Source organism: Micropruina sonneratiae, assembly GCF_025972045.1.
Lineage (GTDB): Bacteria > Actinomycetota > Actinomycetes > Propionibacteriales > Propionibacteriaceae > Micropruina > Micropruina sonneratiae.
Map to the genome: position 1 here is coordinate 515,425 of NZ_JAPDHX010000002.1, position 54,652 is coordinate 570,076.

The window sequence follows — 54,652 nt, forward strand, 5'->3', positions numbered from 1 at the left end:
GGCCGGCGGGGCTCACCGCACCAGGGTCGCCAGGCTGATGGACTCGGCCGGGTACCGGCGCGCCATCGAGCGGGTGAATGGTTGGGGTGCCCCCGCGGTCACCGTGTCGTTCCTCACCATCGGCGTGCAGACCCTGGTCAACCTGGCCGCCGGCGCGACCCGGATGCCGCTGGTGCGCTACCTGCCGGCGACCATCATCGGCTCCGTCGCGTGGGCGCTGCTGTACGGCACGGTCGGCTTCGTCGGTCTGGAGGCGCTGGCCCTGCTGTGGCAGCGCTCCCCCGCCCTCGCCGTCACTGTGGCCGTCGTGGCCGCGGCCGGCCTGGCCTGGTTCATCGCGCGCCAGGCCCGCTCGGCCCGGGGCGGCAGCATCGAGACCGAGCCGGAGGCAGCCCCCACCGACGGCACGTAGGCCGACCAGTGGGCGACGGCGGGCCTTGGCGGCTAGTCGACGGTGATGGCCAGCTTGCCGACCGCCTCGCCCGAGCGCGCCAGGGCATGCGCCTCGGCGAGAGTGGCGGGGTTGAGACCGTTGAGCGTCCGCTGCAGCGTCGTCCGCAGCCGGCCGGCGTCGACGAGTTCGGCGGTGCGCGCCAGCAGGGCGCCCTGCTCGTCGACGTCGGGGGTGTCGTGGCCGGTCCTGGCGAACATGTACTCCCAGTGGAAGCTGATCGCCTTCGGCTTCAACGGCAGGATCGAACCCGGGTCGTCATCGATGGCGACGATCGAACCGAACGGCTTCAGCAGCTGCTGGTAGGTGGCCAGGTTGGCCGCGGTGAACGACGAGAACACCCAGTCGACGCCGCCCGGCGAGACCGCGGACACCTCGTCGAGAAGGTTGCGACCGACCACATGGTCGGCACCGAGCTCGGTGACGAAGGCGCGCGAGGCGTCCCGGCTCGCGGTGGCCACCACCGTGACGCCGGTGAGCTGCTTGGCGAGCTGGATCATGATGCTGCCCACCCCACCTGCACCGCCGACGACCAGCAGGACGCCGGCGCTGTCGGCGCCCAGCCGCAGCTTGTCGAACAGGCACTCCCAGGCGGTGATCGTCGTGAGCGGCAGTGCGGCTGCCGCCGCCCAGTCCAGGCTGCGCGGCTTGTGGGCGACGATCCGGTGGTCGACGGCGTGCAGCTCGGCGTTCGTACCCGGACGGGTGACGTCACCGGCGTAGTAGACCTCGTCCCCGACGGCGAACCCACCGGCCTCGGCACCGACGGCTTCGACGACACCGGAAGCGTCGTAGCCGAGTTGCTTGGCCTGGCCGGGTTCGAGCCGGGCGAGCTGTTTGGTGTCGACCGGGTTGATCGAGACCGCCCGCACCCGCACCAGCAGGTCACGGGGTCGCAACTCGGGCACCGGGACCTGTTCGGCGGTGAAGGTGTCCTGCAGGGGACGTCCCGCGTGAGCGAGCCACGCGGTCATGGTCTGGGTCATGGGTCCACGCTAGGCGGCATTCCGGCGCACGGTCCATAGTCTCCGGGATTCGCGTTCACCGGGATGACGGGGTCGCCATGGGCACTCGCGACTCGACCCCGGGGACGAGAAGCGGTTCGAGCGTGTCGAGACCCGATCGGGGAGTCTCGACACGCTCGAACCGAGGGTTGTCAGCTGCAGCCGCTGGTGCTGCCGCAGCCCTCGCAGATGTAGCAGCTGCCGCTGCGCCGCATCTTCGTCCCGCAGGTCATGCACAGTGGGGCGTCGATCGCGAGCCCGGAGATCTTCTCCAGCACCTCGGCCGTGGAGTGCGGCTTGGCCTCGACCAGCGCGGGCTGATTGGGCCCGTCCTCGTGCACCGCGACCTCGTCGCCGGCGTCGTTCTTCAGCGCCTCGGACTCGATCAGGTTGGCCTCGTCCTCTTCGGACAGGTACGACCCGGTCTCGACGTAGCGGGCCCGCTCGGCCGAGGTGTGGATCCCCAGTTCGGCACGCTCGTCGAAGGTCAGGTAGTCGAGCGCCAGGCGGCGGAAGATGTAGTCGATGATCGACTGGGCCATCCGCACGTCGGCGTCGTCGGTCATGCCCGCCGGCTCGAACTTCATGTTGGTGAACTTCTGCACGTAGGTCTCGAGCGGGACGCCGTACTGCAGCGCGATCGAGATGGCGATCGAGAAGGCGTCCATCACCCCGGCCAGGGTCGAGCCCTGCTTGCCGAGCTTCAGGAACACCTCACCGAGGCGTCCGTCGTCGTAGGCACCGGCGGTCAGGTAGCCCTCGGCGCCGCCGACCGAGAACGAGGTCGTCCGGCTCATCCGCGACTTGGGCAGCCGCTGCCGGCGCGGGCGGTACTCGATGCGGACCTCGGGCTCGGCCTTGGCCTCGGCGCTCGCCTCGGACTTCTTGCCGTCGGACAGCGGCTGACCGACCTTGCAGTTGTCGCGGTAGACCGCCAGCGCCTTCAGGCCGAGCTTCCAGCCCTGCAGGTAGACGTCGGCGATCTCGTCGACCGTCGCCGTCTCGGGCAGGTTGACGGTCTTGGAGATGGCGCCCGACAGGAACGGCTGCACCGCGGCCATCATTCGCACGTGGCCCATCGGCTTGATCGCCCGCTCGCCCATCGCGCAGTCGAACACCTCGTAGTGCTCGGGCTTGAGGCCGGGAGCGTTCACCACGTGGCCCTGCTGCGCGATGTACTCGACGACCGCCTCGACCGTCTCGTCGGTGTAGCCGAGCCCGTTGAGTGCCCGCGGGATGGTCTGGTTCACAATCTGCATCGACCCGCCGCCGACCAGCTTCTTGAACTTCACCAACGAGAAGTCGGGTTCGATGCCGGTGGTGTCGCAGTCCATCATGAAACCGATGGTGCCGGTCGGTGCCAGCACGGACGCCTGGGCGTTGCGGAACCCGTTGGCGGCGCCCAGTGTCACGACCTTCGCCCATTCGGCGCTGGCGGTGTCGTGGATCACCGCGTCGAAATCGGTGAAGGTGCGGACGTCGTCGTTGGCCGCCTGGTGCTTGCGCATCACCTTCTGGTGCGCGGTCGCGTTGCGGGCGTACCCCGCGTACGGGCCGACGATCGCGGCCAGTTCGGCGGAGCGGCGGTAGCTGGTGGCCGTCATCAGCGAGGTGATGGCGGCTGCCAGCGAGCGCCCGCCCTCGGAGTCGTAGCCACGCCCGACCGCCATCAGCAGCGCACCCAGATTGGCGTAGCCGATGCCGAGCTGCCGGTAGTCGCGGGTGGTCGTCCCGATCGCCTCGGTCGGGAAGTCCGCGAAGCAGATCGAGATGTCCATCGCGGTGATGACCAGCTCGACGGCCTTGACGAACGTTGCGGCGTCGAAGCTGTCGTCGTCGCGCAGGAACTTGAGCAGGTTCAGGCTGGCCAGGTTGCAGGAGCTGTTGTCCAGGCTCATGTACTCCGAGCAGGGGTTGGACGCCGTGATCCGGCCCGTCTCGGGGTTGGTGTGCCAGGCGTTGATCGTGTCGTCGTACTGGATGCCCGGGTCGGCGCACTCCCAGGCCGCCTTGGCCATCTTGCCGAACAGCTCACGGGCGTCGACTGTGTCGATCACCTCGCCCGTCATCCGCGCCCGCAGGCCGAACTGCGCGCCGTCCTCGACCGCGGTCATGAACTCGTCGGAGACCCGGACGGAGTTGTTGGCGTTCTGGTACTGGACGCTGACGATGTCCCGGCCACCCAGATCCATGTCGAAGCCGGCGTCGCGCAGGGCACGGATCTTGTCCTCCTCGCGCGCCTTGGTCTCGATGAACTCCTCGATGTCGGGATGGTCGACGTCGAGCACCACCATCTTGGCCGCGCGCCGGGTGGCGCCTCCGGACTTGATGGTGCCGGCCGAGGCATCGGCGCCCCGCATGAAGCTCACCGGCCCGGACGCCGTGCCGCCCGAGGACAGCAGTTCCTTGCTGGAGCGGATGCGGGACAGGTTCAGGCCGGCCCCCGAGCCACCCTTGAAGATGAACCCCTCCTCCTTGTACCAGTTGAGGATGGAGTCCATGGAGTCGTCGACGCTGAGGATGAAGCACGCGCTGACCTGCTGCGGCGCCTTGGTGCCCACGTTGAACCACACCGGCGAGTTGAAGCTGAAGACCTGGTGCAGAAGCATCCAGGTGAGCTCGTGCTCGAATACCTCGGCATCGGCGGGAGTGGCGAAGTAGCCGTTCGACTCACCGGCGGCGCGGTAGGTGTGCACGACGCGGTCGATCAACTGCCGAAGGCTGGTCTCGCGGGCGGGGGTGTTCACCGCACCGCGGAAGTACTTGGTGGTGACGATCGTGGACGCGTTGACGCTCCAGAAGTCGGGAAACTCGGCACCCCGCTGCTCGAACACGGTCTCACCGGTCTTCCAGTTCGTCTGGACGACGTCGCGCGACTCCCAGGTGACCTGGTCGTAGGGGTGCACGCCTTCGGTGGTGAAGACGCGCTCGATGGTGAGGCCCGACGGCTTGGCGTTCCGGCGGCTGCCGGCACGGGCGGTTTCGGTCATTACTGATGCCTTCCTTGGGGAGTTGGCGGGGGCGATGGTTCAGCGCGGGACGACGAGCTGACCGCGCAGGTTCTCGATCTCGGCCTCGAAATCCTCGACCGAGTCGTAGTGCTTGTAGACCGACGCGAAGCGCAGGTAGGCGACGGCGTCGAGGCTGCGCAGCGGACCGAGGATCGCCAGGCCGACGTCGTCGGCGGGGATCTCGGCCTGGCCACCGGCGCGAAGCGCCTCCTCGACCTGCTGGCCGAGCCGCGCCAGGTCGGCCTCGGAGACCGGGCGGCCCTTACAGGCCTTGCGGACGCCGGTCACGACCTTGTCGCGCGAGAAGGGTTCGACCACGCCGGATCGCTTCACCACCACCAGTTGCATCTGCTCCAGCGTGGTGAACCGGCGCTCACAGGAGGGGCACTGGCGCCGGCGGCGGATCGCGGCGCCGTCTTCGGCGACGCGGCTGTCCAGGACGCGGGAGTCGGTGTGCCGGCAGTACGGGCAGTGCACGGGTCGACCCCCTCGTTCGCGTAGCGTGCGCACCCTCCCCTGTGGAGGGGCGTGTGTACCGGCTGTGGAGATGTTGTGGACAAGAACCACAATCTGTGGATGAACCACAGCGGTGTAACTACTAGATCTGGACCCTACGCCGGTACCACGTACAACGCAACAGAGCTACGGCGTGTTCCGGGGGATGCGGCGAGTCGCGACCGGAACTGGCCCGAACTCGCTTGCGGAGGGCGGCGACTGCGACCGGCCGTCCCGGTCACCCGCCGACCCCAAGGGAACACAGCGTGCCTCAGGGCACCTGCACGGCCACGGCCGCGGCCGGAGCCTGAACCGGCTCGTTGGACACGGCCAGGAAACCAGCGACCAGGGTGACCACCCCGGCCGCCACCACGGACAGGAAGACCGCCATCACCACGGCCAGCCCACGCCTGGTCAACCGCCAGCCGGGAGCGACCTCGACGACCGGTTCGGCCGCCGCCGGCGTTGCGCGGCGGATCAGCGGCGCCGCCGGCCCCAGCGGGCGGGACCCGGACGTCGCCGGGTGTTGCGGGCGAGCGATCGGCCCCCGCTGCCGCGGGACGTGCCGCCACCGCGGACGGGTCGTCGCCGGGTTCACCGCAGCCGTCTGGACGGTCTCATCAACCAGCATCGCGCTCATCTCGCACTTCCTTCCTCGAACATACGTTCGATCTCATTGTTACCCGCCAAGCGGCCCCGCGCAAGCACTATTCGTACCTGTGTTCCGACCGTTCTGCGGCGTTGGAATGAGTCAACAGGCAGGGTCTGACAGTTTTCGCCGGCAACCGGCACGGGTCGTCCGGACGGGTCACGGGCACGAGGCCGGACCACCTCCGGGGCCGACCCGGGGCCGCAGCCGGCCGATCCGCGCAATTCGAACAAATCCGGCGACACGCTCGAACGTTTGTACAAATCGTCGGCGGCGACCCCTACCCTTGTCGCATGGCTGGTAGGAACCCATTCGACAAGACCCCGCGACGCGGACGTCCGCCCAAGAAACCACCGAAGATGACCGTCGGTCGCCCGAGCAACGCCCAGGTGGCCGAGCAGCTCGAGATGGCCAAGATCACCCAACTGCCCGACGGTCCGGCCGACACCGAGGGCCTCACCCCGCGGCAGCGCCGCATCCTGGAACTCATCCACCTGGCGGTCAGCACGCGCGGCTACCCGCCCACCATCCGCGAGATCGGTGAGGCGGCCGGGCTGGCATCACCCTCAAGCGTGTCCCACCAGCTCAGGCAGCTCGAGGCGAAGGGCTACCTGCGCCGCGACCCGCACCGGCCACGTGCCATGGAGGTGCGGTTGCCCGAGTCGATCTCCGGGGCGGCAGGGGTCGACACGGCACCGGTCGACCCCGAGACCGACGTCGTCGACATCACCGGCATCGGTGACGCGCTGCCCGAAGCAATCAATGTGCCGGTCGTCGGCCGGATCGCCGCCGGCGGTCCGATTCTGGCCGAGGAGCGCGTCGAGGACGTCTTCCCGCTGCCCAGGCAGCTGGTCGGCGACGGCACCCTCTTCCTGCTCGAGGTCAAGGGCGACTCGATGATCGAGGCGGCCATCTGCGACGGCGACTTCGTGGTCGTGCGGCAGCAGCCGAACGCCAACAACGGCGACATCGTGGCCGCCCTGCTCGAGGACGAGGCGACGGTCAAGACCTTCAAGCGCACCGAGGGGCAGGTGTGGCTGCTGCCGCACAACCCGGCCTACTCCCCCATCGACGGCAACCAGGCCTCGATCCTGGGCAAGGTCGTCGCGGTGCTGCGGCGGGTCTGACATCAGAATCAGCATCCGGGTCAAGCCCGGTGCCGGCCGGACCAGGGTGGGTGGACGCTACGGCGACGACACCCTGGTCGTCGCCGTTCAGGCGCCCGCCGTTGACGGCCGCGCCACCCAGGCCGCACTCAAGGCGGTGGCGACGGCGTTCGGGCTCCCCGCCCGTGACGTGCGGCTGATCGCCGGCAACACCAGCCGCACCAAGATCGTCGAGTTGGCCGGTGAACACGCCGCGCGCTGGGCGGAGCTCCTCGGGTCGTAGCCGCGTGGGCCGCGCCCCCTGCCCCTAACCGCGAGGCAGTGCGTCCCAGCGCGGCGTCGACGAGTTCGACCAACAGCTTCGGGGCGCCCACCGCAGAGCTTGGACTGGCTCGACCAGCGGCTACTGCTCGCCGAGGCGACGCAATGCGCCGATCGCCGTCTCGCGGTCGGTGGTCATCCAGAACGGCGGCATCGAGGCCCGCAGATAGCTGCCGTAGCGGGCGGTGATAAGCCGCGGGTCGAGCATTGCGACCACACCGCGATCGCTGAGCCGGCGGATGAGGCGTCCGGAACCCTGGGCGAGCAGCAGCGCCGCGTGGGTGGCCGCGACGGCCATGAAGCCGTTGCCGCCGCGCTCGGCGACGGCCCGCTGCCGGGCCTGCAGCAAGGGATCGTCCGGGCGTGGGAAGGGGATCTTGTCGATGATCACCAGCCGGCAGGTGTCACCGGGCACGTCGACGCCCTGCCACAACGACAGCGTGCCGAACAGGCTGGTCGCGGGTTCGGCGATGAAGCGTCTGGTCAACTCGCCGAGCTGGGCGTCGCCCTGGCAGAGGATCTCGGCGTCCGGCAGCTCGCGGCGGCAGTGGACGGCCGCGGCTTCGGCGGCTCGCTGCGAGGCGAACAGCCCAAGGGTTCGTCCGCCCGCGGCCCAGAGCAGCTCTGCCACCTCGGCCAGGGTGTCGGGACCAATGCCGTCGCGGCTTGGCGGCGGCAGCGCCTTGGCGACGTACAGGATGCCCTGTCTGCCGTAGTCGAACGGCGAACCGACGTCGAGCCCGCGCCACCTCGGCGGCTCCGTCTCGTCGTCGCCCTCGGACGCCTGCGCACCGGTCAGCCCCACCGTGGACGCCACCGCGTCGAACGAACCACCGATCGACAACGTCGCCGAGGTCAGCACGACCGGGCGCTTGGCGAAGATGCCCGTGCGCATCAGCCCGGCCACCGACAGCGGTGCCTGGTTGACCTGGCGCCCGGAGCGTTCCCGCTCCGACACCCACACCACGTCGTGCGGGTCGATCCGGGCCAGCTGCTCGGCGATGTCGAAGACCTCCTTGGCAGCGGCCGCCGCCTGCTTGCGGTCGTTGTCGGAGTCGTCGCCGCCACCCATCGCCGACACGACCCGGCGGGCCACGTCGCGCACCAGCCGCAGCGTGGTCGGCAACGGGCCGTCGGCGTCCTCGATCCGCTCCAGCGGCGCCTCGTCGAGGGCCGCCCGCAGCGCCTCGCCGGCGTCCAGGAACTCCAGCGCCAGCTCGTCGTCGAGCCAGCTGAGGCACCGACGTCCGACCCGCTCGATCAACTGCGGACTGAGCTCGTGCGAGGCGGCACCGGTCACCCGGGAGACCAGTTCGTGGGCCTCGTCGACGATCACCGCCTCGTGTTCGGGCAGGGCCGTGCCGCCGTGCATCGCATCGATCGCCAGCAACGCATGGTTGGTGACCACCAGCTGCGCCGAGCGGGCCGTGTCGCGGGACCGTTCGACGAAGCACTCCGACCCGAACGGGCAGCGCTGTACCCCCAGGCACTCGCGCACCGGGATCGACACCTGCGCCCACGCCTGCGCGGTGTGAGTGGGTGCGTCGTCACGGTCGGCCAGCCCCCGCGCAACCGCCTGCTCTTCGACCCAGCCGCGCAGCGCGACCACCTCGGCCCCCACCTTCGAGGCCGGATCGGCAGCCGACGAGGTGAGCGCCACAGCCAGGTCGCTGCCGCCGATCAGCGTGTCCTGCTCGGGACCCTGGCCGTCGCGGGCCCGGTACAGGCAGGCGTAGTTGGTGCGCCCCTTGAGCACGGCGTGGCTGGGACGTTTACCGGTGACCGTCGCGCAGGCGTCCAAGGCCGCGGGAATGTCGGAGTGCGCCAGCTGGGACTGCAGCGCCAGCGTCGCCGTGGCGACGATGACGCGGTCCTGGGGGGCCTGGACGAGGTGTGCCAGCGCCGGTGCCAGGTAGCCCAGCGACTTGCCGGTACCGGTGCCGGCCTGCACCAGCAGGTGGTCGCCGCCGGCCAGGGTCTCGGCCACCGCCGCCGCCATCTCGTGCTGGCCGGGACGCTGGGCACCGTGGATCCCCTCGACCGCCGCGGCGAGGATCGCCTCGGTCAGGTCGGTCTCTGGCACCGGTTCAACCTACCGTGCAGCCCGCACGGAACCGGACGCCGCTATTCGGGCCTGTGCACAGGCCCGGCAGGAGTCGGACGTGCCGGAGCGGCGGCCCGGTCTCGTCGCCGTGGCCCGGGCCGGCACCTCCGGTCAGACGCGATAGGGCTCGAGCTCACCGGCCAGGCCGGAGTTGACCCGGGCGGTCACCGCCGTGCCCTCCGCGGTGTGCTCAAGCACGACGATCTCGCCGCTGGTGTGGATCTTGTTCACCAGGTCGCCACGCTCGTACGGCAGCAGCACCGAAACCTCGACCGCGGGCCGGGGCAGCCGCTCCTCGATCCGCCGCTTCAGCTCGGCGACACCGTCCCCGGTGCGCGCCGAGACGAACACGGCGTCCGGGTAGCGGGTACGCAACGTCGCCAACGTGAGGGCGTCGGCCCGGTCGGTTTTGTTGATCACCAGCTGCTCGGCGACGTCGGCCGCACCGATCTCGCCCAGCACGGTGTGCACCGCCCTGATCTGCCCCTCGGGGTCGGGGTCGGAGCCGTCCACGACGTGCAGCAGCAGGTCGGCCAGCACCGACTCCTCCAACGTGGAGCGGAACGCCTCGACCAGATCGTGTGGCAGATGGCGGACGAAACCGACGGTGTCGGTCAACGTGAACACCCGGCCATCGACGCTCTCGGCGCGGCGCGTGGTCGGGTCGAGGGTGGCGAACAGGGCGTCCTCGACCAGCACCCCGGCGCCGGTCAACCGGTTCAGCAACGACGACTTGCCGGCGTTGGTGTAGCCGACGATAGCCACCGACGGGATCTCGTTGCGGCGTCGCTCCTGTCGCTTGGTGGAGCGCACCTCGTCCATCGCCCGCAGCCGCTTGCGCAGCACCGAGATCCGGTGGCGGATCCGGCGCCGATCGGTCTCGATCTTGGTCTCGCCGGGGCCGCGTCCGCCGATGCCGGCGCCGCCGGCCGCACGTCCACCGGCCTGCCGGGACAGGTTGCCGCCCCAGCCGCGCAGCCGCTGCCGCAGGTACTGCAGCTGGGCCAGTTCGACCTGCGCCTTGCCCTCGGCGCTCTTGGCGTGCTGGGCGAAGATGTCGAGGATCAGCGCCGTGCGGTCGATCACCTTGACCTTGACCCGGTCCTCCAGGTTGCGCAGCTGGGCCGGCTCGAGCTCGCCGTCGCAGATCACCGTGTCGGCGCCGGTCGCGATCACCACCTCACGCAGTTCGTCGACCTTGCCGCGACCGATGAAGGTGGCCGGGTCGGGGTGCTGCCGGCGCTGCACGAGTGCCTCCAGCACCTGCGACCCCGCGGTCTCGGCGAGCAGCTTGAGTTCGGCCACGGCATTGTCGGCGTCCACCTGGGACCCGGTCGTCCAGACGCTGACCAGGACCACCCGCTCGAGCTGCAGGTCGCGGTACTCGACTTCGGTGATGTCGGCCAGCTGGGTGGACATGCCCGCCACCCGGCGCAGCGACAGCCGCTCGGCCAGGTCGAGCTGGTCGCCGTCGACGTCGGTCTGCTCCGGGTCGGCGGCGTCGTCGTATCGGAGTTCGGTCACAGGTTCACTGTGCCACGAGCGACGATGACGGCGGGACCCGTCAGTGTCGCCTCGGGCCCGCTCAGGTCGACGACCAGCGAGCCGCCGGGCGGGTCGACCCGCCACCGGCGTCCGCTGTGGCCGGACGCCGTGGCCGCGGCCACGGCCGCTGCCACCGTGCCGGTCCCGCACGAGAACGTCTCGCCCACGCCGCGTTCCCAGACCCGCATCACGACCCGGTCGTCACCGGCGAACTCCACGAACTCGACGTTGGCCTGGTTCGGGTAGACCTCGGCCGGGTAGCCGGGCTCCACGCTCAGGTCGAGGCCCGCCAGCCGTCCGGGCTCGAGCACGACGGCGGCATGCGGATTGCCGACGTCGACCACTCGTGCCGGGAACGACTCACCAGCCACCGTCACGGTGATCGGATCGGGCCCGATCGTGGGGGTGCCCATCGTGACGCAGATCTGTCCGTCGGGCAGGAACTCGCCGTGCCGGACGCCGGCGCGGGTCACGATGTCGACCGGCGACTCGTCGATCAGGCCCTCCTGCTCCAGATACCGCAGGAACACCCGCAGACCGTTGCCGCACATCTCGGCGATCGAGGCGTCCGCGTTGCGGTAGTCCATGAACCAGGCGTCCCCGTGGCCCTCGTAGCCGGGCACGTGCCTGGCCCGGACGGCGCGCAGCGTGCCGTCGCCCCCGATCCCTGCCCGCCGGTCGCACAGGAAGCGCAACTGCTCGTCGGACAGCTCGAGGCGTCCCTCGGCGTCGCTGAAGCAGACGAAGTCGTTCAGCGTGCCGTGTCCCTTGGCGAAGGCGAGCATTCCGGAATTCCACCCCAGCACGGGCCGGGGGTCAAACCGGCACCGCCCGATGGCGAGCGCGGGGCGAAAATGAGGTCGGTCAGTGTGGCAGCTGGCCGACCAGGTGCTCAGCGAGTCCCTCGGACGACGCCGGCAGCCAGGTGATCCGCGGGTCGCGGCGGAACCAGCCCAGTTGCTTGCGGGCGAACCGCCGGGTGCCGGACGCCGTGCGCAGGCGGGCCTCGTCCTCGCTGAGCTCGCCGTCGAGGAAGGCCAGTACCTGGCGGTAGCCGAGGGCGCGTGAGGCGGTCCGACCGTCCCGCAGGCCACGCGCGGCCAGATTGCGCACCTCGGCCACCAGCCCGTCGGCCCACATCCGCTCCACCCGGGCGTCGATCCGGGCGTCCAGTTCGTTGCGGGGAATCTCCAGCCCGTACTGCAGCACGTCGCCCAGCGCGTACTGCCACTGCGGCAGGTTCGGCTGCCACGACCCCGTCAGCTCGATCACCTCGAGCGCCCGGACGATGCGTCGGCCGTTGCCGGGCAGGATGCCGGCCGCAGCCTGTGGCGACAGCGCCTCCAGCCGCTGGTGCAGCGCCTCGGCGCCCGCGGCGTCAAGATCGGCCTCCAAGCGGGCGCGCACCGCGGGGTCCGTGCCGGGAAACTCGAACGCATCGAGGATCGCGTGCACATACAGCGCCGACCCGCCGACCAGGATCGGCAACACGCCGCGGGCACGACAGTCGGCCACTGCGTCCCTGGCCAGCCGCTGGAAGTCGGCGACGCTGGCGGTCTCGGTGACGTCGAGGATGTCGATCAGGTGGTGGGTCACCCCGCCCCGCTCGGCGGCGGACGGTTTCGCCGTCCCGATGTCCATGCCGCGATAGACCAGCATCGAGTCGGCGTTGATGATCTCGGCCGCACGGCCCTGCTCGCGCAACCTCTGCGCCACACCGACGGCGAGCGCGCTCTTGCCACTGGCGGTGGGGCCGTTGATCACCAACAGCGGGGTCGACACGCCGTCATTGTGCCGCACAGTTCGGCGCATCCCCTTGGCCCTGGCCGGATGACGGGGTAACAATGGCCGTGAGCCGGGTTCGCCCCGGGAGTGCGAGAGAAAGGAGGCCGAATGGGATTCGTCGACAAGATCAAAGGGGCCGTGAGCGGTCATGAGGATCAGATCGATGGCGCCATCGACCAAGCTGGCGACTTCGTGGACTCCAAGACGGACAGCAAGCATGCGGCCCAGGTCGATCAGGCTCAGGACTTCCTGAAGGGTCAGGTTCGGCAGGGCTCCGGCACTCCGGAACAACCCCAGACCTGATCGGCTCGATCTTTCGTACGATCTAGATATCTACACGGCGGGGCCGGGCGATTCGCCCGGCCCCGTCCCCATGCCCGGGCTGGCTTGCAGTCATGCCAACCGAGCATGACCGCCATGCAGAGAAGGTCATTGACCTCGGGGCAGCGACCCCGCCAGCCTGTGAAGCATTACTGTGATGGTGCGAGCACACCATGAATTCGCGAGCGATTTCACGCAATGACGAGAGGAATCCGGTGTCCGAGGTCGAGGTACTGCACAACATCATTGCCGGTGAGGCGAGGCCGGCGGTCTCGGGCGAGACCCTGGAGATCACCGATCCGAGCACCGGGCGGGTGTACGCCACGTCGCCGAAGTCAGGCCCTGCCGACATCGACGCCGCCTTCACGGCCGCAGCGGACGCCTTCGAGAGCTGGCGCTGGAGCACCCCCGCGGAGCGCCAGCAGGCGCTGCTCGCCTTCGCCGACGCGATCGAGTCGGGCGCCGACGAACTCGTCGACCTCGAGTGCCGCAACACGGGCAAGCCGAAGAACCTGACCGCCTCGGAGGAGATCGGGCCGATGGTCGACCAGGTGCGGTTCTTCGCCGGCGCCGCCCGGGTGCTGGACGGCCGGGCGTCCGGTGAGTACATGCGGGGCTTCACCTCCTCGATCCGGCGCGAACCCATCGGCCCGGTCGGCCAGGTCGCCCCGTGGAACTACCCGATGATGATGGCGATCTGGAAGCTCGCCCCGGCGCTGGCCGCCGGCAACACCGTCGTGCTCAAGCCGTCGGACACCACCCCCGCCTCGTCGGTGTGGCTGGCCGAGAAGCTGGCCGACATCCTGCCCGCGGGGGTGGTGAACCTGGTCTGCGGCGATCGCGAGACCGGTGCCACGCTGACCGCCCACCCGACGCCCCGGATGCTGTCGATCACCGGCTCGACCCGGGCCGGAATGGCGGTCGCCACCGCGGCCGCCGCCGACCTGAAGGTCACCCACCTCGAGCTTGGTGGAAACGCTCCGGTGGTGGTCTTCGACGACGCCGACCTGGCCGCGGCGGTCGAGGGCATCTCGGTGGCCGGACTGTTCAACGCCGGCCAGGACTGCACCGCGGCCAGCCGGGTGCTGTGCCAGGCGGGTGTGTACGACGCGTTCGTCGCCGAACTGGCCAAGGCCGCCGCCGCGACCCGCACCGGCTTCGACCCGGCCGACGAGGACATCCTGTACGGCGCGATCAACAACCCGCGCCAACTCGCGCACGTCTCGGGCCTGGTGGAACGGGCCCCGGCCCACGCGAGCGTTGTCACCGGCGGACGCCGCGTGCAGCGCGACGGGTTCTTCTACGAGCCGACCGTCATCGCCGACCTGCGCCAGGACGACGAACTGGTCGCCACCGAGATCTTCGGACCGGTGCTCACCGTGCAGCGCTTCGTCGACGAGGACGAGGCGGTCCGGCTGGCCAACGACACCCCCTACGGCCTCGCGTCGTCGGTGTGGACGTCGAACGCCGGCACCGCGGCTCGGCTCTCGATGCGGCTGGACTACGGCTGCGTGTGGGTGAACACCCACATTCCGCTGGTCGCCGAGATGCCGCACGGCGGGTTCAAGCACTCCGGGCACGGCAAGGACCTGTCGATGTACAGCCTGGAGGACTACACCAGGATCAAGCACGTGATGCAGTACCACGGCTTCGAGGGCTGAGGCCCCCCACTGGACGCCTGCCGCTCAGGCGTCCTGCCCGTACCGGTCGCGGACGAAGCGGCGGAAGCGGTCGGCCAGGTCCGCCAGCTGCTCGGCGCCGTGATGGTGCGGCTGCCAGGCCGCATGCAGCGCGATGCTCAGCGCGCCCGCCGGGATGTCCACGGTCACCTGGACGAGGCCGTAGCGCGGGTCGTCGGACACCACCGCGACGCCACGCCCGGCCGCGGCGACGGCCTGGGCGACGTGCGACGACGTGAACTCGACCAGGTCGGGCACCGGCAGCCCCGCCGCCTCGACGGCGGTGTCGAGGGCGCGCCGGGCGTGACTGTCCACGGTGGGCACCAGCAACCGATGTCGAAGCAACTCGGCCAGCGTCACCCGCCGGCGGACCGCCAACTCATGGTCGGCCCGCAGATAGGCGATCACCGGCAGCGTGGCCACCCGCGTCCGCGCCAGCGTGATGGGCGGCGGGCGGGTGCCGATTACCACGTCCGCCCCGCGCTCCAGCGCCCCGTACTCGTCGGTGGCGTCCAAGGGCTGCACCCGTGGCATCGGGTCGTCGGGGCCCAGGGTGGCGAAGAACGGAGCCAGCAGGTCGTTCAGCGTGACCGGCGGCGCGGCGAGGGTCACGCTGGGCAGGCCGCCCGCCCTGATCTGGGCGGCCGCCGACCGGGTGGCCTCCGCACGGCTGAGCAGGTCGCGGGCCGCGGGCAGGAACTGCCGCCCGGCCGGGGTCAGCACCAGGCGTCCGTCCCGCCGAGTGAACAGCTCCAACCCCAGCTCCTTCTCGAGTTGCCGCAACTGCCGCGACAGGGACGGTTGGGTCACATGGGTGACCCTGGTCGCGGCGCTGACCGACCCGGCGTCGGCCACGGCGACGAAATACCCGATGGTGCGGAGTTCCACGGCGTCCTCCTCGGCAGCACTCTATGCCCAGCACGCATGGATCCGTTAGCAAACGAGTATTCGACAGCATGGCTCGACGGCGGAGAGGATGGACACGACACACCACGAGTGGAGGAGTCGTCATGCCCGTCGAGCAACGCCGTCGGCTGGTCACCGCAGTGCCCGGTCCCCGATCGATCGACTTGGCCGCCAGGAAGGCCGCCGCGGTGGCCGACGGGGTCGGCACCATCGTGCCCGCCTACGTCGTCGAGGCGTCCGGCGGCATCGTGGTGGACGCCGACGGCAACCAGTTGATCGACTTCGGTTCGGGGATCGCGGTCACCACCGTCGGTAACTCCGCCCCGGCGGTCGTCGCGCGGGTGCAGCAGGCGGTCGAGAGGTTCACCCACACCTGTTTCATGGTCACCCCCTACGAGGGTTACGTCGAGGTGGCCGAACGACTGGCCGAACTCACGCCGGGCGACCACGCCAAGAAGACGGCACTGTTCAACTCCGGCGCCGAGGCCGTCGAGAATGCGATCAAGATCGCCCGGGTCGCGACCGGACGCAGCGCGGTGGTCTGCTTCGACCACGCCTATCACGGCCGCACCAACCTCACCATGGCGCTGACCGCCAAGGACATGCCCTACAAGCACGGCTTCGGTCCGTTCGCCTCGGAGGTGTACCGGACGCCGATGGCCTACCCCTACCGCTGGCCCGGCGACCCCGCCCGCGTCGCCGAGGAGGCGTTCGAACAGTTCGAGTCGCAGGTGCACGTGCAGGTCGGCGAGAGCCAGGTGGCGGCGGTGATCATCGAGCCGATCCAGGGCGAGGGCGGCTTCATCGTGCCCCCGGACGGCTTCCTGCCACGGCTGCAGCGGTGGTGCGCCGACCACGGCGCCGTCCTCGTCGCCGACGAGATCCAGACCGGGTTCTGCCGCACCGGCGACTGGTTCGCCTGCGACCACGAGGGTGTGGTGCCCGACCTGATCACCACCGCCAAGGGCATCGCCGGCGGGCTGCCGCTGGCCGCGGTGACCGGTCGCGCCGAGTTGATGGACGCCGTCCACGTCGGCGGCCTGGGCGGCACCTACGGCGGCAACCCGATAGCCTGCGCGGCGGCCCTGGGCGCCATCGAAGAGATGGAAACCCACGACCTGACCGGCCGGGCGCGCGAGATCGAAGCGATCTTCCGCGACCGGCTGGGCGGCATCGCGGCCCGGCAGCCGGCGATCGGGGACGTCCGGGGACGCGGCGCGATGATGGCGATCGAGCTGGTACGGCCCGGCTCGAAGGACCCGGACCCGGTGCTCACCTCGGCGGTCGCACGGGCCAGTCACGCGCAGGGACTGGTGGTGCTGACCGCCGGCTCGTTCGGCAACGTGCTGCGCTTCCTGCCGCCGCTGAGCATCTCCGACGAGCTGCTGCACGAGGGCCTGGACCTGATCGAACAGGCCTTCGACAAGACGGCCGCCTGAGGACTACCGGGGTCTCGGCCGGTAGACCGCTCCCGCCGGCTCAGCGGCGGGTGCCTTCGTCGCCCCAGGTGCCGGGCTGGCCGAAGGGTTGCGGCCGGCCGTACGGCTGGTCGGCACCGGTAGCGGATTCTCCCCACGGGGCGCGCTGCCGCTGCTGATCGAACGGCTCGGCCGGGGCCTGGCCCACCGGCGGTCCGCCGACCGGCGGGTAACCCGTCCCGGCCGGCTGACCCGGCCGAGCACTGGTGGCGGCGCGTCCGATCGCCAGCAGCAACAGCACGACCGCGACGAGGTGCACCACGGTGCCGGCCACCGAAGCGACCGAGTAGCCCCACATCGGGAGCCGCAGCTGGCTGAACACGTAGACCTGCAGCACCGACCACATCTGTCCGATCACGAGCAGCCCGACGCCGCCCCACATCAGCCCGCGCGCCCGGGACGGCAGCCGGCCCTGCACCATCGCGGCGACCCCCACCATGACGCCGAGGGTGACCAGGAACACCAGCCAGCCCGCCACGTAACTGATCATGCCTACGCACCCTTCTGTCGACGTGCGGAGCCTAGCCGGTCGCGGGTCATCGGCCAGGTGGGCCTGCGACCGGCGACCGCGGTAGGTGCCCGGCACGCATGGGGGACGCCGACCGGGCGCTCAGCCGGCGGCGCCGACCCGCTTCGGCAGGCCCAGGCCGATCAGCCTCTTGCGCGGGGTGTGCCGGGCGTCCCAGGCGTCGCCGCCCCGCGTCCGGCGCAGGTTCGCCACTCCCCCGTCGGCGACGAGGTGGTGCGGTGCCGCGTAGCTGATCTCGACGGTGCCGAGATCGCCGGGACGCGGCCGCTCGGTCCCCTCGGGGATGCTCACGTGCACAAGGCGGTTGTCCCGTGCCCGGCCCGAGAGCCGCTCGGTGGCGGCGTCCTTGCGCCCCTCCCCGGCGGCGAACATCACCTCGACCTCGCGGCCGACCAGCTTCTGGTTCTCCTGCCAGGCCAGGTCGCCCACCAGGTCGACGAGCCGCTCGTAGCGCTCCTGGACGACCTGCTTCGGCACCTGGTCGGGCATCGTCGCGGCCGGCGTCCCCGGGCGGATCGAGTACTGGAAGGTGAAGGCGGCGGAGAACCGGGACGCCTCCACCACCCGCAGTGTCTCGGCGAAGTCGGCCTCGGTCTCACCCGGGAAGCCGACGATGATGTCGGTGGTGATCGCGGCGTCCGGCATCGCGGCCCGGACCCGGTCGATGATACCCAGGTACTTGGTCGAGCGGTACGACCGGCGCATCGCCCGCAGCACCGCGTCCGACCCCGACTGCAGGGGCATGTGCAGGCTGGGCATGACGTTGGGCGTCTCGGCCATGGCGGCGATCACGTCGTCGCTGAAGGCGGCCGGATGCGGCGAGGTGAACCGGACGCGTTCCAGCCCGTCGACCTCACCGCAGGCGCGCAGCAACTTGCCGAACGCGAAGCGGTCGCCGAACTCGACCCCGTAGCTGTTGACGTTCTGGCCGAGCAGGGTGATCTCCTGGACGCCCTCGTCGACCAGCGCGCGGATCTCGGCCAGGATGTCGCCGGGCCGGCGGTCGGTCTCCTTGCCGCGCAGTTGCGGGACGATGCAGAAGGTGCAGGTGTTGTTACAGCCGACGCTGATCGACACCCAGGCCGAGTACGGCGATTCCCGCCGCGTCGGCAGGGCCGACGGGAACGCCTCGAGCGCCTCGACGATCTCGACCTGGGCCTCCTGCTCGACGCGGGCGCGTTCGAGCAGCACAGGCAGCTTGCCGACGTTGTGGGTGCCGAAGACCACGTCGACCCAGGGCGCCTTGCGGACGATGACGTCACGATCCTTCTGGGCCATGCAGCCGCCGACGGCGATCTGCATGCCGGGATGCCCGGCCTTGACCGGCGCCAGATGCCCCAGGTTGCCGTACAGCCGGTTGTCGGCGTTCTCCCTGACCGCGCAGGTGTTGAAAACCACGACGTCGGCCTGCTCGCCCTCGACCTGCGGGGTGTAGCCGGCGTCCTCGAGCAGCCCGGCGATCCGTTCGGAGTCGTGGACGTTCATCTGGCACCCGTAGGTGATGACCTGGTAGGTGCGAGGCAGCGCGGTGGTAGTCATGACGGTGCGCAATCCTACCGGGTGCACCAACGCTTGCCCCCCAGCGCCGGTCCGAGCGCGGTTGCGCCGGGCAGCCGGCCCGCTCAGTCGGGTTGGTCGGCCTGGTAGTGGCCGGGCGTGAACCCGGTGACCGTGCGGAAGTCGTGGGTGAAGTGGGCCTGGTCGGCGTAGCCGAGGTCGGCGGCCAGGTCGGCCAGGGAGCGTCCGCCGGCCTTGAGCTGGGCGACCGCGTCGTGCAGCCGACGCCGCTGAATGAGCCACTTCGGGCTCAGCCCGACCCGGTTCTCCACGAGCCGCTGCAGCGCCCGCTCGCCCAGGCCGAAGGCGTCGGCCAGGTCGGCGACCCGGGTCACCTCGGGATGATCGTCCAGCCAGTCGATGATGGCGTTGATCAGCCGACCCTGCTGGTCCACCGGGAGGAAGCCGGCCACGGTGTCCTCGTAGGCGGCGATCGCGGCCCGGTGGGACGCCGGCGCGCCGGGTTCGGCGGCCAGCGCGGCCCGCACCGCGGTGACCAGTCCCGCGCCGTCGAGGGTCGTCAAGGCGTCCAGGTCGACGTAGTCGTCCACCAGTTCGCTGACCGGGCGGCCCAGCAGCAGGCGGCCGGCGGCCGGCCGGAACAGCACGCCGGCCGCCCACCCGTCGCCCTCGAGGACCACCTGCGACAGCCCGCGGGTGACGCCGTAGAAGCGGGCGTAGCTGTTGCTGATCACGATCAGACAGACCGGGAACTGCAGCGTGCGCTGCGTCGAGGGTTCCGTCAGCGACCAGACCGGGAACCAGTACCGCGTGATCAGGTCGGTGACGAAGTCCGAGGCCGGGTAGCGGTGGATCGGCGGCGACGGCCGGGACGCCGTCGTCAGATGGGCCCGGTCGACCGGATCGCCGGCGCCCGCCGGGTCGCGCTGGGAAGCGACTGCCATGCGTCGGATTATCACAATGCAACCCGCCCGGGCGCTCGTAGCGTGGCCGCATGAACAACACGACGACTGACACGATCAGTATCTTCCGCACCCGGGCGGCCACCTTCGAGCAGGTGTTGGAGGGCGCCTCGGGGCGCTGGGACGCCCCGACCCCCTGCACCGGCTGGACGGTGGCGGACGTGGTCGACCACGTGATCTCCACCCAGAACGACTTCCTGCGACGCCACGGCCTGGCCGATGATGCCGGGACGGTGCCCGCCGATTCCGATCCCCGGCAGGCCTGGCGCGGCCATGCCGCGGCCGCGTTGAGCGTCCTGGAACGCGACGGCGTTGCCGAGACCACCTTCGACGGCTATTTCGGGCCCACCACGATCGGGGACACGATGGCGGACTTCTACGGCTGGGACCTGGTCATCCACGGTTGGGACGTCGCCCGTGCCACCGGCCAGCCCAGCCCGATCCGTGAGGACGAGGCGGCCGGCCTGGCAGCCACCGCCGACGGTTGGGGCAAGGCGCTGTACAGCGAGGGCATCTGCGCCCAGCCTGTCGAGGTGCCCCCGGACGCCGGCCGGTTGGACAAGCTGCTCGGCAAGCTCGGCCGCGATCCGCGCTGGACGCCCGCGCAGGCCTGACACCCGTCCGGAGCCGCCACCCCGCCTCGCCGGGTGGCGGCTGCAGTGGGCATGATGGGGCGATGATCTGGAACCAGACGTTGGTCTGCGTCCGTGACGTGCCGGCCTCAAGCCGGTGGTACTGCGCCGTGCTGGGCGGCACCAGCGGACACGGCGGTGACGAGTACGAGCAGGTGCTGGTGGATGGCGAGCTGATGCTGCAGTTGCACCGGATCGACGTCGCCGACCATCACGGCTACCTGGCCGACGCCTCCGTCCCGCTCGGCAACGGCGTGGCGCTGTGGTTCGAGGTCAGCGATTTCGACGATGCCGTGCGCCGGGTCCGCGACTGCGGCGCCACCGTGACGACCGAACCGCACGTGAATCCCAACGCCGCACAGTCCGAGATCTGGCTGAGCGACCCCGACGGCTACCTGGTGGTGTTGGCCGGGCCGTCGCGGTGGCGTCCGCGGCCGGCCGGCTGACCCGGGCCTGCCCGCCGGGAGTGCCGCGGCGGCAGCGGGGCCGACCACGAACGCTCAGTGCGCGGTCTCGATTGCCCGCGACTCGCGCACCACGGTCACCTTGATGCTGCCCGGGTAGGTGAGCTCGTCCTGGACCTGCTTGGCGATCTCCTTGGCCATCACGTGGGTGGCGGCGTCGTCGACGGCGTCCGGCTGCACCATCACCCGGATCTCTCGGCCCGCCTGCATGGCGAACACCTTGTCCACGCCCTCGTGGGCTCTGGCGATCTCCTCGAGCCGCTGCAGCCGCTTCACGTACACCTCGAGGCTCTCGCGGCGGGCACCGGGGCGTCCACCGCTGATGGCGTCCGCCGCCTGGGTCAGCACCGCGATGACGGTCCTGGGCTCGACCTCGTTGTGATGCGCCTCGATGGCGTTCACGATGTCGGGCTGCTCACCGAAACGGCGGGCCAGGTCGGCGCCCACCTTGGCGTGCGAGCCCTCGACCTCGTGGGTGAGCGCCTTGCCGATGTCGTGCAGGAACGCGGCCCGCTTCGCCGGCGCGGGATCGATCTGCAACTCGCTGGCCATCAGAGCGGCCAGGTGGGCGCATTCGACGAGGTGCTTGAGCACGTTCTGCCCGTAGGAGGTGCGGTACTGCAGCGCGCCGATGGTGGGCAGCAGGCCGGGATCGAGGTCGGTCAGCCCGACTTCGGCGACGGCGTCCTCGGCGGCCCGCAGGCAGATCTCGTCGATACGCCGCTTGCTGCGCTCGTAGACCTCCTCGATCCGGGCGGGGTGGATGCGGCCGTCGGCGACGAGCTCGGTCAGGGTGAGCCGGGCGACCTCGCGGCGGACCGGGTCGAACGACGACAACAGCACGCTCTCGGGCGTGTCGTCGATCATCACGTTGACCCCGGTGGTCTGCTCGAAGGCTCGGATGTTGCGGCCCTCGCGGCCGATGATCCGGCCCTTCATCTCGTCGCCGGGCAGCGGAACGGTGGTCACCACCGACTCGGTGGTCTGCTCGGTGGCGAGCCGCTGGATGGCACCGACGATGATCTGCCTGGCCTTGGCCTCGCCGTCGCGTCTGGCCTCGGCCTCGATCTCACGACTCAGCTGGACGGCCTGCAGGCGGGCCTCGTGCTCGACCTGGTTCAGCAGCTCGGCTCTGGCCTCCTCCGACGTCATGCCGGCGATCCGCGCGAGCTCTCCGCGCTGGCGCTGCTCAGCCTCGGTGAGCTCCTCGCGGCGCGACTCCAACTCGGCGAGCCTCACCTCGAGGTCGCCCAAGCGTTCGTCGAGCTTGCGCTGCAGGCCGGCGTTGGCGTCCTCACGTTCGCCGACCCGGCGTTCGCGGCGCTCGACCTCCTCGAGCAGCTTGCTGCCACGGTCACGCTCGACGCGGACAGCGGCCTCGCCTTCGGCGCGTTCCCGCGCCGCCTCGGCGCGCACCCGTTCGGCCTCGGCCTTGGCCGCCGCCAGGATCTCATCACCCTCGGCCTTGCGCGCCATCGGATCGACGCGGGCGACCAGAGCCTGCAACCGGGATCGCTCCTGCTTCTCGGCCTCGACGACCCGGCGTGCGGCCTGCTTCTGCGCCGCCTGCTGGTTGCGGACCATCGACACCACGACCAGGGTCAGTCCGACCAGCACGAGCCCCAGGACGACGGCGACGATCGCGAGCAACTGCATCGGATCCATCGGATACCTCCCGTCGTCGTCCACCACAGTGGGTACGCCAAGGCCACTATCAACATGTCAATCAGGCGACGCCGAGGAAGAACCTCAGTCGTCGCCGTCCCGCTCCGCCGTGGGGGTGGACGGAACTCCTAGTCACTAGCCGGGTGAGTAGCCCGTTGAAAAGTCGATCGCATGGGTTGATGAATCGTTGACGCACCTGATGGTGAGGTTAGGCGCAGCACGCCCACCGATCAAGCGGCGCACCTTGTCGCGCCACGGTTACCGGCCCGGCGGCCCGTCGTACCACTCGTCGGCGGGCACCATCGACGCGTCGCCGTCGGTCGCGGACGGCTCGTCTTCCCCGCGCGGAAGCTCGCGCAGCACCTGGGAGATCACCCCCGGCGCGAAACCTCGCCGCGCCAGCTGGCCGGCGAGGCGCCGGTAGCGGACCTGATGGGGCAGCCGAAGCAAGCTCGGCAGCCGCTTGGCGACCAGTGCCCGGGCGACCGCCTCGTCGGTACCGTCGTCGACGGCGTCGGCGGCGGCGTCGATCAGCTCGGCGTCGACACCCTTGGTGCGCAACTCCTGGCGCAGTGCACGACTCGAGCGCAGCCGACGCTGCTGGGCGTCGAAGGTCGCGACCGCCACCCGCCGGTCATCGATGAAACCGAGCTCCGCGAGCCGGTCGAGCACCTCGCGGGTCGCCTCGGGCGGCACCCGCTTCTTGACCAGGGCCAGTTCGAGCTCGTGCCGCGTCCGGTCGCGGACGTCGAGCAGCCGCAGGGCGATCTCGCGCGCCACTGCCACGGGGTCGGCGTCAGGGCCGGCGTCGGAGTCGAGCACCTCGGACTCCGATGCCGGCCGTGCCGATCGCCGCAGCGGGCTCAGAACGTCACCTCGCCGGTGACCGGGTCGATGCCCGGGGGCACCTCGGCGGGCTCACCGATGCCCAGGTGCTTGAGGATGCGCTGCTCGAGCTCGTCAGCGATCTGGGGGTTCTGCTTCAGGTAGTTGCGGGCGTTCTCTTTGCCCTGGCCGAGTTGGTCGGCCTCGTAGGTGAACCAGGCGCCGGCCTTGCGGACGAGGCCCGTCTCGACGCCGAGGTCGATCAGGCTGCCCTCGCGGCTGATGCCCTGGCCGTACAGGATGTCGAACTCGGCCTGCTTGAACGGCGGCGCCACCTTGTTCTTCACCACCTTGACGCGGGTGCGGTTGCCGACCATCTCGGAGCCGTCCTTCAGCGTCTCGATGCGGCGCACGTCGAGCCGGACCGAGGAATAGAACTTGAGCGCCCGGCCACCGGTCGTGGTCTCGGGAGAGCCGAACATGACGCCGATCTTCTCGCGCAACTGGTTGATGAAGATGGCCGTGGTGCCGGCCCCCGACAGCGCACCCGTCATCTTGCGCAGCGCCTGGCTCATCAGCCGGGCCTGCAGGCCGACGTGGCTGTCGCCCATCTCGCCCTCGATCTCGGCGCGGGGCGTCAGCGCCGCCACCGAGTCGATCACGATCAGGGTGAGCGCCCCGGACCGCACCAGCATGTCGGCGATCTCGAGCGCCTGCTCGCCGTTGTCGGGCTGGCTGACCAGCAATGCGTCGGTGTCGACACCCAACCGGCCCGCGTACTCGGGATCGAGCGCGTGCTCGGCGTCGATGAAGGCGCAGATGCCGCCCGCCGCCTGGGCGTTGGCGATGGCGTGCAGCGCCACCGTGGTCTTGCCGCTGGATTCGGGGCCGTAGATCTCGACCACCCGGCCGCGCGGCAGGCCACCGATGCCGAGCGCCACATCGAGCGCGATCGACCCGGTCGGAATGATTGCGATCGGCTGCCGGGTCTCATCGCCCAGCCGCATCACCGAGCCCTTGCCGTGCTGCTTCTCGATCTGGGCCAGTGCCGCCTCGAGCGCCTTCTCGCGATCTGCAATCGCCATGTTCTGGTGTCCTTCCCCGTCGGTGTCGTGCCAGCGTGTTTCAGGTTCTGTCGTCACCCTACGAACAAGGTCTGACAAAAGAGTCACACTCGTCCGGGCCTGTGGATAACCACTCCTGCGTCAGCAAGCAGCCTACCGAACAGATGTTCGAAACAAGCCCGACACGCCGTCAGCGTTCGGAGGCGGGCAGTTCGAGGTTCTGCCACACCGCACGCCAGACCTGCTTGGCCGGAACACCGGCCGCGAGAGCCTGCCGCACCGTGCGACTGCCCAACTCGCCGATCACGTGGCTCTCGGCCCAGACCAGCGCGTAGCCACCGCCCAGATGACGGGTCAGTCGCGCCCAGAGTTCTGCCTCGCGCACCTCAGGCGGCCACGCGGGCCGAGCGCACCGGAAGGTGCGCGACGACGTCGTGGTCGTCGTACTTGTCGCTGACCCGGCGCAGCACGCTCGACAGCGGCACTCCGAGCGCTCCGCAGATCGCGTTCAACAGCTCGCTCGAGGGCTCTTTCTGGCCCCGTTCGATCTCGGACAGGTAGCCCAGGCTGACCCGCGCCGCCGAGGACACCTCACGCAACGTGCGCTGGTCGGCCGTCCGCAGTTCGCGCAACGACTCGCCCAGCAGCTCGCGCAACAGCTGCGGCCGTTGTGGTTCGGCTGCGATCATGCCCACGACTCTACCCACCCATCCTCCGATCAGACGCTCAGCCTCAACACGCGTCGCGCGGCTTATGTTCCCGCCCGCCCGGCACAGCAGGCGACCGGCCCGACCGGCGCTCCTGCCGAGCACCCCAGGGCTGCGGGCTCAAACCGGACCCCACCGGCCGGGACAGGCGTCCGCCGGCCGGATGGGCTGGAGCGAAACCCGAGCCCTCACCCCTCGTGCAGGGGGTCGAGCAGGTCGCGCAGCATTTCGAGCGCGGCGTCCACGGTCTTGCTGCGGATGGGCTGCCGGTCGCCCTCGAACTCGAACCGCAGGGCCACCGGTGGCGGCTGGAACATCCCGATCCGGGGGCCGATGGCGGCGATCCAGACCTCGCCCGGCGGGTGGCCCTCCTGCGGGTCGGGTCCGGCCACCCCGGACGCGGCCAGCGCGTAGTCGGCACCGGTCAGTTCCTGGACGCCCATCACCATCTCGACGACGGTCTGTTCCGACACCACGCCGTACTTCGTCAGCACCTCGGGGTTGACGCCGCCGATCCGGGCTTTCTGCTCGGTGGCGTAGACCACCACTCCGCCCAGGTAGTAGCGCGACGCCCCCGGCACGGCGGTGATGGTCGCGCCCAACTGCCCACCGGTCAGCGACTCCGAGGTGGCCAGGGTCAGGTCACGCTCGGCCAGCGTGCGGCCAACGATCTCGGCCATGGACAGGTCGGTCATCGTTTCTCCTGTTCGGCCAGGCCGGCGCGACGCAGCGCCACAGCCTCGCGGATGTAGGGCACGGCGGTCACGGCCGTCACCAGCACCGCTGCCGCCATCACCGCCCAGGCTAGCCACTGCAACCACCCCGGCATCAGCGGCAGCCCGGGCAGGAACAACAGCAGCGCGACGCTCTGCAGCACCGTCTTGAGCTTGCCGCCCGCATTGGCCGCCATCACCCCGTACTTCAGCATCGCCACCCGCATCCAGGTGATGCCCCACTCGCGGACCAGCACCAGCGCGGTGATCCACCACGGCAGTTCACCCAGGATGCTCAGCCCGACGAACGCCATCCCGGTGAGCGCCTTGTCGGCGATCGAATCCCACAACTTGCCGAAGTCGGTGATCAGGTTGTATTTGCGGGCGATCCTGCCGTCGACGGCGTCGGTCAGAATGGCGATGCCGAATACTGCGGTGGACGCCAGCCGCCACCACAGCTCGGCCGGATGGCTCAGCAGCATCCACGCGAACACCGGCACCAGGACCAGACGCAGCACGGTGAGCGCATTGGCGGCATTGAGCCGGCTCGGCTGTTCGTTCATCGGGCCTCGGCTGCGATCAGGTCGATGCCATCGGCGGCGGTGACGGTGGCCCACACGAGACTACCGACCCGGAGAGCGGCCCGCCCCGCCACACGCGTGGTGCCGTCGACCTCCGGGCCCTGGTGGGCGGCCCGGCCGACCCCGTCCGGCTGCTCGACCAGCACCTGCACCCGCTGGCCGATGCGGGCCTCGGCCCGCTCGGCGCACACCTGCTCGACCAGCATCGACATCGACTCCACCCGTTCGGCGACCACGTCGTCGGGCAGCTTGCCGGTCAGGGTCTCAGCCTCGGTGCCCACCTCGTCGGAGTAGCCGAAGACGCCCATGGCGTCCAGCCGGGCGGCCGAGACGAACTGGGCCAGCGTCGCGAGGTCGGCCTCGGTCTCGCCCGGGAAGCCCACGATCACGTTGCTGCGGATGCCGGCCTCCGGGGCCACCGCGCGCACCCGGTCGAGCAGGCCCAGGAACGAGTCCGGGTCGCCGAAGCGGCGCATCCGGCGCAGCACCGCGGGCGCCGCGTGCTGGAAGGACAGGTCGAAGTAGGGCACCACCTTGTCGACGCCGAGCATGCCTTCGATCATCCCGGGACGCAGCTCGGCGGGCTGCAGGTACGACACCCGCAGCCACTCGATGCCCTCGACGCGGGACAGTTCGCGAAGCAGGTTCTCCAGCGCCTGCGGACCGGCCCGCAGGTCCTTGCCGTAGGAGGAGGTGTTCTCGCTGGCCAGGAACAGCTCCTTCACGCCGCGCTCGGCCAGCCAGCGCGCCTCGGCCACCAGCTCGCCGGGCGGACGGGAGAGGTAGGAACCGCGGAACGACGGGATCGCACAGAAGGTGCACCGCCGGTCGCAGCCGGAAGCGACCTTGAGCGGCGCCATCGGGGAGTCGTCGAGCCGGCGACGCAGCACCGCCGGGCCGCTCGCCGGTGAGCCGCCGCGCTCGGTGGGGCCGTGTCCCGGCAACACCACGGTGTCGGCCGCGCCGGGCCGGTCGGCGGGCGCGAGCGGCAGCAGCAGCCGCCGGTCGCGGGGGGCGTGCGCCTGGTGGTGGCCGCCGGCCATGATCCAGCGCAGCCGGTCGGCGATGTCGGGATAGGCGTCGAAGCCGAGCACGGCGTCGGCCTCGGGCAGCGCGTCGGCCAGTTCGGAGCCGTAGCGTTCGGCCAGGCAACCGACCGCGACCACCGCCTTCGCCCGCCCCGACTCCTTGAGGTCGGACGCCGCCAGCAGGGTGTCGACCGAGTCCTTCTTGGCGGCGTCGATGAAGCCGCACGTGTTGACCACCACGGCGTCCGCGGCGTCCGGGTCGTCGGTGATCTCGAAGCCGCCGACCTCGAGGCGGGCCAGTAGTTCCTCGGAATCGACATCGTTGCGCGCACAACCGAGGCTGACCAGATGCACGCGTGCGTTCACCTCAGCAGGCTATCCCAGCGGGCTGTGCGCCGGGCGACCCTGAAAACGGTGCACTCGTTCGACCGGCCCCGCCGATGCTGAGGCGAGCGGCCTCTCCCCCGTGGTGACGACTGCACCGTTGTCAGGATCGAGCGCGACGAGACCACGTCTCGATCGCCGCTCAGCCCTCGCGCAGGTTGACCAGCACCTCGTCCAGGTCGTCGGGCTTGACCAGCACCTCGCGCGGCTTGGAGCCCTCGGAGGGACCGACGATGCCGCGGGTCTCGAGGATGTCCATCAGGCGCCCGGCCTTGGCGAAGCCGACCCGCAGCTTGCGCTGCAGCATCGAGGTCGACCCGAGTTGCAGGTTCACCACCAGGGTGGCCGCCTCGAGCACCAGTTCGAGGTCGTCGCCGATGTCCTCGGCGACCTTGGCCGACGACTCGGCCGGCGCGGCGACGTCGTCGCGGTACTGCGGCTGGAGCTGCTCGGTGACGTGCTTGACCACCTGCCGGATCTCGGCCTCGGTGACCCAGGCCCCCTGCACCCGGATCGCCTTGGACGCCCCCATCGGCAGGAACAGCCCGTCGCCCTGTCCGACCAGCTTCTCGGCGCCGGGCGAGTCGAGGATGACCCGCGAGTCGGTCATCGACGACGTCGCGAACGCCAGCCGTGAGGGCACGTTGGCCTTGATCAGGCCGGTGACCACGTCGGTCGAGGGTCGCTGGGTGGCCAGCACCAGGTGGATGCCGGCAGCCCGGGCCAGCTGGGTGATCCGGACGATCGAGTCCTCCACGTCGCGCGGGGCCACCATCATCAGGTCGGCCAGCTCGTCGACCACGACCAGCAGGTACGGGTACGGGGCCAGCACCCGTTCCGAGCCCGGCGGCAGCTTCACCGCGCCGGCCCGGACGGCCTTGTTGAAGTCGTCCACGTGCCGGAAGCCGAAGGCGGCCAGGTCGTCGTAGCGGGTGTCCATCTCGCGGCACACCCACTGCAGCGCCTCGGCGGCCTTCTTCGGACTGGTGATGATCGGGGTGACCAGGTGCGGGATGCCTTCGTAGTGGGTGAGCTCGACCCGCTTGGGGTCGACCAGCAGCAGCTGCACCTCGTCGGGGGTGGCCCGCATCATCACCGAGGTGATCAGCGAGTTGATGAAGCTGGACTTGCCCGAGCCGGTGGCGCCCGCGACCAGCAGGTGCGGCATCTTGGCCATGTTGGCGACCACGTAGCCGCCCTCGACGTCCTTGCCGAGACCGACCGTCATCGGGTGGTGGTCGTTGCGCGCGACGGGGCTGCGCAGCACATCGCCCAGCGACACGATCTCCTTGTCGGCGTTCGGGATCTCGATGCCGATCGCTGACTTGCCGGGGATCGGCGACAGGATGCGCACGTCGGCCGAGGCGACTGCGTAGGCGATGTTCTTGCCGAGTGCGGTGACCTTCTCGACCTTGACGCCGGGGCCGAGCTCGACCTCGTAGCGGGTCACCGTCGGACCGCGCATGTACCCGGTGACGGTGGCGTCGATGTCGAACTGGCGCAGCACCTCGGTCAGCCGGCCCACGACCGCATCGGACGCCTGGGTTCGCGCCTTGGGCACCGAGCCGGCCTTGAGCACCTGCGGCTGGGGCAGCACGTAGGCCACGTCGCCGGCCAACGGGGGCTGCTCGGCGACACCGCTGACGTGGCTGTGTTCGGGGGCGAGCAGGCTCGCCGCGGCGTCCGGATGAGCGAGGGGGGCATCGGCTTCCACCTCCGGCACGGCGGCGGGAGCCTTCCCGGCGGTCACCGGGCTCGCTTCTTCCTCGAGCTCGTCGTCGGCCCAGTGGTCGATCTCGGCCGGCTCGATGTCGCCGACGATCGGGGTGTCGTAGGCCTCGTCGACGCCGAACTTCAGCTCGGGACCCGCTGCGGGCTTCTCGGGCCGGGCCGGCAGCTTCGCCTTGAACTCGGCGAAACGGGTGGCGAGCTCGTGCAGCGGCATGCCGATGATGACCAGGACGCCGAAGAACAGCAGCAGCACCAGCAGCGGCACCGCCACCCAGACGCTGACCAGGTCGGCCACGAAGGTGGAGGCGATGAAGCCAAGCGCTCCCCCGGCCTCGCGGACGGCGTCGGCGTCCGGGAAGCGGGGCATGCCCTTGGAGATGTGGATCAGGCCGAGCAGGCCGAGCAGCGCCGAACTCCAGCCGACCACCTGCCGTCCCGCCGGTCCGTTGTGCTCGGGGTGCCGCAGCGTGCGCCAGGCCATCGCCAGGCCGAACAGCGGCAGGGCCACGCTGAGCGAACCGAACACGGTGGTGACGCCGATGTGGATCCAGCGACCGAAGGTGCCGGGGATGCCGAACCAGAACTCGGCGGCGATCACGATGGCGAGACCGATCAGGGCAAGTCCGGCCCCGTCGCGGCGCAGTGCCGGGTCGAGGTCGCGGGCACCGTTGCCGACGCCGCGGACCAGATAGCCGACGCCACGCGCCAGGGCGTTCCAGGTCGCAGCGATGCCGCGGCCCAGTGCGGGGAGCAGCCCGGGCGAGGACTTGCCGGCGCCCTTGCTGCGGGCGCGCGAGGACGAGCGGGCTGGTGGTTTCTTGCTTCCGGACGACCGCGGTGCGGAACTGCGCGTGGCGCTGTTACGTGACCGCGACGGGGAAGACGCGCGGGTCGCCATGCCCGTCACCCTAGGACATGGCTGTGACTTGGCACAGCGCCCACGCCGTCGGGCCCGGCCGGTGCTCCGCCGGGAGCGCGACCTCGGGGGTCGGCCTACGATGCTGGGGTGCGCAGCACCGTGCCGTTCGTGGTGAGCGCCGACCATCGCGCCAGCGAGGCCGGCGCCGCGGTGCTGCGGGGCGGTGGCAACGCGGTGGATGCCGCGATCGCCGCCAACGCGGTGCTGGCGGTGACCGCCCCGCACCTGTGCGGACTGGGCGGTGACCTGCTCGCCCTGGTGTACGCCGACGACGAGGAGGACTGCCTGATCGCGGCCGGCCGGGCCGGCGCCCGCTCGTCGGCGTCCGAACTGCGAGCGGCCGGGCACCGGTCGATGCCGCTGTTCGGAGATCCCCGTTCGGTGACGATGCCCGGCTGCGTCGACGGCCTGCTGGCGCTGCACGAACAGTTCGGCAGCCGCGACCTGGACGAGGTGTTCGCGCCGGCGATCATGCTGGCCGAGTGCGGCTTCCGCGCCGAGGCGCCGCTGGCCGAGTCGGTGGGCCGGCTCGGCCCGGCGGCCCGCGAGCAGCTCAGCGAACTGGCCGGCCAGGCGACCGGTCCGGGCGCGCGGGTGCGGCGTTTGGGTGTGGCTCGGGCTCTGCGAGCGATTGCGGCGACGGGGCGCGACGGCTTCTACGGCGGCGAGTTCGGCGCCGGACTGCTCGAGTTGCCCGGTGGCACCTTCGCTGCCCCCGACCTGGCCGTGAACTCGGCCGGCTGGGGGGAACCGTTGCGGGCGTCCGCGTGGGGCGTCGAGCTGTGGGTGGCGCCGCCGCCGTCGCAGGGCTACCTGCTGCCGGCGTCCGCAATGCTGGCGGCGTCGGTCGACCTGCCGGATCCGGACGACCCCGGCTGGGCGCACCTGCTGATCGAGTGCGCTGCGGCCGCCGCCCACGACCGGCCCGCCGTGCTGTCCGACCACGCCGACGGCGCCGCGCTGATCGCCTCAGCCGCCGGGCGGCGCTCACTGGTCGATCCCGACCGCGCCGGACGCCGTGGGCCGGGTGGCGCCGGAGACACCACCTACCTGTGCGTGACCGATGGCGCCGGCATGGGGGTGTCGCTGATCCAGTCGAACGCGTCGGGGTTCGGCTCGCAGCTGGTCGAGCCCAACACGGGCATCAACCTGCACAACCGGGGACTGGGCTTCTCGCTGCAGCCCGGGCATCCGGCCGAGCTGGCCCCCGGACGCCGTCCGCCGCACACCCTCGTCCCGGCGCTGGCCACCGACGAGGCCGGGCTGCGGGCCGTCTTCGGCACCATGGGCGGCGACGCGCAGCCGCAGATCCTGCTGCAGCTCGCGGCCCGGCTGTTCCACCATGCCGAACCTCCCGCCGCCGCGGTGGCCGCGCCGCGCTGGGCGTTGCGCAGCGACTCCGGCTTCGACACCTGGACCTCGAGCGAGGTGTCGGTCGCCGTCGAGGCGGACGCCCCGGCGGGGTGGTTCAACGGGCTCGCCGAGGGCGGTCACCGGCTGGCCGCCCTGCCACCGCTGAGTTCCGCGGTCGGGCACGCGCACGCGATCGCCCGGCTGGCCGACGGCACCTGGGCGGCCGGCGCGGACCCACGCACGGTGATCGGGTCGGTCGCCGAGCCCGGCTGAGCGTCAGGACTGTGTGAGTTCGGACATCGAGTTCAATGTCCAGGCTCACAGTGTCTTTCGGCGGGCCGGCGGCCGGGACGCTCAGAAGTGCCGCCAGCCGGCGCTGTCGCCCTCCCACTCGGCCCCGTCGACGGTGACCTGCGGGTCACCGGCCGAGACCGAGCCGATCACCCGCCAGCCGTCGGGCACGGCGTCCGCGGAGAAGGTGGCCAGCAGCGCGTGATCGTCGCCGCCGGTGAGGATGAAGGTCAGCGGGTCTCCCCCGCCGACCGCCGCGGCCACCACGCTCTGCGGTTCGGCGACGTCGAGCCGGGAGGTGTCCACGTCGATCGCCACGCCGGACGCCTCGGCGAGGTGGCCGAGGTCGGCCAGCAGCCCGTCGGAGCAGTCGATCATCGCGGAGGCCCCGGCCTGCTGCGCCACCTGGCCCTGGCCGTAGGGCGGCTCGGGCACCCGGTGCGCCACTACCACGGCCCGCGGCGACCGGAAGCCCCGGTTCAGCACCGTCAGGCCCGCGGCGGCCCAGCCCAGGCGTCCGCACACGGCAACCACGTCGCCGGGCCGGGCCCCCGAGCGGGTGACCGGCGGCCGGCCCTGCAGGTCGCCGAGGACGGTGGCGGTCGCGATGATGTCGCGTCCGCGGGTCAGGTCGCCGCCGAGCAGCAGCACGCCGGCATTGGCGCACTCCTCGCGGACGCCGGCGGCGAACTCCTGCACCCAGGCCAGCTCCAGCTCGGCGGGAACGGTCAACGCGAGAACCACGCCGATGCCGCGCGCACCCATCGCCTCGAGATCGGCGACCGCGGCGGCGACGGCCTTGCGCCCGACGTCAGCGGGACCTGACCAGGCCCGGCGGAAGTGCACGTTCTCGACCATGGTGTCGGTGGAGACGGCGACGTCGCCGTCGGCGCCGAACACCGCGCAGTCGTCGCCCGGGCCGACACGGAGCGCCGGACCGGTCGGCAGACCGGCCGTGATGGCCCCGATCAGTTCGAACTCCGTGGTGTCACCGACCGTGCGTCCCGCCATGAAAGTTGAGCTTAGGGGCTACCCGGTGGAAGCATCCCAGGGTGTCCCCCATCAGCCGCAACCGGGCGCTCGGCGCCGCGGTGGCCGCGTACCTGCTCTGGGGCTTCCTGCCGCCCTTCCTGGCCACGCTGAAACCAGCCGGCCCGCTGGAGATCCTGGCCCATCGCGTCGTGTGGTCGTTCGCGCTGGTGCTGCTGGCGTTGCTGCTGCTGCGCAGCCGGTGGGACTGGCTGCGCACCCGGGTGTTCACGCGGCGGACGATCCTGCCGCTGATGGCGGCCGCGGTGCTGGTGGGCACCAACTGGCTGGTCTACATCTGGGCGGTCGCCAACGGCCATGTCGTCGAGGCGTCCCTGGGCTACTTCATCAACCCGTTGGTGAACGTGCTGCTCGGCGTCCTGCTGTTCCGCGAACAGCTGAGTGTGGGCAGCCGGGTCGGCGGCGGCATCGCCCTGCTCGGGGTGGTCGTGATCTCGGCCGGCAGCTGGCAGGGATTGTGGGTGTCGCTGGCGCTGGCGTTCAGTTTCGGACTGTACGGGGTGGTGAAGAAGCGCTCCACGCTGACCGCGCTGCAGGGCTTGCTGATCGAGTCGGCCCTGCTCACGCCGCTGGCGCTGCCCTACCTGCTGTGGCTGGGTTCGGACGGCCAGTTCGGGTCGGCCTGGGCGATCAGCGTCCTGCTGGTGGCGGCCGGTGCGGTCACCGCGCTGCCGCTGTGGTTCTTCGCCGTCGCCGCGCCCCGGCTGGAGTTCGGGGTGCTCGGCGTGCTGCAGTACGTGGCACCCACCATCCAGTTCCTGCTGGGCATCACCGTCTTCGGTGAGCACGTCAGCGGCGTGTACTGGGCGGGCCTGATCTGCGTCTGGATCGGCTCGATCGTCTACCTGACCCTGACCATCCGCGACCGCGAGGAACCCGAGACGCTCGAACCGACGTGATAGGCCGGCCTCGCTCCGGCGGCCCGGCCGGCGAGACGGCAGAGCCATACGGTCACAGCCAGCCGTTGTCCCTGGCCAGCCGAGCCGCCTCGACCTTGTTGCGGGTGCCGGTCTTGCCGATCGCGGCCGACAAGTAGTTGCGCACGGTCGAGGCGGACAGGTGCAGCCGGGACGCGATGTCGGCGATCGTGGAGCCGTCTTCGGCGGCGGCCAGGACGTCCCGCTCCCGCTCGCTGAGCGGGCTGGACGCCTCACGAAGCGCATGCCGGGCCAGTTCCGGATCGACCACCGTGCCGCCGGCGACCACCCGCCGGATGGCCTCGACCAGCGACTCGACGGGGCCGTCCTTGGCCAGGAAGCCGCTGGCTCCGGCGGCCATCGCGCGCTGCACGTACCCGGCCCGGGCGAACGTGGTGAGGATCAGCACCCTGCACCCGGGCAGTGCGCGGGCCAGCTCGGCGGCGGCGTCCAGGCCGCTGCGCCCCGGCAGTTCGATGTCGAGCAGCGCCACGTCGGGCCGGGTACGCAGCGCCTCGGACACGACCGCGCCGCCGTCCCCGACCTGCGCGACCACGCGCAGGTCGTCCTCGAGGTCGAGCAACTGGGCGAGCGCGCCGCGCAGCATGGCCTGGTCCTCGGCCAGCAGGACGCCGATCGGTTCACTGGTCATCGGGCACCTCCGCGATCAGGGTGAAGCCGGACGCCCCGGGGAGCACCTGCAGCGAACCTCCCGCGGCGGTGAGCCGCCGTCGCAGCCCGGCCAGGCCGCCACTGTCGTCGGCGCGGGGACCGAGATGCCCGACCCCGTCGTCCGCGATCGTCAGCCGCAGCCCGCCGGCGCCGCGGGTGAGGTCGATCCGGCAGGTCGAGGCCGCCGAATGCCGCAGCACGTTGGTGACCCCTTCGCGCAGCGCCCACGCTAGCGGCTCACCACCCGCGGGGTCGTCCCCGGCCGCGGCCGAGACCGTGACCTCGATGCCCGCCGCCCGCAGGGCCTCCCGGGCGGCCTGCAGGCCGGTGCGCAGGTCGGGCGGAGCGGCGTTGTGCACCACCTCACGCACCCGGGTCAGCGCCGTGCGGCCCACCGTCTCGATGTCGGCGGCGTGCTGCGCCGCGGCGTCCGGATCGGTGCCGATCAACCGCCGCACCGCCGCCGCCTTCACCACCAGCACCGAAAGGGTGTGACCGAGGGCGTCGTGCAGGTCGCGGGCGACCCGGTCGCGCTCGCGCGCCACGGCGGCCGCCGCGAGCTGTTCGCGGGTGCGGCGCAACTCGCGGTTGGCGACCAGCAGCCGGTTCAGCACCGCCGCGGTGGTTCCGCTCAGGCCCACCACGAAGACCCTGGTCAGGGCCTGTTCGAGGCTCGGATCCCAGCGGTACTGCAGCCAGGCGGCCAGGGCGGCGGTGAGCGGTACCGCCGGCCAGACCGCCAGCTTCGGCAGCGCGACCCCGGCCATCATCGCGATCATCAGCCACGCCGGCGCCCAGCCGTCCCACAGCAGTGAACCGACGGTGGCGGCGAGCGCGGCCGCCAGCCACGCCACCACGCTGATCGCCGTCGGTGCCGGCCAGCTGGCCAGGACACCCGTGACCGCCGCGGCCCCCACCATCGCGACGAGCATGACGCCGCCGGCGCCGAACCCACCTGTTCGAAGGCTGACCAGGGGTGAGGCGAGCAGCACCGGCACCCAGATCAGCACCGAGGCGTTGCGCGGCAGCGCCGGGTTGGCACGCATGGCTTCACGCTAACCGACGGGTCGACCTGCCGGTCACCAGCGGGCGCGCCAGCCGATCGCGATCACCACGGCCGCGACGACGCCGTGCAGGGTGACCAGCGTCCACAGCGCGGCCGGGTTGGTGGCCGCCAGGGGTCCGGTCATCGAGCCGATCAGCACCAGGACGGCCAGCGCCGTCCAGATTCCGCGGGCTCGTCGGGTGATCCGGCGCAGCAGCCGCAGCGCCAGCAGGCCGACCAGGCCGGCGACACAGGCGGTGACGGCGACCGCGACCCAGCCCACGCTCGTGACCGCGCCGCCGAGCTGCACCGTGAGGTCGACGCCGCCGACGACGATCAGCAGCAGCCAGGTGACCAGCGCGCAGATCGGTGCGGCCACCGCGGCGACCAGTTCGGGATACCGTGCGAGCCGCCGTGGCAGCGAGGTGGCGGAAGGGCTTTCAAGGGTGGTGCTCATGATTCCTCCGGGGCTTTAGGGCCGGACTCTCCGACGTGTTTCACGCTAGGCGGGCGCGATGAGTGGCCCGTAGGGGAATGCGTCCACACCTGGGTGGGACTTTTGTCACACCCGGTGGGGCTGGCACGGTGCGGGCAGGCCGGTTGCGCGGCGTCCAGGTCCGGCCGATCACCTATTCGATGCGGAACGCCGCACCCTCGACGATCAGCGCCTGCCCGTCCCGCAACGCCCAGTACGGCTGCCCGGACGCCTCGTAGGCGTCGGCGACCAGTCGCAGCAGATCCGTCTCGGGATGCCCGGGAGAGTCCAGGTGCGGCACCACCGGCCGGTCGAGGACGGCGAGCCCGTCGAACCGGACGCCGCCGTAGGCGGCCTCGCACCGCTCGACCGGGTCGCACAGTTCGAGACCGTGCAGCGACGGCGCCAGCACGCACGGACCGGCGCTGAAGCCGGCGTACACGAAGGCGTCGGAGGCCAGTCCGGCGACGACCAGGGCGTCCAGGCCGGCGCGGGCCATCGCCATCCGCAGGGTGAACACGTTGCCGCCCCGCACCCACAGGAAGCCGGGCTCGCCGAACGCCGCGGCCAGGGACGCCGGCGTGTGCTCGCGCAGGTCGAGGACGTCGGCGTCGAGCCCCAGGGCCGCCAGCCGACCGAGCTGGACCCCGGTGTCGGCTCGCCGCCGCGCCTCGTCGCCGCCGTCCAGCGCGTTCATCACCAGCCAGCCGGAGCGCCGGCGACCGGTCAGCCGGACGAACTCCTCAGGGTGGTCGCCCAGCTGGTAGGAGGACAGGTACAGCCGCACGGCTCAGGCCCTCCGGCCCCAGGTGCGGACAACAGCCACGGCCGTGGCCGACCACCGGCCGGCCGGCGCCGCCGGTCGAACCCCGAGCATCGCTCAGCGCAGGCCGAGCGGGCGCTCGAGCGCCTGCTCGATCAGATCGGTGATCAGGGTGGTGTAGTCGATGCCGGTGGCCGCCCACAGCGCGGGGAACATCGAGATATGAGTGAAGCCGGGCATCGTGTTGATCTCGTTGACCAGCACCCGCCGGTCGGCGGTCAGGAACAGGTCGACCCGCGCCAGGCCCTCGGCGTCCATCGCCTCGAAGGTGCGGGCGGCGACGTCGGCGGCGCGGCGGCGCAACTCGTCGTCCATCTCGGTGGGCACCTTGAGCACGGCGTCGTCGTCGGAGACGTACTTGGCCTCGAAGTCGTAGAAGGTGTCGGGGTCGCGCAGCACGATCTCGCCGGGCAGCGACACCCGTGGGGCGCCGCCGCGTCCGCCGAGCACCGCGAACTCGACCTCACGGGCACCCAGCACGCCCTCCTCGACCACCAGCTTCGGGTCGAACGTGTGCGCCAGCGCGACGGCGTCGTCGAGGTCGTCGAGGCTGTCGATCCGGGTGATCCCGACGCTGGAGCCGCCCCGGGCAGGCTTGACGAACAGCGGCAGCCCGAGCGTCACGATCCGCGCCAGGGACGCCTCGCGCTCCTGTTCCCACTGCCGGGCGGTGATCGTCGCGAACCGGCAGCCGGGCAGGCCGGCCGAGCTCAGCGTCCGCTTCATCAGGTCCTTGTCCATGCCGTTCGCGCTGGCCGCCACGCCCGAGCCGACGTAGCGGATGCCGAGCATCTCGAACATGCCCTGAATGGTGCCGTCCTCGCCGAACGGCCCGTGCAGCAGCGTGAACGCCACGTCGAAGTCGCGGACGTCGACCAGCCGGTCCCCCTCGAGGCTGGCGATGCGGCCACCGCCGTCGGTGCCGGGCAGCAGCACCGCGGTGCTGCGGGACTCGCCCAGCCGGGGCAGCGTCTCGCCCTGCTTGCGCAGCGCACGGACCTCGTCGGCGTCGATCTGCACCCAGCGGCCCGACGGGGTGATGCCGATGCCGACCACCTCGAAACGGTCGGCATCGATGGCCCGCCCGACGCCGCCCGCGGTGAGGCAGGAGACGTCATGCTCTGGGCTGGTGCCACCGAAGACGATGCCCACCCGGGTGCGCTGCGGCATTGCTTCCTCCTGATTCGGCGGTGCAAGCCACCCTAGTGGGAGACGTTGGTCCACGAGGCTCAACGTCGGGCCCCGGCGCACGGGTTCCCGCCGTTGCGGCGGTCCCGCCGCCCGCGCTCAGACTGCCTCGCCCGCCCAGTCGCGCGGGATGCGCCTGCCGGCGCGCAGGTCGTAGCGCTCGGTGGGCGGGGTCTCGCCGCGCAGGTCGCCGACGAGGGCCGTGATGGCGTCCATGATCCGCAGGCTGCCCTCGGCGGCGGCGGTGGGCGACTCGCTGGCCTCACGCAGGTCGTCGAGCTCGACGGGGTCGCCGACCAGCACCTGCATCGTGGCGCGCGGGAACAACTTCGGCAGCCGTACCCGCCGCCCCGGCATCACCTGCTGCGCGCCCCACTGCCCGATCGGGATCACCGGGACGCCGGTCCGCAGCGCCAGCCGGGCGGCTCCGGGGCGTCCGGTCATCGGCCAGCCGTCGGGATCACCGGTGATCGTCCCCTCCGGGTAGATCACCACGCACTCGCCGCGTTCCAGGGCGGACGCCGCGGCGTCCAGTGACTCGCGAGCGCGGGTAGTGCGGCGCTCCACCGGGATCTGTCCCAGCTCGCGGGCCAGCGTCCCGAGGATCGGGATCTGCCACAGTTCGCTCTTGGTCAGCGTCCGCGGCCAGCGGCCGTGCCAGACCAGGAAATGCCCCAGCGCCACCGGGTCGAAGTTCGAGATGTGGTTGGCGACCACGATCACTCCGCCGGATCGCGGCACCTTGTCACCACCGCGCCAGTCCTGCCGGGTCACCCAGCGCAGCAACGGTCCGGCCACGCGGGCCAACCGGCGGAAGGCGGGCTCGACGGGGGCACGGTTCACCGTCGACAGCGACAGTGCGGCGCGGGACATCTGACTCCTCAGGGGGCGGGGTCGCCTCAGATTACTGGCCGCCCCCACAGCCCCACAGCGGCACGGCTCCGGCCGTGTCCAAACTGCAACAAACCCGGGCGTTGGGCCCGGAAAAGTTGAGGGTGACTAGGCGATCCGGCCCGTTTCAGCCTGCCGTGCGGGCGGGCTGGGTGCGCGGCAGCCAGGACTGCCGACGAGCCTCGAAGGCACTGATCTCGGCCTCGTGCTGCAGGGTCAGGCCGATGTCGTCCAGACCCTCCAGCAGCCGGTGCCGGGTGTAGTCGTCGATGTCGAAGGCGAAGACGTCCGAACCCGCCGTGATCGTCTTGTCGACGAGCGAGACGGTGAGCTCGGCACCCGGGACGGCCTCGGCGAAGGCCCACAGCAGCTCGACGACGTCCTGGTCGACGGTGGCGATCAGCAGGCCGGCCTTGCCGGAGTTCGAACGGAAGATGTCGCCGAAGCGCGAGCCGATGACGACCTTGAAGCCGTAGTTCTGCAGGGCCCAGACGGCGTGCTCGCGTGAGGAGCCGGTGCCGAAGTCGGGCCCGGCGACCAGCACCGAGCCGGCCGTGTACGCCTCGTTGTTGAGCACGAACTCGGGGTCGTTGCGCCACGCGGCGAACAGGCCGTCCTCGAAGCCGGTGCGGGTGACCCGCTTCAGGTAGACGGCCGGGATGATCTGGTCGGTGTCCACGTTGCTGCGCCGCAGCGGGACGGCCACCCCGGTGTGGGTGTCGAACTTGTCCATGTGCGCTGCTCCTCAGACGTTGACGGGGGCGGCCAGGTCGGCCGGCGACGACAGGGTGCCTCGGATGGCGGTCGCGGCGGCGACCGGCGGCGAGACGAGGTGGGTACGGCCGCCCTTGCCCTGGCGTCCCTCGAAATTGCGGTTCGAGGTGGACGCCGAACGCTCGCCGGGCGCGAGCTGGTCGGGGTTCATGCCCAGGCACATCGAGCAGCCGGCTTCGCGCCATTCGGCCCCGGCGTCCTTGAACACCTGGTCGAGGCCCTCCTCCATGGCCTGGATGCGCACTCGGGCCGAACCCGGCACCACCAGCATCCGGACGCCGTCGGCGACCCGCCGGCCCTTGATCACCGAGGCGGCCAGTCGCAGGTCCTCGATGCGGCCGTTGGTGCAGGACCCCAGGAAGACGGTGTCGACCCGGATGTCGCGCATGGGCGTCCCGGCCTCGAGCGCCATGTACTCCAGGGCGCGCTCGGCGGCGGCCTTCTCGACCGGGTCGGTGAACTGGCCCGGGGTGGGCACGACGCCGCCGAGCGGGACGCCCTGGCCCGGGTTGGTGCCCCAGGTGACGAACGGCGTCAGCTCGTCGGCGTTGAGGTCGACCTCGACGTCGAAGACCGCGTCGTCGTCGGTGTAGAGCGTGCGCCAGTACTCGACGGCGGCGTCCCAGTCGGCGCCCTCGGGGGCGTGCGGGCGGCCCTTCAGGTAGGCGAACGTGGTGTCGTCGGGTGCGACCATGCCCGCCTTGGCGCCCCACTCGATGGACATGTTGCAGATCGTCATACGACCTTCCATGCTCATCTCGCGCATCACGTTGCCGCGGTACTCGACCACGTAGCCCTGACCGCCGCCGGTGCCGACCTTCGCGATCAGCGCCAGGACGACGTCCTTCGGGGTGACGCCCTCGCCCAGGGTGCCGTTGATGTTGACCGCCATCCGCTTCGGACGGGGCTGCGGCAGGGTCTGGGTGGCCAGTACGTGTTCGACCTCGGAGGTGCCGATGCCGAACGCCAGCGCGCCGAACGCGCCGTGGGTGGCGGTGTGGCTGTCGCCGCAGACGACGGTCAGCCCCGGTTGGGTCAGGCCCAGCTGGGGGCCGATGATGTGCACGATGCCCTGGTCCTTGTCGCCCAGCGAATGCCGGCGGACGCCGAACTCGTCGGTGTTGCGGCGCAGGGTGTCGACCTGCAGCCGCGAGACCGGGTCGGCGATCGGGGCCAGAATGTTCAGCGTCGGGGTGTTGTGGTCCTCGGTGGCCATCGTCAGGTCGGTCCGGCGGACGCTGCGGCCGGCCATCCGGAGCCCGTCGAAGGCCTGCGGCGAGGTGACCTCGTGCACCAGGTGCAGGTCGATGTAGAGCAGGTCCGGCTCGCCCGGGGCGCTGTGGACGACGTGATCGTCCCATACCTTGTCGCTCAGGGTTCTGCCCATGACTGCCTCCTCCGGCTCTGTGGCGCCGTTGCACCGGCCTCTCGCCACAATACGCGTCCGGAAACTTGCATATCAGGATTCGAGACGGCAGTATCAGACTATGGACAACTCAAGTGGTGTCGGAGTGCTGGACAAGGCGGCCCTGGTGCTGACCGCTCTGGAGCAGGGTCCGACCACCCTGGCGGGCCTGGTCACGGCCACCGGTCTGGCCCGCCCCACCGCGCACCGTCTCGCCGTCGCTCTCGAACATCATCGTCTGGTCAGCCGCGACCTGCAAGGACGGTTCGTGCTGGGCCCCCGGCTCACCGAGTTGGCCTCGGCCGCCGGCGAGGACCGGTTGCTGGCCACCGCCGGCCCGGTGCTGGCCAGGCTGCGCGACATCACCGGCGAGTCGGCCCAGCTGTTCCGGCGGCAGGGCGACATGCGGGTCTGTGCCGCCGCGGCCGAACGACCCGCCGGGCTGCGCGACACCGTGCCGGTCGGCTCGCAGCTGACCATGTCGGCCGGCTCGGCGGCCCAGGTGCTGCTCGCCTGGGAGGACCCCGAACGCATCCAGCGCGGCCTGTTGTCGTCGTCGTTCTCCGCGGTGGCCCTGGCGACCGTGCGCCGCCGCGGCTGGGCCCAGTCCGTCGGTGAGCGCGAGAACGGCGTGGCCTCGGTGTCCGCGCCGGTGCGCTCCCCCTCGGGCAAGGTGATCGCCGCGGTGAGCGTGTCCGGCCCGATCGAGCGACTCTCCCGCCAGCCCGGACGCCTGCACGCCCCGGCTGTGATGGCCGCGGCCGAGCGGCTCAGCGAGGTGCTGCGCCGCAGCGGCGCCGAGGGCTGACGGGACTGCTACTGCTCCTGGGCAAGGCGCTCGAGCAGCGGACGGGTTCTCGCCGGCAGCAGTTCGGTCAGCGAGATCGCACTGTCGCTGCGCTGGACGCCGGGCACGTTGGTGATCCGGTTCGTCAGCCTGTACAGGTGCGCGGTGTCCCGCGCCACCACCCGCAGCAGTAGGTCCGCGTCCCCCGAGGTGGCGTGCACCTCGATCACCTCCGGGAGTTCGGCCAGCCCCGCCACCGCCTGCACCTGGCTGGACTGGCTGATCCGCAGCGACACGAAGGCGACCAGCGGGTACCCGAGCGCGGCGGGGTCGACTCGCTGCCCGAACCCGCGCAGCACGGAGGTCGCGAGCCGCTTGAGCCTGGCCTGCACCGTATTGCGGGCCACGCCCAGCCTCCGCGCCACTCCCAGCGTGGTGGCGTCCGGATCGTCGTCGAGGGCGAGCAGAATGCGGGCGTCGAGAGGGTCGATGGCCATGGCTCGCATTGTATTGGTCACGATGCTGTATGAATAACGATGATGCTGCGCAGATTGCTCAGCTAGTTCATTGCTTGTTGCGCAGCGTGTCACCCACCGGCGACCATCGAGGTCCACCGGAGCGACCACGAAGGAGCAGCCGATGACTCTCGCCCCGCCCCGCCCGGCCACCGAGGCCGGCGCCCTTCGGCACCGTCCGATCGAGGACGCCCTGGCCCTGCTGATCGGCACCTTCGTGGTGTCCCTCGGCATGCATCTGCTGCACGCGGCGCACGCCGTCACCGGCGGCACGGCCGGGCTCGCGCTGTTGCTGACCTATGCGACCGGTGCCCCCCTCGGCGTGCTGTACCTGGTGATCACGCTGCCGTTCCTGATCATCGCCTACCGGATGAAGGGCTGGCGGTTCACGGTGCGGACGCTGCTCGCCATCACCCTGGTCTCGGTGTTCACCAGCGTCCACCCGGTTCTGCTGGTGGACGGTCCGCTGACCGGCGGGTACGGGGTCCTGGCCGGCAACCTGCTGGCCGGCCTCGGCATGCTGGTGATCTTCCGGCACGGCGGCAGCCTGGGCGGCTTCAACACGATCGCCCTGATCGCGCAGGAGCGCCTCGGCGTGAAGGCTGGGTTGGTCCAGTCCGGGCTCGACTGCGTGGTCATCCTGGTCTCGTTGAGCGTGGTCCCGCCGCTGACCGTTGCGCTGTCGGCCGCGGGGGCGATGCTGCTCGGACTGGTGCTCGGGCTCAACCACCGGCCCGATCGCTACCTCGGGCGCTGAGCGGTACGCCGCCGTCCGACCCCCCGGGCCGCCACCCCCGAACCCGGACAGCGAAAGGCCCCCGCCGCGGCGGGGGCCTTCGGGCGTCCGGTGATCAGGCGGTCGCCTTGGTGGAGTAGATGTGCACCTTGGCGCCGATGGGGGTCTTCTTGAAGATCCACTGCGCGTCGGAGAGCTTGCGGATGTTCACGCAGCCGTGGCTGGACGAGGCGTAGCCGGAACTGTTGAAGCCCGGCGAATAGTGCACGTACATGTCCGGGTAGAACATCGTGCTGTACGGCATGGCGCCGCTGCCGTAGTTCTCCGAGTACGGGTTCACCTGCTTGTCGTAGACCTTCCAGGTGCCGTTCGCGGTCGGGAAGTTGCGCCAGATGTACGTCTTGGCGTGCTGCGCGTAGCCGCCGAGCCGCACCTTGAAGGTCTTGATGATCTCGCCGTTGCGCAGCCAGTACAGCTTGCGGTGCGCCTGGTCGACGCACAGCACGACGCCCTTGGTGAAACAGGTCTTGGGCAGCTCCTTCGAGACCGTCGGCGCCTTGGACGCCAGCGCCAGCCAGGTGGACTTGCCGGCGAAGCCGTCGGCGTCCAGACCGCGCGAACGCTGGTAGTTCAGCACCGCGTTGACCCCGGCGACGCTCAGGTAGCTGGACACCGACCACGGGTAGAAGCCGGCCTTCTTCAGCTCCTTCTGGAGCAGCGTCGTGCAGGCGCCGGACGAGCCGGGCCGCACGGTGGTCGACTTGCAGGACTTGAACTTCTTGCGCACCGAGTCGCTCAACAGCGTCCACGGGTTGGGCTCGGCGGTCTTGGTGGCGCTCGGCTGGGGCGTCGCCGAGGCGGTGCCGGTGGCCGAGCCCGTGGCGGTGGCGGACGCGGTGGCCGTGGCGACCGGGGCCGCGGTGGTGGGACTGTTCACCCCCGCGGCGGCCGGGGAGACGGCACAGCCGGCCGTCATGGCCAACAGGGCTGCTGCTACTCCACCCGCTGCGACCAGCTTGCGACGTCCCCGAACGGGGGCGGCATCAGCGGCGGAGGGGGTGGAAAGGGTGATGGTGGGGTTACGCACCGCGGTCCTTCCAGGTACTTGACGCCCTCATCGTAACTTCGCCGGGCCCGATTCCCCGAACCGGCGCTCAGGCGGCACTCGAGATTCCGCTGTGACTACGGCTGCGGCAGGTGACGGTACCGGTAGCGATGATGGTCGTGGTAGCCGAGTCGGCGGTAGAGCGCCACGGCCGCACTGTTGTGGGCGAACACCTGCAGGGCCGCCATCGTCGCCCCCTGCTCGGCGCCACGCAGGGCCAGGGCGGCGGTGATGAGCGTGCCGAGTCCGCGCCGGCGATGGGCCGGCAGCACCTCGATCGCGGTCAGCACCACGACGTCGCCGGCGACCGCGGCCCGGCCGATGCCGAGCAGCTCATCCCCGGCGCGCACGCTCAGGTAGGACGCCGGCGCCGCCTCGATCACCCGCCGGGCCGCCTCGGGCAGGGTGGCTCCGCGATGGTGGTAGAGGCCCAGCCAGTCCGCGCCGGGCGCCTGCGTCCAGGCGGGCACCACCGGGTCGGGCCAGACGGGCGGAGCCGATCGGGTGTCCCGCACCATGACCGCGGTCCAGGGCTCGGCCGCCCAGCCGCGCTCGTCGCACAGCTCGTGGACCCCGGCCGCGGCGTCCTGCTGGGGCCCGGTCGGCAGGCTCGAGGGCACCTGCAGCCGTGGCGCCAGGCCGCGGGCGACATACCAGCCCTGGACCGCGGTCAGTGCGTCGCCCAGCGGCAGTCCGGGGTCGCCGATCGGCAGCGCCGAGTTGGCCCGGCTGGTGAAGCCGCCCGCGGCGCGCAACTCCCACTCCCCCAGCCGGTCCTGCTCGAGGCCCGGCCAGGTGCGGGCGCACAGCCGCTGCAGGGTGGCGATGTCCATGACCCCTACGATGCCGCCCCCGGCCGTCGCGGGGCCGGCGTCCACGCTGGGTGCCGGCCTTTACCAGGACGCCGTGGTGATCCCGGGCAACTCACCGGCGTGCGCGAGCTCACGGAACCGGATCCTCGACACCCCGGCGACCCGCAGGAATCCCCGCGGCCGCCCGTCGACGGCGTCCCTGTTGCGCAGCCGGGTCGGCGAGGCGTCGCGGGGCAGCCCGGACAGGGCGCGCTGCGCCGCCATCCGCTCGTCGAGCGACTCGGCCGTCCGGGCCAACCGCTTCAGCTCCGCACGCCGCCGGGCGTAGCGCTGCACCACGGCGGCTCGCCGCCGCTGGGCGACGATCTTCGACGTCGTGGCCATCAGCGGGTCTCCTTGAACTCGACGTGCCGGCGCACGACCGGGTCGTAGCGCCGCAGCACCAGTCGCTCGAGGTCGTTGCGGCGGTTCTTGCGGGTGACGTAGGTGTATCCGGTGCCGGCGCTGGAGCGCAGCTTCACGATCGGGCGCAGGTCGCGGTTCCCCTTCGCCATTACAACCGCACCCCCTGCGCCAGCAGGTCGGCCACGACGGCCTCGATCCCGCGCCGGTCGACGACCTTGATGCCGCGCGCGCTGAGCCGCAGGCGCACGGTGCGCCCCAGGCTGGGCACCCAGTAGCCGCGGTTCTGCACGTTGACGTCGAAGCGCCGCCGCGTCCGGCGATGCGAATGGGGCACGTTGTTGCCGAAGCCGGGACGGGCCCCGGTCACCTGGCAGGTGCGAGCCATGTCGCTCCTCTCGTGAACTGTGTTGGTAGTGGTAATCATTTGCATCTAGGCTAGCGCGTCATGAGCAGACACACACACCCCGGCTACCGTCCGGTCGTCTTCCGGGACGCCTCGGCCGGGTTGATTTTCCTCACCCGCTCGACGGTGGCCACCGACCGCACCGTCGAGCACGCAGGCGGCACCTACCCCCTGGTCGACGTGGAGATCTCCAGCGCCAGCCACCCCTTCTGGACCGGGCGCAGCCGGGTCGTCGACACCGAGGGCCGGGTGCAGGCCTTCGAGCGCCGCTACGGCTCAAGCAGAGGTCGCCGATGAAGGTGCGCAACTCGCTGCGGGCGCTCAAGCGCCTGCCCGGCGCCCAGATCGTGCACCGCCGCGGCCGGGTGTTCGTGATCAACAAGCGCAACCCACGGATGAAGGCGAGGCAGGGATGAGCGCGAGCCTGCGGCCGGTGCCGGTCATCCTGGTGAGTGGAGTGGCCGAGCCCCCGATGGCGGCGACCGCGGTGGCGCTGCAGTGGGACCTGCCCACCGCCGTCGCGCTGCGGCACGAGATCGATCCCCACCGCGAGGTGCTGATCCGCACCGTCTCCGACGCCGACGGCCTGCTCGAACGGACCGAGATCGACGTGCAGCACGCCTGCGTCAGCTGCGCCATCCGCGAGGACGTCGTGCCCACCATGGAGCGGTTGGCGGCGTCCGGACGATGGGAGGCGGTGATCGCCCAGCTGCCGGTCACCGCCGACGCCACCCAGGTGTGCCGGGTGCTCGGCTACCAGCCGGCGGCCGGCCCGCATTTGCGGGTGGCGGCGACCGTTGTCGCACTCGAGGGTGCCACGGTGGCGGACGATCTGCTCGGTGACGACCTGCTCACCGAACGCGACCTTCCCGTCCGCGGCGACGACGCCCGCGGTGTCGGCGAGACGACCTCGGCGATGGTCGAGTACGCCGACGCGGTGGTCGCCTACGAGGCGGACGCCGCGGCGTCCGATCTGCTGCGGGCGCTGGCCAGGCCCGACGCGCGCCTGGTCGGCTCCGTGGCCGGTCTGGACGCCCACGAACTCGTCGCCGGCATCCATCGTCACGAGCACAGTGAGGACTGGGTGCAGGTCGTCCGGCGCGAGCCCCTGCCCGCGATGGACGGCAGCCGAGCCTGGGTGCTGGACTTCCGCTCCGACAGGCCCTTCCACCCCGTCCGGCTTCAGGAGCGGATCGAGTTGCTGGGCCGGGGCAGGCGCCGCTCGCGCGGGTGCTTCTGGCTGCCCAGCCGGCCCACTCAGGTGTGCCAGTGGGACGGGGCCGGCGGCATGGTCAGCATCGGCCGGACCGACCAGTGGGAGGCGGGCGAGCCGCTCACCCGGATCGTTGTGGTCGGGGTGGACGACGAGCGCGAGCGGGTCGCCCGGGCCTTCGAGTCGTGCCTGCTCACCGACGCCGAGCTCGCCGAGCGGGGACGGTACTGGGAGGTCGGCTCCGACGGTCTCGAGCCGTGGCTGGGACCCGTCGACGGCGCGCTGGCGGGGTGGTCGTGATGGCCGTCCCCAAGCGCCGGCAGTCGCGCAGCAACACCCGGCACCGGCGCTCGCAGTGGAGGGCCGCGCCGATCGACCTGGTTCCGATCCGTCTCGCGGGCATCGAGTACCGGGTGCCGCGCCGCCTCGTCAGGGCCTACCAGCGCGGGCTCATCGAGCCTGGCTGACGGCCGCCACGATTTCCCTGCCCGATCCCACACCACCCGACCTGCCCGGCTGATCCCGGACGGGTCGCACCGAAGGAGAGAACCTTGAACAACAGAGAACTCGTCGCCGCCGTCGCCACCCGGACGGGGCTCGGCCTCCACGCCGCTCAGGACGCGGTGAGTGCCGTCTTCGACCTCATCGCAGCCGAGGTGGCCGACGGCGAGCAGGTCACCCTGCCCGGTTTCGGCACCTTCACCGCCCGCGAACGGGCCGCCCGCACCGGCCGCAACCCCCGCACCGGCGAGCCGATCGAGATTCCCGCGGGCCGCTCCCCCGGCTTCAAGCCCTCGGCGGTCTTGCGCAAGCGGCTCTCCGACGCCGGCTGAAACCCCGCCCCCGGCGACGCCGGCTCCGGCTCGCACGGGTTGATCCACATCGGGCACCGACTACGGTGCCCGATGTGGATCGACTCCCCGAGGCGCGCTCCGCACTCGTCCGCACATGCGAAAACCCCCTCTGACGAGGGGGTTTTCCGTTTGCAGCCCCGACGGGATTCGAACCCGCGCTACCGCCTTGAGAGGGCAAGTGGGAGCATCCTGAGGGGGCAAAGAGAACGACCGCCGAGCCTTGATTGCCTTCGTTGGCTTGTCACGCTCAGCGGGCGAACTGACCCGCCTGTGTCTCGTCTGTGTCCCTGACGGGGTTGCGTGGGCGACCGGTGTCGTCGAGGAGCGCATCTGCGGTTCCTCGACTTCTAAGGATTTACTCAGGTTAAATTTCGCTCTGGCTGGACGGCCCAAAGGATGGTAAATTGCTCCGATGGCGGACCTGACGAGATATCTGTTGCGAACCCTGTGCGTGCTCGTAGCCACGGCCGGCGTGCTTTCGTTTACGAGCGGCTCCTTCGACGGCCTCGCACACTTATGACGGGATAGTCCCGACTAACACATACAATACGTACCCGACGTTCCACTTCTGCGAGAATGCGAGCGGGCCAACAGATCCGGTGGCAGTGGTGTGTCAGACCGATAGCTCCGGGTGGTACTGGTATGCGGATAGCGGGGACCCTGGCGAGTTGGAGGCGGATGACAAAGCATCGGCTCAAAGCGTCTTGTCGAGCCAATACAATCCTACAGATTTGACTGTCCACTACGATAGCACGCCAGTCTTTTCAGGTTCGGGGGAAACAGACTTGATCCTAGAGGAAGCCGAGTCGGCCAAGCCGCTCCCAAGCAGCGTGCTTGGGATTACGTGGTGTAACGACGCGGTCAACGGTGATCCTCAGTGGGACTGTGACCAGACTTACGTGCGCATAGCCAATCCCTACTACCGATCGTTCTCAGGTTCAGTGGCGTGCCACGAAATGGGCCACGCAGTTGGGTTGGTCCACGGCAATGACGCGTCTCCGGTGCTGGATCCTGGTGATGCGCGCTTAGGCTGCATGGTCAACGAGGACGAGTTTCCCGGCTCGTTGGGCGCGGCGAGCGCTCATTTGATAAATACTGTCTACTAGGAGTAGAAATGATGGAACGAAAGGCAACCGTCATGGCTCTCGTAGTTGTGGCGCTAGGGGTCTCAGGCTGTGGGTACAACGCGGGACCCACCGCTTCGTCCACGGGGGGTCGTCCCACGCAGACCGTTGCTGCGCCGGTGGTGCTTGGAGAAGGACGTGACCGCACAGGGAGTCGATCCGCTAGCGATTGGGCATCGAGTGCAGAGTTCGTCGTTGCTGTGACCGTGGTCAACGAGGTGCGGGGCAAGATTGCGAATGAGGATCTGGAACGCGAAGAGGGCATGATTTCACGAGAAGTCGTGCTTAGGGTTGATCGCTTGATATGGACCGCCGAAAGCGGCAAGGTTGAGGCCCCTCAAGAGATTCGGCAGCAAGCGGCAGGGTGGGTGTTCAACAATAACAATGGCACCGGTGAGCGCCCATTCGCCCTAACCAATGCATCCAGGCTTGAAGTTGGCCACAGCTACGTAACGGCCCTTGACTGGGTGGATGATCCGTGCTCTAAAGATGTGATGAAGGGGTCGTGGGTCGGTTTGGGTGCTTTTGGGACGATCCCATTTGATTCAGGGATTCTGGGACTCGGGGAGGTTGAGGGGCGCATTCAAGACCTTCGCGGGGTTCGAGTAGATATCCCAACCTTGAGGACGGATGTTGCGGGCAAGTCGGTCGAGGAGTTGGCTGCACAGCTCTCGACAGCGGAACGCAAGAAGATCGCACCACATCCGACGGAGTGTGAGCCTGAGGACTAGGTGGTTTGGAACTTTGACCTGGATACGTGCCGGGGGCACCAGCGAGGACCGGCCCGCAGCGAGCGTAGCGAGTGAGGACACGGACCGCAGCGAGCGCGGCGAAGCCGTGCCTTGAATGAGTAGAGCCAGATTCGGCAAAATGGCCATGGTTTGGCTTAGCGCCGGTTGGGGTGAAGGTCCTTGGCGCGGAACTTCAATGGCTTCGCGAGTTGCTGCGCCAGGTCGGCCGCTTCTGCCGCATAACCTACGAGCGGTATAATGAACACGACAGTGACAGTGTGGATTCGCCTCTCATCCGGGTATAGCGTCTGAGATGATTGAGCATAAATGCCTTCACATACCCTGCCCACCGCGAATACGGCATGGTTTAGGCTTGCCGATTCCTTGACGGCCTCAAGTTCGTCAGGCGTGACGCGGTCGTCGAGGCGCTTCTCCAAATCTTTGACATACGGGCTAAATATGAGAATCAGGCCGTATGCGCTTATATACATGCGGAAGTGATCGATATACCAAGTCTCTGCCGAGTGCCGAAAACGCTCGTCAATCCGATACCGACCATCTGTTGGGCGGCTGGGCAGATCGTAGGCAGGCACAAGTCCGTGCTTGGCTTCCCAATGGGCGATGAATGCATTGCGCCGTTCGATGTCAGATTCTGTGAGCTGATAGGACGTTGTTCTGTTCACGACGGCTTCTCCTTGGGGTTGGGCGCTTCGCGTCAGAGTTCGCGTGGCAGGCAGCATAGTCTCTTCGAGATTCACCAAGCTTGGGCGAACCAATCTCGCACTCCATTGATCTGACTGATACCGGCGGTATCACTTCTGCCAGCGTGAATCAGTTGTTCTGCCACCACTGCCGGTGGGAGTGAGGCGTGATCCTCCGAGCTGAGGCCGAGGAACAGGTCTGCCTCGTTGACCAGGAAGAAACCGAACTGGGAGCTTAGCCCGATGATGCGCCTCTCCAGCGTCAGCGTCGGGTGCGCCTCCAGGTCGTCGCACAGTTGCAGGTATGAGTAGTCCTCGACGTCTTGCGTAGTGGCCATGAGGCGGATTCGGCCGGCCGGCGCCTCGTCAATCCCAGCTACCACCCGCGCCAGGGGTGCGCGGAGCGCGGCCGCGAGGAGTCGAGCGTTGGGCGCGAGCGCGTCGATTGTTAGGTGACCCGTCGCGGCGGCCGCCGAGACAGCGGTGAACAGCGAAGTTGCCACCGGCGGCTCAGTGACGTAGACCCCGCTGCCGTGGCGTGCGTAGACCAGGCCTTGTTCGCGAAGCTGGGTGATCGCTTGATACGCCGTCATCTTGGCAACTTGGTAGCTGGCGGCGAGCTCGTTCTGCGACGGCAGCTTGTCGCCGGGCTTGTACTCCCCCGCCGCGATGCGTGCGCGCAAGTCGTCGGCCACCCGATCAGCGAGGCGACCGGTTGATGTGTGATCGCCCTGAGCCATGTCAGAGAGTCTAGAAGTGCAGTTCGTCCTCAGCGACACACATCTAAGCACTCTTGACACTGTTTAGATCAGTGGTGCATAGTGTTTGGAACAGTGATGGTCACTGCTTAGAACACTAGGAGGATGCGATGGGCGTCAGAGGACCGTTCGGTGTGAACTTCGATGAGGCGTTTCCGCACGGCGTGGGAATCGTCGGTGCGGTGAGCGCGCAAAGAGACTTCGACAAGTCCAGCGGGGACAACTCGGTGCAGCAACTCGACGCCGCAACCGGCAAGCGCATCTGGGTCGTCGATGTCATGGACTTCGACCCGGAGGCCCGCGAACGCACGTTCAAGGTCAAGATCATCGCTGACGTACAGCCGGTGCCGCCCGCCGAGGTTGCCGGCTTGCCGGTCCGTCCCGTTCGGCTTGAAGGACTCTCGGTGACCCCTTACCTCAAGGAAGGCATGGGGCGACCCCGGATCGCGTACTCCCTGCGGGCGACCGGCTTGGCCGAGGTTCGCCGTGGCGACAACAAGGCGGCGTGAGGTGAGCATCGTCCGTGCGATTCGTCGCGAGCTGGCGTGGTGGCTGGGCGGTTTCGCTCGGCTGCTGCGCCGGCACCCGGCTGGGTTGCTGGGGTTCGTGGGCGTTGCCCTGCTGTACCGGGCGCTGGGTGTCGACATGGCACCTGTTTGGGGTGCCCTCGCGGTTTTGCTCGGGCTGGCCTTCTGGTGCCGCGTGTCGCCGGCCTCGTTCCGGCGGCTAATCGGTGAGCCGATGCGTCGGCGCCGGGTGGTTCGGCGGGTTCGACAGCAGTGGCCGTCGCTGATGGACTCCTGCGGCCTCGTTGTGACCGACCGCGTGACCGGTTCATCGCGTCGGACGTTTCCCGCCTTGGGCCGGCCCCGTTGGGATCGGCATGGGGACCTGACCGCTTTGGTGGGTTTGGTGAATGGCCAGACTGTCGCAGATTTCGAGGCGGTTGCTGATCGGCTCCGCACGGCAGTCGATGCTCGGGGGTTGCGCGTGGTTCCGAACGAACGCCGGACGGGTTGCCGCCTGGTTTGGTCGTTCACAGACTCGTTGGCCGGCCTGGTCGATTTCGTCGGCCCGAACCCGATCGCGGCTGGATGCTCGATCGATTCGGTTCTGATCGGGCGCGCCGAGTCGGGCGATCCGTTCCTGCTCGATCTGCGGGTGTCGACACTGACCGTCGGCGTGGCCGGTGCGGGCAAGGCGTCAGTGATGTGGAACGTGATCCTTGGTCAGGCACCGAACATTCGCTCGGGTCTGGTCGAGTATCACGGCGCGGACTTGAAGGGGTCAATGGAGCTGACCATGGGGGCAGCGCTGTTCACCCGCTTGGCTCGAACGTCAGCTGAGGCGGCCGTCATGCTCGAAGAGACCGCCGCCGCCTGTGATGCTCGCGCGGCTCGCCTGGCTGGAGTGACCAGACTGCATCAGCCGACGCGGACCGACCCGATGGTGATCGTCTTGATTGACGAGCTTGCCGTTCTGGTCGCCTATGAGACCGACCGAGAGCTGTTGAAGCGGGTCGATGCCGCGCTGCGGCGCATTCTCGCGGTAGGCCGAGCGGTCGGCTACTACGTGTTCGCGTTCGTGCAAGACCCGCGCAAAGAGACCATCGGCATGCGGCACATGTTCCCGCAGAAGGTATCGCTGCGCCTGGACGAGGCTGCCGAGGTTGACATGGTTCTTGGTGAGGGAGCCCGCCGGCGGGGTGCCGAAGCGCATCACATCAGCCGCTCGACACCTGGCGTGGGTTTCGCAGTGAATGAGACCGGAGAAGTCGAGCGGTTCCGAGCCGCATACGTCACCGATGCCCTGATCCGGCTGATCGCCTCCACCCACCCCGCACCACGCCAGGTGCCCATCGTGGTGCCCGAGCCGCCAGAGAAGCCGCAGCGCGCCAGCCGCAGCCGTTCGCGCGGGCAGGAGGACGCAGCATGAGCAACGTCAAAGCTGATCGGCTGCTGCAATTCCTGCGCATGGAGTACCGGGCCATCGTCGTCCAGGAGGTCGACGTGAACTGGCGCTGCCCCTCCTGGACCGCCCAGACAGCGTGCTCCGAAGGAGTCGAACCGACGCCGGCCCTGTGCGCTGCCTGCCCCGTGAAGGCCGAATGCCTCGTCACCGCATTGGTGGTGGACGACCCCGCACCGATCCGCGGAGGCCTGACCCGCGAAGACCGCACCGCCGCATTCCTGGCAATCGAGCAAGACGCCTTCCACCTGGACGACTGGCTGCGGGAGCGTGCCCAAGAACTCCGCATGGTGTCGTGATGCTCGCCACCGTGGGACAGATCACCGCCGGCATGGCCCGCGAATTGGCCGAGGCCGAAGGCGTATGCGCCCGACCGCTGCTGCGCCGCGTGACCGACCGTGAAACCGGCGCGGTGTCGCGGGTGGCGTTGGCGTGCGGGTCGACCCGTGAGGCAGTATGCCCGGCCTGCGCTGGCAAGGCTCGACGGCTCAGGATGCAGCAATGCACCGAGGGCTGGCATCGCACCGACGAACCAGAGGCTGATACCGGCGGTATCACCGACAACGCCGCACCGGGTGATACCGGCAGTATCAGCGACAACACCGACCCTGATACTGGCGGTATCACTCCCGGCAGACGTGTCCGGTCGACCAAGCGCCGCCAAGACGTGCCTGATCTTCCGCACGTGCCAATGAGTGACCGCACGGTCGGGGTGGTGTTCAGCGGCCGGGACGGCAAGGAGCACCGCCCGTCGATGTTCATCACGCTCACGTTGCCGTCGTACGGCGCGATTCACGACGGGGCACCAGTCACGCCGGCCACCTACGACTATCGGCGGACGGCGTTGGACGCGATGCTGTTCCCGCGACTGCTCGATCAGTTCTGGAAGACACTGCGCCGAACGGCGGGTTTCAACCTGCAGTACTTCTCGGCCATCGAACCGCAGCGCCGGCTAGCTCCGCATCTGCATGCCGCGATCCGGGGTGTCATTCCACGCAAGGTGCTGCGCCAGGTAGTCACCGCCACGTATCTGCAAGTCTGGTGGCCCGCGTTCGATCACGCCATCTACGTTGACGAGC

60 protein-coding genes (2 of these 60 running past the window's edge) are annotated in these 54,652 nt (G+C 70.2%); 22 read left to right on the forward strand and 38 right to left on the reverse strand.

Annotated features, from left to right (window positions below; genetic code table 11):
- Nucleotides 1–412: the 3' portion of a DedA family protein gene (locus tag OIE40_RS07535; protein WP_264701547.1), read on the forward strand. Its footprint begins 104 nt before the window's first position; only the last 412 of its 516 coding nucleotides appear in the window; the start codon falls outside the window, past its left edge; it ends in the stop codon at nt 410–412.
- Between the two features lie 32 nt (nt 413–444).
- Here OIE40_RS07535 and OIE40_RS07540 read toward each other — a convergent pair whose 3' ends face one another.
- From OIE40_RS07540 to OIE40_RS07555, 4 genes are all read right to left on the reverse strand, one after another.
- The gene (locus OIE40_RS07540) at nt 445–1,437 is read right to left on the reverse strand and encodes a zinc-binding alcohol dehydrogenase family protein (RefSeq protein WP_264701550.1); all 993 of its coding nucleotides are present in this window, start codon (nt 1,435–1,437) and stop codon (nt 445–447) included.
- A 170-nt stretch (nt 1,438–1,607) separates the two neighbouring features.
- Nucleotides 1,608–4,445, reverse strand: coding sequence for a vitamin B12-dependent ribonucleotide reductase (locus tag OIE40_RS07545; RefSeq protein WP_264701552.1), 2,838 nt, complete (start codon nt 4,443–4,445; stop codon nt 1,608–1,610).
- Nucleotides 4,446–4,484: 39 nt separating this feature from the next.
- Nucleotides 4,485–4,943, reverse strand: coding sequence for a transcriptional regulator NrdR (gene nrdR, locus OIE40_RS07550; RefSeq protein WP_264701554.1), 459 nt, complete (start codon nt 4,941–4,943; stop codon nt 4,485–4,487).
- 289 nt (nt 4,944–5,232) lie between these two features.
- A complete protein-coding gene (locus OIE40_RS07555; protein WP_264701555.1) occupies nt 5,233–5,601 on the reverse strand; it encodes a hypothetical protein in 369 nt (122 codons plus the stop codon).
- 416 nt (nt 5,602–6,017) lie between these two features.
- Between OIE40_RS07555 and lexA the strand changes: the two genes are divergently transcribed.
- Together lexA and OIE40_RS07565 are read left to right on the forward strand one after the other, a co-directional pair.
- Nucleotides 6,018–6,737, forward strand: coding sequence for a transcriptional repressor LexA (lexA, locus tag OIE40_RS07560; RefSeq protein WP_413774481.1), 720 nt, complete (start codon nt 6,018–6,020; stop codon nt 6,735–6,737).
- A 13-nt stretch (nt 6,738–6,750) separates the two neighbouring features.
- Entirely contained in the window at nt 6,751–6,999 is a 249-nt protein-coding gene (locus tag OIE40_RS07565; RefSeq protein WP_264701717.1) for a DUF167 domain-containing protein, read from the forward strand.
- A 120-nt stretch (nt 7,000–7,119) separates the two neighbouring features.
- Here the strand turns inward: OIE40_RS07565 and OIE40_RS07570 are convergent, their stop codons facing one another.
- The 4 genes from OIE40_RS07570 to miaA form a co-directional block, all read right to left on the reverse strand.
- Nucleotides 7,120–9,036, reverse strand: a complete 1,917-nt coding sequence (locus OIE40_RS07570; protein WP_264701718.1) for an ATP-dependent DNA helicase — start codon at nt 9,034–9,036, stop codon at nt 7,120–7,122.
- A 216-nt stretch (nt 9,037–9,252) separates the two neighbouring features.
- The gene (gene hflX, locus OIE40_RS07575) at nt 9,253–10,665 is read right to left on the reverse strand and encodes a GTPase HflX (protein ID WP_264701557.1); all 1,413 of its coding nucleotides are present in this window, start codon (nt 10,663–10,665) and stop codon (nt 9,253–9,255) included.
- Complete coding sequence (gene dapF, locus OIE40_RS07580; protein ID WP_264701558.1) at nt 10,662–11,471, reverse strand: diaminopimelate epimerase; 810 nt, start codon at nt 11,469–11,471, stop codon at nt 10,662–10,664. The genes hflX and dapF overlap by 4 nt, the downstream gene beginning before the upstream one ends.
- Nucleotides 11,472–11,550: 79 nt before the next feature.
- Complete coding sequence (gene miaA / locus OIE40_RS07585; RefSeq protein ID WP_319805213.1) at nt 11,551–12,468, reverse strand: tRNA (adenosine(37)-N6)-dimethylallyltransferase MiaA; 918 nt, start codon at nt 12,466–12,468, stop codon at nt 11,551–11,553.
- Nucleotides 12,469–12,579: 111 nt separating this feature from the next.
- On the opposite strand from miaA, the gene OIE40_RS07590 reads away from it, so the two are divergent.
- Together OIE40_RS07590 and OIE40_RS07595 are read left to right on the forward strand one after the other, a co-directional pair.
- Nucleotides 12,580–12,774, forward strand: coding sequence for an antitoxin (locus tag OIE40_RS07590; protein ID WP_264701562.1), 195 nt, complete (start codon nt 12,580–12,582; stop codon nt 12,772–12,774).
- Between the two features lie 233 nt (nt 12,775–13,007).
- Nucleotides 13,008–14,453, forward strand: coding sequence for a gamma-aminobutyraldehyde dehydrogenase (locus tag OIE40_RS07595; protein ID WP_264701564.1), 1,446 nt, complete (start codon nt 13,008–13,010; stop codon nt 14,451–14,453).
- Between the two features lie 24 nt (nt 14,454–14,477).
- On the opposite strand, the gene OIE40_RS07600 is transcribed toward OIE40_RS07595, so the two are convergent.
- Nucleotides 14,478–15,359, reverse strand: a complete 882-nt coding sequence (locus OIE40_RS07600; protein WP_264701566.1) for a LysR family transcriptional regulator — start codon at nt 15,357–15,359, stop codon at nt 14,478–14,480.
- Between the two features lie 122 nt (nt 15,360–15,481).
- Here OIE40_RS07600 and gabT point away from each other — a divergent pair, with 122 nt between their 5' ends.
- Entirely contained in the window at nt 15,482–16,816 is a 1,335-nt protein-coding gene (gene gabT / locus OIE40_RS07605) for a 4-aminobutyrate--2-oxoglutarate transaminase (RefSeq protein WP_264701568.1), read from the forward strand.
- Between the two features lie 40 nt (nt 16,817–16,856).
- Here gabT and OIE40_RS07610 read toward each other — a convergent pair whose 3' ends face one another.
- The 3 genes from OIE40_RS07610 to OIE40_RS07620 form a co-directional block, all read right to left on the reverse strand.
- Nucleotides 16,857–17,345, reverse strand: coding sequence for a hypothetical protein (locus OIE40_RS07610; RefSeq protein WP_264701571.1), 489 nt, complete (start codon nt 17,343–17,345; stop codon nt 16,857–16,859).
- A gap of 120 nt (nt 17,346–17,465) precedes the next feature.
- Nucleotides 17,466–18,923: a tRNA (N6-isopentenyl adenosine(37)-C2)-methylthiotransferase MiaB gene (miaB, locus tag OIE40_RS07615; protein WP_264701573.1), complete on the reverse strand. Its 1,458-nt coding sequence runs from the start codon at nt 18,921–18,923 to the stop codon at nt 17,466–17,468.
- An 83-nt stretch (nt 18,924–19,006) separates the two neighbouring features.
- On the reverse strand, nt 19,007–19,846 hold the full coding sequence (locus OIE40_RS07620; protein ID WP_264701575.1) for a helix-turn-helix domain-containing protein: 840 nt from the start codon (nt 19,844–19,846) through the stop codon (nt 19,007–19,009).
- 50 nt (nt 19,847–19,896) lie between these two features.
- Here OIE40_RS07620 and OIE40_RS07625 point away from each other — a divergent pair, with 50 nt between their 5' ends.
- Both OIE40_RS07625 and OIE40_RS07630 read left to right on the forward strand, forming a co-directional pair.
- On the forward strand, nt 19,897–20,478 hold the full coding sequence (locus OIE40_RS07625) for a TIGR03086 family metal-binding protein (RefSeq protein ID WP_264701577.1): 582 nt from the start codon (nt 19,897–19,899) through the stop codon (nt 20,476–20,478).
- 62 nt (nt 20,479–20,540) lie between these two features.
- Nucleotides 20,541–20,942, forward strand: a complete 402-nt coding sequence (locus OIE40_RS07630; RefSeq protein ID WP_264701579.1) for a VOC family protein — start codon at nt 20,541–20,543, stop codon at nt 20,940–20,942.
- A gap of 54 nt (nt 20,943–20,996) precedes the next feature.
- On the opposite strand, the gene rny is transcribed toward OIE40_RS07630, so the two are convergent.
- The 9 genes from rny to OIE40_RS07675 form a co-directional block, all read right to left on the reverse strand.
- Nucleotides 20,997–22,625: a ribonuclease Y gene (gene rny / locus OIE40_RS07635; RefSeq protein WP_264701581.1), complete on the reverse strand. Its 1,629-nt coding sequence runs from the start codon at nt 22,623–22,625 to the stop codon at nt 20,997–20,999.
- A gap of 258 nt (nt 22,626–22,883) precedes the next feature.
- Nucleotides 22,884–23,447 (reverse strand): regulatory protein RecX, encoded by a 564-nt coding sequence (locus OIE40_RS07640; RefSeq protein ID WP_264701582.1) that lies wholly within the window; start codon nt 23,445–23,447, stop codon nt 22,884–22,886.
- A 41-nt stretch (nt 23,448–23,488) separates the two neighbouring features.
- Nucleotides 23,489–24,535, reverse strand: coding sequence for a recombinase RecA (gene recA, locus OIE40_RS07645; RefSeq protein ID WP_264701584.1), 1,047 nt, complete (start codon nt 24,533–24,535; stop codon nt 23,489–23,491).
- A 169-nt stretch (nt 24,536–24,704) separates the two neighbouring features.
- Complete coding sequence (locus OIE40_RS07650) at nt 24,705–24,899, reverse strand: DUF3046 domain-containing protein (RefSeq protein WP_264701586.1); 195 nt, start codon at nt 24,897–24,899, stop codon at nt 24,705–24,707.
- Between the two features lies 1 nt (nt 24,900).
- On the reverse strand, nt 24,901–25,203 hold the full coding sequence (locus OIE40_RS07655) for a helix-turn-helix domain-containing protein (protein WP_264701588.1): 303 nt from the start codon (nt 25,201–25,203) through the stop codon (nt 24,901–24,903).
- 206 nt (nt 25,204–25,409) lie between these two features.
- Complete coding sequence (locus OIE40_RS07660; RefSeq protein WP_264701590.1) at nt 25,410–25,916, reverse strand: CinA family protein; 507 nt, start codon at nt 25,914–25,916, stop codon at nt 25,410–25,412.
- Entirely contained in the window at nt 25,913–26,497 is a 585-nt protein-coding gene (locus OIE40_RS07665; protein WP_264701592.1) for a CDP-alcohol phosphatidyltransferase family protein, read from the reverse strand. Before OIE40_RS07665 ends, OIE40_RS07660 begins: the two co-directional genes overlap by 4 nt.
- The gene (gene rimO / locus OIE40_RS07670) at nt 26,494–27,909 is read right to left on the reverse strand and encodes a 30S ribosomal protein S12 methylthiotransferase RimO (protein WP_264701594.1); all 1,416 of its coding nucleotides are present in this window, start codon (nt 27,907–27,909) and stop codon (nt 26,494–26,496) included. The genes OIE40_RS07665 and rimO overlap by 4 nt, the downstream gene beginning before the upstream one ends.
- 160 nt (nt 27,910–28,069) lie before the next feature.
- Nucleotides 28,070–30,556, reverse strand: a complete 2,487-nt coding sequence (locus OIE40_RS07675) for a DNA translocase FtsK (protein WP_264701596.1) — start codon at nt 30,554–30,556, stop codon at nt 28,070–28,072.
- A gap of 108 nt (nt 30,557–30,664) precedes the next feature.
- On the opposite strand from OIE40_RS07675, the gene OIE40_RS07680 reads away from it, so the two are divergent.
- The gene (locus OIE40_RS07680; protein ID WP_264701597.1) at nt 30,665–32,203 is read left to right on the forward strand and encodes a gamma-glutamyltransferase; all 1,539 of its coding nucleotides are present in this window, start codon (nt 30,665–30,667) and stop codon (nt 32,201–32,203) included.
- Between the two features lie 81 nt (nt 32,204–32,284).
- Here the strand turns inward: OIE40_RS07680 and OIE40_RS07685 are convergent, their stop codons facing one another.
- Complete coding sequence (locus OIE40_RS07685) at nt 32,285–33,232, reverse strand: thiamine-phosphate kinase (protein WP_264701599.1); 948 nt, start codon at nt 33,230–33,232, stop codon at nt 32,285–32,287.
- 41 nt (nt 33,233–33,273) lie between these two features.
- Between OIE40_RS07685 and rarD the strand changes: the two genes are divergently transcribed.
- Complete coding sequence (rarD, locus tag OIE40_RS07690; protein WP_264701601.1) at nt 33,274–34,170, forward strand: EamA family transporter RarD; 897 nt, start codon at nt 33,274–33,276, stop codon at nt 34,168–34,170.
- Nucleotides 34,171–34,222: 52 nt separating this feature from the next.
- Here rarD and OIE40_RS07695 read toward each other — a convergent pair whose 3' ends face one another.
- The 8 genes from OIE40_RS07695 to leuC form a co-directional block, all read right to left on the reverse strand.
- A complete protein-coding gene (locus tag OIE40_RS07695; protein WP_264701602.1) occupies nt 34,223–34,840 on the reverse strand; it encodes a response regulator transcription factor in 618 nt (205 codons plus the stop codon).
- Nucleotides 34,830–35,906 (reverse strand): sensor histidine kinase, encoded by a 1,077-nt coding sequence (locus tag OIE40_RS07700; RefSeq protein ID WP_264701604.1) that lies wholly within the window; start codon nt 35,904–35,906, stop codon nt 34,830–34,832. Before OIE40_RS07700 ends, OIE40_RS07695 begins: the two co-directional genes overlap by 11 nt.
- Nucleotides 35,907–35,939: 33 nt before the next feature.
- Nucleotides 35,940–36,362 carry a DUF6069 family protein gene (locus OIE40_RS07705; RefSeq protein WP_264701606.1) on the reverse strand — a complete coding sequence of 141 codons (423 nt, stop codon included), beginning with the start codon at nt 36,360–36,362 and terminating at the stop codon, nt 35,940–35,942.
- Nucleotides 36,363–36,534: 172 nt separating this feature from the next.
- A complete protein-coding gene (locus OIE40_RS07710) occupies nt 36,535–37,167 on the reverse strand; it encodes a peptidase E (RefSeq protein ID WP_264701608.1) in 633 nt (210 codons plus the stop codon).
- Between the two features lie 93 nt (nt 37,168–37,260).
- Nucleotides 37,261–38,373, reverse strand: coding sequence for a D-alanine--D-alanine ligase family protein (locus tag OIE40_RS07715; RefSeq protein ID WP_264701610.1), 1,113 nt, complete (start codon nt 38,371–38,373; stop codon nt 37,261–37,263).
- Nucleotides 38,374–38,490: 117 nt separating this feature from the next.
- Entirely contained in the window at nt 38,491–39,249 is a 759-nt protein-coding gene (locus OIE40_RS07720) for a lysophospholipid acyltransferase family protein (protein WP_413774482.1), read from the reverse strand.
- Nucleotides 39,250–39,409: 160 nt separating this feature from the next.
- Nucleotides 39,410–40,015 (reverse strand): 3-isopropylmalate dehydratase small subunit, encoded by a 606-nt coding sequence (gene leuD, locus OIE40_RS07725; RefSeq protein WP_264701614.1) that lies wholly within the window; start codon nt 40,013–40,015, stop codon nt 39,410–39,412.
- A 12-nt stretch (nt 40,016–40,027) separates the two neighbouring features.
- Entirely contained in the window at nt 40,028–41,443 is a 1,416-nt protein-coding gene (leuC, locus tag OIE40_RS07730) for a 3-isopropylmalate dehydratase large subunit (RefSeq protein ID WP_264701616.1), read from the reverse strand.
- A 100-nt stretch (nt 41,444–41,543) separates the two neighbouring features.
- Between leuC and OIE40_RS07735 the strand changes: the two genes are divergently transcribed.
- Nucleotides 41,544–42,269, forward strand: a complete 726-nt coding sequence (locus tag OIE40_RS07735; protein ID WP_264701618.1) for an IclR family transcriptional regulator — start codon at nt 41,544–41,546, stop codon at nt 42,267–42,269.
- An 8-nt stretch (nt 42,270–42,277) separates the two neighbouring features.
- Here the strand turns inward: OIE40_RS07735 and OIE40_RS07740 are convergent, their stop codons facing one another.
- Nucleotides 42,278–42,745 carry an Lrp/AsnC family transcriptional regulator gene (locus tag OIE40_RS07740; protein WP_264701619.1) on the reverse strand — a complete coding sequence of 156 codons (468 nt, stop codon included), beginning with the start codon at nt 42,743–42,745 and terminating at the stop codon, nt 42,278–42,280.
- Nucleotides 42,746–42,887: 142 nt separating this feature from the next.
- Here OIE40_RS07740 and OIE40_RS07745 point away from each other — a divergent pair, with 142 nt between their 5' ends.
- Complete coding sequence (locus tag OIE40_RS07745) at nt 42,888–43,520, forward strand: YitT family protein (RefSeq protein WP_264701620.1); 633 nt, start codon at nt 42,888–42,890, stop codon at nt 43,518–43,520.
- 94 nt (nt 43,521–43,614) lie between these two features.
- On the opposite strand, the gene OIE40_RS07750 is transcribed toward OIE40_RS07745, so the two are convergent.
- The 5 genes from OIE40_RS07750 to rpmB all read right to left on the reverse strand — a co-directional run bounded on the left by OIE40_RS07750 (nt 43,615) and on the right by rpmB (nt 46,206).
- Nucleotides 43,615–44,586 carry a L,D-transpeptidase family protein gene (locus tag OIE40_RS07750; RefSeq protein ID WP_264701621.1) on the reverse strand — a complete coding sequence of 324 codons (972 nt, stop codon included), beginning with the start codon at nt 44,584–44,586 and terminating at the stop codon, nt 43,615–43,617.
- Between the two features lie 95 nt (nt 44,587–44,681).
- Nucleotides 44,682–45,437 carry a GNAT family N-acetyltransferase gene (locus OIE40_RS07755; protein ID WP_264701622.1) on the reverse strand — a complete coding sequence of 252 codons (756 nt, stop codon included), beginning with the start codon at nt 45,435–45,437 and terminating at the stop codon, nt 44,682–44,684.
- Between the two features lie 60 nt (nt 45,438–45,497).
- Nucleotides 45,498–45,800: a 30S ribosomal protein S14 gene (gene rpsN / locus OIE40_RS07760; protein WP_264701623.1), complete on the reverse strand. Its 303-nt coding sequence runs from the start codon at nt 45,798–45,800 to the stop codon at nt 45,498–45,500.
- A complete protein-coding gene (gene rpmG, locus OIE40_RS07765; RefSeq protein WP_264701624.1) occupies nt 45,800–45,970 on the reverse strand; it encodes a 50S ribosomal protein L33 in 171 nt (56 codons plus the stop codon). Before rpmG ends, rpsN begins: the two co-directional genes overlap by 1 nt.
- Entirely contained in the window at nt 45,970–46,206 is a 237-nt protein-coding gene (rpmB, locus tag OIE40_RS07770) for a 50S ribosomal protein L28 (protein WP_264701625.1), read from the reverse strand. Before rpmB ends, rpmG begins: the two co-directional genes overlap by 1 nt.
- Before the next feature lie 60 nt (nt 46,207–46,266).
- Here rpmB and OIE40_RS07775 point away from each other — a divergent pair, with 60 nt between their 5' ends.
- From OIE40_RS07775 to OIE40_RS07800, 6 genes are all read left to right on the forward strand, one after another.
- Nucleotides 46,267–46,521 (forward strand): type B 50S ribosomal protein L31, encoded by a 255-nt coding sequence (locus OIE40_RS07775; protein WP_264701626.1) that lies wholly within the window; start codon nt 46,267–46,269, stop codon nt 46,519–46,521.
- Nucleotides 46,518–46,640: a type B 50S ribosomal protein L36 gene (gene ykgO / locus OIE40_RS07780; protein WP_264701627.1), complete on the forward strand. Its 123-nt coding sequence runs from the start codon at nt 46,518–46,520 to the stop codon at nt 46,638–46,640. The genes OIE40_RS07775 and ykgO overlap by 4 nt, the downstream gene beginning before the upstream one ends.
- The gene (locus OIE40_RS07785) at nt 46,637–47,737 is read left to right on the forward strand and encodes a GTP-binding protein (protein WP_264701628.1); all 1,101 of its coding nucleotides are present in this window, start codon (nt 46,637–46,639) and stop codon (nt 47,735–47,737) included. The genes ykgO and OIE40_RS07785 overlap by 4 nt, the downstream gene beginning before the upstream one ends.
- Nucleotides 47,737–47,904 (forward strand): 50S ribosomal protein L32, encoded by a 168-nt coding sequence (rpmF, locus tag OIE40_RS07790; protein ID WP_264701629.1) that lies wholly within the window; start codon nt 47,737–47,739, stop codon nt 47,902–47,904. Before OIE40_RS07785 ends, rpmF begins: the two co-directional genes overlap by 1 nt.
- Before the next feature lie 84 nt (nt 47,905–47,988).
- Complete coding sequence (locus OIE40_RS07795) at nt 47,989–48,270, forward strand: HU family DNA-binding protein (protein WP_264701630.1); 282 nt, start codon at nt 47,989–47,991, stop codon at nt 48,268–48,270.
- Nucleotides 48,271–49,615: 1,345 nt separating this feature from the next.
- Nucleotides 49,616–50,146 (forward strand): hypothetical protein, encoded by a 531-nt coding sequence (locus OIE40_RS07800; RefSeq protein ID WP_264701631.1) that lies wholly within the window; start codon nt 49,616–49,618, stop codon nt 50,144–50,146.
- Nucleotides 50,147–50,301: 155 nt separating this feature from the next.
- Here the strand turns inward: OIE40_RS07800 and OIE40_RS07805 are convergent, their stop codons facing one another.
- Together OIE40_RS07805 and OIE40_RS07810 are read right to left on the reverse strand one after the other, a co-directional pair.
- Nucleotides 50,302–50,829, reverse strand: coding sequence for a hypothetical protein (locus OIE40_RS07805; protein ID WP_264701632.1), 528 nt, complete (start codon nt 50,827–50,829; stop codon nt 50,302–50,304).
- Between the two features lie 71 nt (nt 50,830–50,900).
- Nucleotides 50,901–51,587 carry a GntR family transcriptional regulator gene (locus OIE40_RS07810; protein WP_264701633.1) on the reverse strand — a complete coding sequence of 229 codons (687 nt, stop codon included), beginning with the start codon at nt 51,585–51,587 and terminating at the stop codon, nt 50,901–50,903.
- 152 nt (nt 51,588–51,739) lie between these two features.
- Between OIE40_RS07810 and OIE40_RS07815 the strand changes: the two genes are divergently transcribed.
- The 4 genes in view from OIE40_RS07815 to OIE40_RS07830 are tightly spaced (at most 1 nt apart) and all read left to right on the forward strand, a layout consistent with a single transcriptional unit that may run on beyond the window.
- On the forward strand, nt 51,740–52,114 hold the full coding sequence (locus tag OIE40_RS07815; RefSeq protein ID WP_264701634.1) for a hypothetical protein: 375 nt from the start codon (nt 51,740–51,742) through the stop codon (nt 52,112–52,114).
- A 1-nt stretch (nt 52,115) separates the two neighbouring features.
- Nucleotides 52,116–53,540 (forward strand): hypothetical protein, encoded by a 1,425-nt coding sequence (locus OIE40_RS07820; RefSeq protein WP_264701635.1) that lies wholly within the window; start codon nt 52,116–52,118, stop codon nt 53,538–53,540.
- The gene (locus OIE40_RS07825) at nt 53,537–53,872 is read left to right on the forward strand and encodes a WhiB family transcriptional regulator (protein WP_264701636.1); all 336 of its coding nucleotides are present in this window, start codon (nt 53,537–53,539) and stop codon (nt 53,870–53,872) included. Before OIE40_RS07820 ends, OIE40_RS07825 begins: the two co-directional genes overlap by 4 nt.
- A protein-coding gene (locus OIE40_RS07830) for a replication initiator (RefSeq protein WP_264701637.1) crosses the window boundary here: on the forward strand, nt 53,872–54,652 show its 5' portion. 725 nt of this gene lie beyond the right edge of the window; the window shows 781 of its 1,506 coding nt (coding positions 1–781); it begins with the start codon at nt 53,872–53,874; its stop codon lies beyond the right edge, outside the window. Before OIE40_RS07825 ends, OIE40_RS07830 begins: the two co-directional genes overlap by 1 nt.

Excerpts from the sequence above, each read along its gene's own strand:
- leuD (WP_264701614.1), bottom strand. The coding sequence starts at position 40,015 with ATGGACAAGTTCGACACCCACACCGGGGTGGCCGTCCCGCTGCGGCGC.
- OIE40_RS07775 (WP_264701626.1), top strand. The coding sequence starts at position 46,267 with ATGAGCAGACACACACACCCCGGCTACCGTCCGGTCGTCTTCCGGGAC.
- OIE40_RS07745 (WP_264701620.1), top strand. The coding sequence starts at position 42,888 with ATGACTCTCGCCCCGCCCCGCCCGGCCACCGAGGCCGGCGCCCTTCGG.
- OIE40_RS07755 (WP_264701622.1), bottom strand. The coding sequence starts at position 45,437 with ATGGACATCGCCACCCTGCAGCGGCTGTGCGCCCGCACCTGGCCGGGC.
- rpmF (WP_264701629.1), top strand. The coding sequence starts at position 47,737 with ATGGCCGTCCCCAAGCGCCGGCAGTCGCGCAGCAACACCCGGCACCGG.
- gabT (WP_264701568.1), top strand. The coding sequence starts at position 15,482 with ATGCCCGTCGAGCAACGCCGTCGGCTGGTCACCGCAGTGCCCGGTCCC.
- ykgO (WP_264701627.1), top strand. The coding sequence starts at position 46,518 with ATGAAGGTGCGCAACTCGCTGCGGGCGCTCAAGCGCCTGCCCGGCGCC.
- OIE40_RS07660 (WP_264701590.1), bottom strand. The coding sequence starts at position 25,916 with ATGACCGACCTGTCCATGGCCGAGATCGTTGGCCGCACGCTGGCCGAG.
- OIE40_RS07675 (WP_264701596.1), bottom strand. The coding sequence starts at position 30,556 with ATGGCGACCCGCGCGTCTTCCCCGTCGCGGTCACGTAACAGCGCCACG.
- OIE40_RS07630 (WP_264701579.1), top strand. The coding sequence starts at position 20,541 with ATGATCTGGAACCAGACGTTGGTCTGCGTCCGTGACGTGCCGGCCTCA.
- OIE40_RS07735 (WP_264701618.1), top strand. The coding sequence starts at position 41,544 with ATGGACAACTCAAGTGGTGTCGGAGTGCTGGACAAGGCGGCCCTGGTG.
- OIE40_RS07700 (WP_264701604.1), bottom strand. The coding sequence starts at position 35,906 with ATGCGTGCCAACCCGGCGCTGCCGCGCAACGCCTCGGTGCTGATCTGG.
- OIE40_RS07665 (WP_264701592.1), bottom strand. The coding sequence starts at position 26,497 with ATGAACGAACAGCCGAGCCGGCTCAATGCCGCCAATGCGCTCACCGTG.
- OIE40_RS07740 (WP_264701619.1), bottom strand. The coding sequence starts at position 42,745 with ATGGCCATCGACCCTCTCGACGCCCGCATTCTGCTCGCCCTCGACGAC.
- OIE40_RS07695 (WP_264701602.1), bottom strand. The coding sequence starts at position 34,840 with ATGACCAGTGAACCGATCGGCGTCCTGCTGGCCGAGGACCAGGCCATG.
- OIE40_RS07625 (WP_264701577.1), top strand. The coding sequence starts at position 19,897 with ATGAACAACACGACGACTGACACGATCAGTATCTTCCGCACCCGGGCG.
- OIE40_RS07785 (WP_264701628.1), top strand. The coding sequence starts at position 46,637 with ATGAGCGCGAGCCTGCGGCCGGTGCCGGTCATCCTGGTGAGTGGAGTG.
- OIE40_RS07590 (WP_264701562.1), top strand. The coding sequence starts at position 12,580 with ATGGGATTCGTCGACAAGATCAAAGGGGCCGTGAGCGGTCATGAGGAT.
- OIE40_RS07810 (WP_264701633.1), bottom strand. The coding sequence starts at position 51,587 with ATGGCTCAGGGCGATCACACATCAACCGGTCGCCTCGCTGATCGGGTG.
- rpsN (WP_264701623.1), bottom strand. The coding sequence starts at position 45,800 with ATGGCCACGACGTCGAAGATCGTCGCCCAGCGGCGGCGAGCCGCCGTG.
- OIE40_RS07540 (WP_264701550.1), bottom strand. The coding sequence starts at position 1,437 with ATGACCCAGACCATGACCGCGTGGCTCGCTCACGCGGGACGTCCCCTG.
- OIE40_RS07610 (WP_264701571.1), bottom strand. The coding sequence starts at position 17,345 with ATGATCAGTTACGTGGCGGGCTGGCTGGTGTTCCTGGTCACCCTCGGC.
- OIE40_RS07705 (WP_264701606.1), bottom strand. The coding sequence starts at position 36,362 with ATGAGCACCACCCTTGAAAGCCCTTCCGCCACCTCGCTGCCACGGCGG.
- OIE40_RS07655 (WP_264701588.1), bottom strand. The coding sequence starts at position 25,203 with ATGATCGCAGCCGAACCACAACGGCCGCAGCTGTTGCGCGAGCTGCTG.
- recA (WP_264701584.1), bottom strand. The coding sequence starts at position 24,535 with ATGGCGATTGCAGATCGCGAGAAGGCGCTCGAGGCGGCACTGGCCCAG.
- rpmB (WP_264701625.1), bottom strand. The coding sequence starts at position 46,206 with ATGGCTCGCACCTGCCAGGTGACCGGGGCCCGTCCCGGCTTCGGCAAC.
- dapF (WP_264701558.1), bottom strand. The coding sequence starts at position 11,471 with ATGCTCGCCTTCGCCAAGGGACACGGCACGCTGAACGACTTCGTCTGC.
- OIE40_RS07570 (WP_264701718.1), bottom strand. The coding sequence starts at position 9,036 with ATGGCGGCGGCGGTGGCCGAGACCCTGGCCGGCGGCGACCACCTGCTG.
- OIE40_RS07620 (WP_264701575.1), bottom strand. The coding sequence starts at position 19,846 with ATGGCAGTCGCTTCCCAGCGCGACCCGGCGGGCGCCGGCGATCCGGTC.
- OIE40_RS07545 (WP_264701552.1), bottom strand. The coding sequence starts at position 4,445 with ATGACCGAAACCGCCCGTGCCGGCAGCCGCCGGAACGCCAAGCCGTCG.
- rpmG (WP_264701624.1), bottom strand. The coding sequence starts at position 45,970 with ATGGCGAAGGGGAACCGCGACCTGCGCCCGATCGTGAAGCTGCGCTCC.
- miaB (WP_264701573.1), bottom strand. The coding sequence starts at position 18,923 with ATGACTACCACCGCGCTGCCTCGCACCTACCAGGTCATCACCTACGGG.
- rny (WP_264701581.1), bottom strand. The coding sequence starts at position 22,625 with ATGGATCCGATGCAGTTGCTCGCGATCGTCGCCGTCGTCCTGGGGCTC.
- OIE40_RS07715 (WP_264701610.1), bottom strand. The coding sequence starts at position 38,373 with ATGCCGCAGCGCACCCGGGTGGGCATCGTCTTCGGTGGCACCAGCCCA.
- lexA (WP_413774481.1), top strand. The coding sequence starts at position 6,018 with ATGGCCAAGATCACCCAACTGCCCGACGGTCCGGCCGACACCGAGGGC.
- OIE40_RS07825 (WP_264701636.1), top strand. The coding sequence starts at position 53,537 with ATGAGCAACGTCAAAGCTGATCGGCTGCTGCAATTCCTGCGCATGGAG.
- OIE40_RS07555 (WP_264701555.1), bottom strand. The coding sequence starts at position 5,601 with ATGAGCGCGATGCTGGTTGATGAGACCGTCCAGACGGCTGCGGTGAAC.
- OIE40_RS07685 (WP_264701599.1), bottom strand. The coding sequence starts at position 33,232 with ATGGCGGGACGCACGGTCGGTGACACCACGGAGTTCGAACTGATCGGG.
- leuC (WP_264701616.1), bottom strand. The coding sequence starts at position 41,443 with ATGGGCAGAACCCTGAGCGACAAGGTATGGGACGATCACGTCGTCCAC.